General features: G+C 73.4%; 54 protein-coding genes and 5 tRNA genes (1 of these 59 running past the window's edge). 23 read left to right on the forward strand and 36 right to left on the reverse strand.

The genetic code is table 11. From position 1 onward, the window contains the following. Positions 1-379, forward strand: the final stretch of a protein-coding gene (locus ACFV4P_RS20375; RefSeq protein WP_380472997.1) for a trypsin-like peptidase domain-containing protein. Its footprint begins 1346 nt before the window's first position; 379 of the gene's 1725 nt are visible here — the last part of the coding sequence; its start codon lies off the left edge, out of view; its stop codon occupies positions 377-379. Positions 380-441: 62 nt separating this feature from the next. Then, a tRNA-Ser gene (locus ACFV4P_RS20380) sits at positions 442-530 on the forward strand. A gap of 149 nt (positions 531-679) precedes the next feature. Here ACFV4P_RS20380 and ACFV4P_RS20385 read toward each other — a convergent pair. The 14 genes from ACFV4P_RS20385 to ACFV4P_RS20450 form a co-directional block, all read right to left on the reverse strand. After that, entirely contained in the window at positions 680-2047 is a 1368-nt protein-coding gene (locus tag ACFV4P_RS20385) for a tyrosine-type recombinase/integrase (protein WP_380472999.1), read from the reverse strand. A gap of 62 nt (positions 2048-2109) precedes the next feature. Continuing rightward, a complete protein-coding gene (locus ACFV4P_RS20390) occupies positions 2110-2295 on the reverse strand; it encodes a helix-turn-helix transcriptional regulator (protein WP_380473001.1) in 186 nt (61 codons plus the stop codon). A gap of 257 nt (positions 2296-2552) precedes the next feature. Continuing rightward, positions 2553-4547 (reverse strand): DUF3987 domain-containing protein, encoded by a 1995-nt coding sequence (locus ACFV4P_RS20395; protein WP_380473003.1) that lies wholly within the window; start codon positions 4545-4547, stop codon positions 2553-2555. Between the two features lie 61 nt (positions 4548-4608). Then, positions 4609-5199, reverse strand: coding sequence for a hypothetical protein (locus tag ACFV4P_RS20400; RefSeq protein WP_380473005.1), 591 nt, complete (start codon positions 5197-5199; stop codon positions 4609-4611). A gap of 97 nt (positions 5200-5296) precedes the next feature. After that, positions 5297-5737, reverse strand: coding sequence for a hypothetical protein (locus ACFV4P_RS20405; protein WP_380473007.1), 441 nt, complete (start codon positions 5735-5737; stop codon positions 5297-5299). A gap of 166 nt (positions 5738-5903) precedes the next feature. Further along, entirely contained in the window at positions 5904-6089 is a 186-nt protein-coding gene (locus ACFV4P_RS20410) for a hypothetical protein (RefSeq protein ID WP_380473009.1), read from the reverse strand. 214 nt (positions 6090-6303) lie between these two features. Then, on the reverse strand, positions 6304-7329 hold the full coding sequence (locus ACFV4P_RS20415; RefSeq protein WP_380473011.1) for a hypothetical protein: 1026 nt from the start codon (positions 7327-7329) through the stop codon (positions 6304-6306). A gap of 14 nt (positions 7330-7343) precedes the next feature. After that, positions 7344-7748 carry a hypothetical protein gene (locus tag ACFV4P_RS20420; RefSeq protein ID WP_380473013.1) on the reverse strand — a complete coding sequence of 135 codons (405 nt, stop codon included), beginning with the start codon at positions 7746-7748 and terminating at the stop codon, positions 7344-7346. Positions 7749-7765: 17 nt separating this feature from the next. Continuing rightward, positions 7766-8881, reverse strand: a complete 1116-nt coding sequence (locus ACFV4P_RS20425; RefSeq protein ID WP_380473015.1) for a hypothetical protein — start codon at positions 8879-8881, stop codon at positions 7766-7768. Positions 8882-8975: 94 nt separating this feature from the next. Beyond that, a complete protein-coding gene (locus ACFV4P_RS20430; protein ID WP_380473017.1) occupies positions 8976-9098 on the reverse strand; it encodes a hypothetical protein in 123 nt (40 codons plus the stop codon). Between the two features lie 63 nt (positions 9099-9161). Continuing rightward, complete coding sequence (locus tag ACFV4P_RS20435; RefSeq protein ID WP_380473019.1) at positions 9162-9350, reverse strand: hypothetical protein; 189 nt, start codon at positions 9348-9350, stop codon at positions 9162-9164. Further along, complete coding sequence (locus ACFV4P_RS20440) at positions 9350-9592, reverse strand: hypothetical protein (protein WP_380473020.1); 243 nt, start codon at positions 9590-9592, stop codon at positions 9350-9352. The genes ACFV4P_RS20435 and ACFV4P_RS20440 overlap by 1 nt, the downstream gene beginning before the upstream one ends. Positions 9593-9759: 167 nt before the next feature. Further along, positions 9760-10731 carry a DUF2637 domain-containing protein gene (locus ACFV4P_RS20445; RefSeq protein ID WP_380473022.1) on the reverse strand — a complete coding sequence of 324 codons (972 nt, stop codon included), beginning with the start codon at positions 10729-10731 and terminating at the stop codon, positions 9760-9762. Positions 10732-10828: 97 nt separating this feature from the next. Next, positions 10829-11125 carry a hypothetical protein gene (locus ACFV4P_RS20450; RefSeq protein ID WP_380473024.1) on the reverse strand — a complete coding sequence of 99 codons (297 nt, stop codon included), beginning with the start codon at positions 11123-11125 and terminating at the stop codon, positions 10829-10831. 589 nt (positions 11126-11714) lie between these two features. Here ACFV4P_RS20450 and ACFV4P_RS20455 point away from each other — a divergent pair. Continuing rightward, positions 11715-12563, forward strand: coding sequence for a GntR family transcriptional regulator (locus ACFV4P_RS20455; protein ID WP_380473026.1), 849 nt, complete (start codon positions 11715-11717; stop codon positions 12561-12563). Further along, complete coding sequence (locus ACFV4P_RS20460; protein ID WP_380473028.1) at positions 12560-13249, forward strand: HAD family hydrolase; 690 nt, start codon at positions 12560-12562, stop codon at positions 13247-13249. The genes ACFV4P_RS20455 and ACFV4P_RS20460 overlap by 4 nt, the downstream gene beginning before the upstream one ends. 204 nt (positions 13250-13453) lie before the next feature. On the opposite strand, the gene ACFV4P_RS20465 is transcribed toward ACFV4P_RS20460, so the two are convergent. The 3 genes from ACFV4P_RS20465 to ACFV4P_RS20475 all read right to left on the reverse strand — a co-directional run bounded on the left by ACFV4P_RS20465 (position 13454) and on the right by ACFV4P_RS20475 (position 15827). After that, positions 13454-14014, reverse strand: coding sequence for an NUDIX hydrolase (locus ACFV4P_RS20465; protein WP_380473030.1), 561 nt, complete (start codon positions 14012-14014; stop codon positions 13454-13456). Positions 14015-14019: 5 nt separating this feature from the next. Continuing rightward, positions 14020-15525 carry a hypothetical protein gene (locus ACFV4P_RS20470; protein WP_380473032.1) on the reverse strand — a complete coding sequence of 502 codons (1506 nt, stop codon included), beginning with the start codon at positions 15523-15525 and terminating at the stop codon, positions 14020-14022. Between the two features lie 80 nt (positions 15526-15605). Next, positions 15606-15827: a hypothetical protein gene (locus tag ACFV4P_RS20475; protein WP_073807273.1), complete on the reverse strand. Its 222-nt coding sequence runs from the start codon at positions 15825-15827 to the stop codon at positions 15606-15608. Between the two features lie 108 nt (positions 15828-15935). On the opposite strand from ACFV4P_RS20475, the gene ACFV4P_RS20480 reads away from it, so the two are divergent. After that, positions 15936-17300 carry an FAD-binding oxidoreductase gene (locus ACFV4P_RS20480; RefSeq protein WP_380473034.1) on the forward strand — a complete coding sequence of 455 codons (1365 nt, stop codon included), beginning with the start codon at positions 15936-15938 and terminating at the stop codon, positions 17298-17300. A 588-nt stretch (positions 17301-17888) separates the two neighbouring features. On the opposite strand, the gene ACFV4P_RS20485 is transcribed toward ACFV4P_RS20480, so the two are convergent. Then, the gene (locus ACFV4P_RS20485; RefSeq protein ID WP_380473036.1) at positions 17889-18758 is read right to left on the reverse strand and encodes a DMT family transporter; all 870 of its coding nucleotides are present in this window, start codon (positions 18756-18758) and stop codon (positions 17889-17891) included. A gap of 381 nt (positions 18759-19139) precedes the next feature. On the opposite strand from ACFV4P_RS20485, the gene ACFV4P_RS20490 reads away from it, so the two are divergent. Beyond that, positions 19140-20801: a long-chain fatty acid--CoA ligase gene (locus tag ACFV4P_RS20490; protein WP_380473038.1), complete on the forward strand. Its 1662-nt coding sequence runs from the start codon at positions 19140-19142 to the stop codon at positions 20799-20801. A 106-nt stretch (positions 20802-20907) separates the two neighbouring features. Next, on the forward strand, positions 20908-21537 hold the full coding sequence (locus ACFV4P_RS20495) for a DUF4396 domain-containing protein (RefSeq protein WP_380473040.1): 630 nt from the start codon (positions 20908-20910) through the stop codon (positions 21535-21537). A 54-nt stretch (positions 21538-21591) separates the two neighbouring features. Here the strand turns inward: ACFV4P_RS20495 and ACFV4P_RS20500 are convergent, their stop codons facing one another. Beyond that, on the reverse strand, positions 21592-22179 hold the full coding sequence (locus ACFV4P_RS20500; protein ID WP_380473041.1) for a PepSY domain-containing protein: 588 nt from the start codon (positions 22177-22179) through the stop codon (positions 21592-21594). Between the two features lie 135 nt (positions 22180-22314). Here ACFV4P_RS20500 and ACFV4P_RS20505 point away from each other — a divergent pair, with 135 nt between their 5' ends. Both ACFV4P_RS20505 and ACFV4P_RS20510 read left to right on the forward strand, forming a co-directional pair. Then, positions 22315-22992, forward strand: coding sequence for a response regulator transcription factor (locus ACFV4P_RS20505; RefSeq protein WP_380473043.1), 678 nt, complete (start codon positions 22315-22317; stop codon positions 22990-22992). Further along, a complete protein-coding gene (locus ACFV4P_RS20510) occupies positions 22985-24670 on the forward strand; it encodes an ATP-binding protein (protein ID WP_380473045.1) in 1686 nt (561 codons plus the stop codon). Before ACFV4P_RS20505 ends, ACFV4P_RS20510 begins: the two co-directional genes overlap by 8 nt. 62 nt (positions 24671-24732) lie before the next feature. Here the strand turns inward: ACFV4P_RS20510 and ACFV4P_RS20515 are convergent, their stop codons facing one another. Next, complete coding sequence (locus ACFV4P_RS20515; RefSeq protein WP_380473047.1) at positions 24733-27930, reverse strand: PAS domain-containing protein; 3198 nt, start codon at positions 27928-27930, stop codon at positions 24733-24735. A gap of 201 nt (positions 27931-28131) precedes the next feature. Here ACFV4P_RS20515 and ACFV4P_RS20520 point away from each other — a divergent pair. The 8 genes from ACFV4P_RS20520 to ACFV4P_RS20555 all read left to right on the forward strand — a co-directional run bounded on the left by ACFV4P_RS20520 (position 28132) and on the right by ACFV4P_RS20555 (position 35927). Beyond that, positions 28132-28222: transfer RNA gene (locus ACFV4P_RS20520), tRNA-Ser, on the forward strand. A 177-nt stretch (positions 28223-28399) separates the two neighbouring features. Next, positions 28400-28475 (forward strand) — tRNA-Arg (locus ACFV4P_RS20525). A gap of 34 nt (positions 28476-28509) precedes the next feature. Beyond that, positions 28510-28585 (forward strand) — tRNA-Arg (locus ACFV4P_RS20530). Between the two features lie 517 nt (positions 28586-29102). Next, positions 29103-32141, forward strand: a complete 3039-nt coding sequence (locus ACFV4P_RS20535) for an Ig-like domain-containing protein (RefSeq protein ID WP_380473048.1) — start codon at positions 29103-29105, stop codon at positions 32139-32141. Between the two features lie 212 nt (positions 32142-32353). Further along, the gene (locus tag ACFV4P_RS20540; protein ID WP_380473050.1) at positions 32354-33598 is read left to right on the forward strand and encodes an SPFH domain-containing protein; all 1245 of its coding nucleotides are present in this window, start codon (positions 32354-32356) and stop codon (positions 33596-33598) included. Continuing rightward, positions 33595-34566 carry a C40 family peptidase gene (locus tag ACFV4P_RS20545; protein WP_380473052.1) on the forward strand — a complete coding sequence of 324 codons (972 nt, stop codon included), beginning with the start codon at positions 33595-33597 and terminating at the stop codon, positions 34564-34566. Before ACFV4P_RS20540 ends, ACFV4P_RS20545 begins: the two co-directional genes overlap by 4 nt. A 205-nt stretch (positions 34567-34771) precedes the next feature. Continuing rightward, positions 34772-34975, forward strand: a complete 204-nt coding sequence (locus tag ACFV4P_RS20550) for a hypothetical protein (RefSeq protein ID WP_380473054.1) — start codon at positions 34772-34774, stop codon at positions 34973-34975. 103 nt (positions 34976-35078) lie between these two features. Further along, positions 35079-35927, forward strand: coding sequence for a tyrosine-protein phosphatase (locus ACFV4P_RS20555; protein WP_380473056.1), 849 nt, complete (start codon positions 35079-35081; stop codon positions 35925-35927). A 10-nt stretch (positions 35928-35937) separates the two neighbouring features. Here the strand turns inward: ACFV4P_RS20555 and ACFV4P_RS20560 are convergent, their stop codons facing one another. The 6 genes from ACFV4P_RS20560 to ACFV4P_RS20585 all read right to left on the reverse strand — a co-directional run bounded on the left by ACFV4P_RS20560 (position 35938) and on the right by ACFV4P_RS20585 (position 43028). Continuing rightward, positions 35938-36759, reverse strand: a complete 822-nt coding sequence (locus ACFV4P_RS20560) for an RNA polymerase sigma factor SigF (RefSeq protein ID WP_241844225.1) — start codon at positions 36757-36759, stop codon at positions 35938-35940. Positions 36760-36902: 143 nt separating this feature from the next. Continuing rightward, positions 36903-37748, reverse strand: a complete 846-nt coding sequence (locus tag ACFV4P_RS20565) for an RNA polymerase sigma factor SigF (protein ID WP_380473183.1) — start codon at positions 37746-37748, stop codon at positions 36903-36905. A gap of 217 nt (positions 37749-37965) precedes the next feature. After that, entirely contained in the window at positions 37966-38259 is a 294-nt protein-coding gene (locus ACFV4P_RS20570; protein ID WP_380473058.1) for a Dabb family protein, read from the reverse strand. 96 nt (positions 38260-38355) lie between these two features. Then, entirely contained in the window at positions 38356-38496 is a 141-nt protein-coding gene (locus tag ACFV4P_RS20575) for a hypothetical protein (protein WP_198953198.1), read from the reverse strand. Between the two features lie 402 nt (positions 38497-38898). Beyond that, on the reverse strand, positions 38899-42609 hold the full coding sequence (locus ACFV4P_RS20580; RefSeq protein ID WP_380473060.1) for a HEAT repeat domain-containing protein: 3711 nt from the start codon (positions 42607-42609) through the stop codon (positions 38899-38901). Next, positions 42606-43028 (reverse strand): hypothetical protein, encoded by a 423-nt coding sequence (locus tag ACFV4P_RS20585; RefSeq protein ID WP_380473062.1) that lies wholly within the window; start codon positions 43026-43028, stop codon positions 42606-42608. The genes ACFV4P_RS20580 and ACFV4P_RS20585 overlap by 4 nt, the downstream gene beginning before the upstream one ends. Positions 43029-43290: 262 nt before the next feature. On the opposite strand from ACFV4P_RS20585, the gene ACFV4P_RS20590 reads away from it, so the two are divergent. Then, positions 43291-45285, forward strand: coding sequence for a hypothetical protein (locus tag ACFV4P_RS20590; protein WP_380473064.1), 1995 nt, complete (start codon positions 43291-43293; stop codon positions 45283-45285). A gap of 75 nt (positions 45286-45360) precedes the next feature. Here ACFV4P_RS20590 and ACFV4P_RS20595 read toward each other — a convergent pair. The 4 genes from ACFV4P_RS20595 to ACFV4P_RS20610 form a co-directional block, all read right to left on the reverse strand. Next, positions 45361-45447 (reverse strand) — tRNA-Ser (locus ACFV4P_RS20595). Between the two features lie 67 nt (positions 45448-45514). Then, positions 45515-46054 carry a tRNA adenosine(34) deaminase TadA gene (tadA, locus tag ACFV4P_RS20600; protein ID WP_073808281.1) on the reverse strand — a complete coding sequence of 180 codons (540 nt, stop codon included), beginning with the start codon at positions 46052-46054 and terminating at the stop codon, positions 45515-45517. Between the two features lie 29 nt (positions 46055-46083). After that, positions 46084-46647, reverse strand: coding sequence for a hypothetical protein (locus ACFV4P_RS20605; RefSeq protein ID WP_380473066.1), 564 nt, complete (start codon positions 46645-46647; stop codon positions 46084-46086). Positions 46648-46934: 287 nt separating this feature from the next. Then, a complete protein-coding gene (locus ACFV4P_RS20610; protein ID WP_380473068.1) occupies positions 46935-47195 on the reverse strand; it encodes a hypothetical protein in 261 nt (86 codons plus the stop codon). Between the two features lie 149 nt (positions 47196-47344). Here ACFV4P_RS20610 and upp point away from each other — a divergent pair, with 149 nt between their 5' ends. Further along, positions 47345-47980: a uracil phosphoribosyltransferase gene (gene upp, locus ACFV4P_RS20615; protein WP_380473070.1), complete on the forward strand. Its 636-nt coding sequence runs from the start codon at positions 47345-47347 to the stop codon at positions 47978-47980. An 84-nt stretch (positions 47981-48064) separates the two neighbouring features. Here upp and ACFV4P_RS20620 read toward each other — a convergent pair whose 3' ends face one another. The 3 genes from ACFV4P_RS20620 to ACFV4P_RS20630 all read right to left on the reverse strand — a co-directional run bounded on the left by ACFV4P_RS20620 (position 48065) and on the right by ACFV4P_RS20630 (position 50484). Further along, positions 48065-48739, reverse strand: coding sequence for a LytR C-terminal domain-containing protein (locus ACFV4P_RS20620; RefSeq protein WP_380473072.1), 675 nt, complete (start codon positions 48737-48739; stop codon positions 48065-48067). Between the two features lie 208 nt (positions 48740-48947). Continuing rightward, a complete protein-coding gene (locus tag ACFV4P_RS20625) occupies positions 48948-49244 on the reverse strand; it encodes a type II toxin-antitoxin system VapB family antitoxin (protein WP_014136828.1) in 297 nt (98 codons plus the stop codon). 76 nt (positions 49245-49320) lie between these two features. Continuing rightward, positions 49321-50484 (reverse strand): hypothetical protein, encoded by a 1164-nt coding sequence (locus ACFV4P_RS20630; RefSeq protein WP_380473074.1) that lies wholly within the window; start codon positions 50482-50484, stop codon positions 49321-49323. Between the two features lie 95 nt (positions 50485-50579). Between ACFV4P_RS20630 and ACFV4P_RS20635 the strand changes: the two genes are divergently transcribed. Both ACFV4P_RS20635 and ACFV4P_RS20640 read left to right on the forward strand, forming a co-directional pair. Continuing rightward, positions 50580-51416: an alpha/beta hydrolase gene (locus ACFV4P_RS20635; protein ID WP_380473076.1), complete on the forward strand. Its 837-nt coding sequence runs from the start codon at positions 50580-50582 to the stop codon at positions 51414-51416. A gap of 49 nt (positions 51417-51465) precedes the next feature. Next, positions 51466-51987 (forward strand): YbhB/YbcL family Raf kinase inhibitor-like protein, encoded by a 522-nt coding sequence (locus ACFV4P_RS20640; protein WP_380473078.1) that lies wholly within the window; start codon positions 51466-51468, stop codon positions 51985-51987. A gap of 7 nt (positions 51988-51994) precedes the next feature. Here ACFV4P_RS20640 and ACFV4P_RS20645 read toward each other — a convergent pair whose 3' ends face one another. Together ACFV4P_RS20645 and ACFV4P_RS20650 are read right to left on the reverse strand one after the other, a co-directional pair. Continuing rightward, entirely contained in the window at positions 51995-52489 is a 495-nt protein-coding gene (locus tag ACFV4P_RS20645; protein WP_380473080.1) for an FBP domain-containing protein, read from the reverse strand. 54 nt (positions 52490-52543) lie between these two features. Continuing rightward, entirely contained in the window at positions 52544-53128 is a 585-nt protein-coding gene (locus tag ACFV4P_RS20650; protein WP_380473082.1) for an HhH-GPD-type base excision DNA repair protein, read from the reverse strand. Between the two features lie 95 nt (positions 53129-53223). Here ACFV4P_RS20650 and ACFV4P_RS20655 point away from each other — a divergent pair, with 95 nt between their 5' ends. Both ACFV4P_RS20655 and ACFV4P_RS20660 read left to right on the forward strand, forming a co-directional pair. Beyond that, entirely contained in the window at positions 53224-53733 is a 510-nt protein-coding gene (locus tag ACFV4P_RS20655; protein ID WP_380473084.1) for a SixA phosphatase family protein, read from the forward strand. 26 nt (positions 53734-53759) lie between these two features. After that, complete coding sequence (locus ACFV4P_RS20660; protein WP_380473086.1) at positions 53760-54359, forward strand: hypothetical protein; 600 nt, start codon at positions 53760-53762, stop codon at positions 54357-54359. Here ACFV4P_RS20660 and ACFV4P_RS20665 read toward each other — a convergent pair. Then, on the reverse strand, positions 54347-55354 hold the full coding sequence (locus ACFV4P_RS20665) for a hypothetical protein (RefSeq protein ID WP_380473088.1): 1008 nt from the start codon (positions 55352-55354) through the stop codon (positions 54347-54349). The genes ACFV4P_RS20660 and ACFV4P_RS20665 overlap by 13 nt on opposite strands. Between the last annotated feature and the right edge of the window lie 39 nt (positions 55355-55393).

The following is a 55393-nucleotide window of genomic DNA, read 5'->3' on the forward strand; positions in this document are numbered from 1 at the left end:
CTCCATCGGCCTCGGCTTCGCCATCCCGATCAACCAGGCCAAGTGGGTCGCCCAGACCCTGATCAAGGACGGCACCCCGGTCTACGCGATCCTCGGCGTCCTCCGCAACGACGACTACCGCGGCGACGGCGCCCAGATCGCCACCGCCCCCGTCCGCGACACCCCCGCCGTCACCCCCGGCGGCCCCGCCGACCAGGCCGGCCTCAAGGCCGGCGACGTCATCACCAAGCTCGGCGGCATCTCCATCGACAGCGGCCCCACCCTCGTCAGCGAGATCTGGACCCACAAGCCCGGCGAAAAGGTCGAGGTCGAATACACCCGCGACGGCAAGGCCGCCAAGACCACCGTCACCCTCGGCGAACGCAAGGGCGACAACTGACCCACCCCACCAACACGGTGTGCACCGACCCCGCCCCGACCCGTTAGGCTGGCCTCCGCCAAGGAGGGTTGCCCGAGCGGCCTAAGGGACCAGTCTTGAAAACTGTCGTGGCCTCGCGCCACCGTGGGTTCAAATCCCACACCCTCCGCCATGGTGGATGAACCACCAGCTCAGAGCGGGTGCCGACTTCGGACGGCACCCGCTCTTTCGTCATCCTGTCTCATCCCGTGCACCCTGTGTCCCGGTCCGGTCCAGCGTGTGTGGAACATCGGTGGAACGTTTTCGGGCTCTGCGGAGGGGCTATTCGGCCAGGCCGTCGCCGTTCAGGAAGCGCTCGATCAGGGCGTTGGAGTGGTCCTCGCGATCGTTGATGACCTTCGCGTAGAACCGGAGCAGGACGGCGATGCTGTGCCCGGCTCGGCGGGCGACTTCGGCCTTGTCGACGCCGGCCGTCAGCCATCCTGAGACGGCGGTGTGCCTTGCCGAGTAGGGGACGTCCGCAAACGGGCTGGCGATCTGTTCGGGTGTCAGAGCGAGCTTGCGGCACGCCTTCCAGACCTCGGCGGTCTCCTTGGTGAGGACCACGCCACCCTCGGCCGCGCGAAACAGGCGGCCATCCGATGCCACCCCGAACTCTGCGATGTGCTCCCGCAACAGCCGGACGAGGACGGGCGGAATCGGCACCGGGCGGGTGGTGCTGCGGGCCCGCCGCTTCAGCCCCCGCTTCTCGTGTGACTGGCCGTCATCGGTCCACCGGGAGCCGACCCTCGGCGAGCTACCTGCCAGGAGCAGTTGACCCCATCCCGACTTCGGGAGAGTGCAGTCGGCCTCCCGCAGATGGTTGAGCTCGGCCGGCCGCGTGGCGGCGTAGAGCATGCATCCGTAGAAGGCTCGCAAGTGGCGGCCCCGCACCGAAACCTGTGCTGCGGCTTCGACCAGCGCGCGGCCGACCTGTGGGTTCGGCACCCATCGGAAGTCGATCTCGTCGTCCGTCTCCGGCGGCGTCCAGTCGATGAACTGGAGCGGGTTGGCTGGCAGCTTGCGCCGCTCAACGGCGTAGTTCAGCGCGTTGTTGAACACCATCCGCTTTCGGGTGGTCGTGTTGTCCGCCGCAGTTTTGCCGTTCAGGAGGCGCGAGAGGGCATCCAAGGCACGGCGGATGGTGTCGGAGTCTTCCAACTGGCCGATCTGGACGGACTTCCGGGCGAGCCAGGCCAGGGCTTCCGCAACTTCCCCGGGCTGTTCCGGAAGATGCTCCGAGAAGTTGAACGCCCAGCAGGACAGCGCGGTTCGAAGCAGCCGCTTGTCGGGAGCGCCTCGATGGTCTGTCACGAGCGCCGGCGTGATGGTGGCGAGCGCGTCTGCCCGAGCGGCCCGACTCTTCGCGGACGAGCCCTTCCACTTCACCTCCGCGAACTTCACAGCGTGCTCGAACCAGGTTCCCTCGGTGTGCTTCCGCAACTCGGAGGCGGGCAGACCCGAATCGGTGTCGAATTGCTCGCCCCGCTTGATCGCGGTCATCAATTCGGAGCGGCGCCCGTCCGCGAGCGTCTTCGTCGCGAAGGTCCGAGAGTGCGGCTTCTCGCCCACCCGCCACCTGAGCTGGTGCGGCTTTCGCCCGCGGCCGAGGTCGCGGAGCTTGTAGATCTGTACGTCAAACGTCAGCATGTGCGCTCCGGTACAAGAGAAAGGGCCCTGACGAAAGGTCAGGGCCCTGGGCGTTCGAGGTGCTACGCGGCGTCCTGCTGGTTGTCCCACCACGCGTCGAGTGCGGCTCGGCTGATGCGGAGCTGCCCGTTTGGGAGCTTCTTCATCGCGGGGGCCTGGCCGCGGGCACGCAGGCGGTAGAACGCGGCACGCGACATGCGGATCTCGACGAGCAGCTCGGGGAGCGTGAGCAGTTCCTGCTTGGCCATGGCGAAGTCTCCTGCTGCGGGTGCGGGTGGTGGTTGCTGTGCGTCACGGCCCCGGCGTGCGGACGGGGATTGGGGCCGGAAAGTGTCAGGGATGTCAGGGGAAATCGCTGACCTGCTGTTTTTGCTCCTGGCGGGGCGTCAGGGATTGTCAGGGATGTCAGGGGAATTCGGCTTTTCCCTGACATCCCTGACGTGCCCTGACGGTCGGTCAGGGGGTGTTTTGGCTGGTCAGGGGTTTTCCCTGACATCCCTGACGGTTACGGGGCTTCCGTCGTGTCTGCGGTGGTGGCGAGGCCGGGGTGGACACGGAACGTGACGGCGGGTTGGCGGCCTCGGCGGCCGTCGGCGGGGGGTTGATCGGTGCGGAGGTAGCCGTGCTGTTCGAGCAGGTGCAGGGCGGGTTCGACGTCGGCGACCTTCTTGAAGCGGCGGCTGCTGGCGACGGCATCGTGGGCCTTGATGTGGGTGCGGTGGGTGCCGTCCTGCTTCGGCCGCTGGAGCCACTGGAGGATCGCGTGGGCGTCCTCGGTGGCCGGGTCGGCGGCGATGAGGTCGAACACGGCGAGGGTGTGGGCGGTGTAGTAGTCGGCGATCTCGGCGGCGCGCTCGACGGTGGCGGCGTCGAGTTCGCCCCGCCACGAGCCCTGGTCCTGGTCGGAGGCGATGCGGTCGGCGAGGTGGAGCAGGACGGCGATGCGGGCGATGTGGCCGACCAGCTTGCCGGCCCAGTCCCGGATGTGGGCGAGCGGCTGGTCGGGGCGGAGCTGGACCTCGACCCGTTCCTGGAGCTTTTCGACGGCGAGGTCGGCGGCCTGGTCCATGACGACGGTGACCGGCTCGGCGAGGTTGGTCATGGCGCGGAGCAGGCGGGAGAGGTTGCGGTCGTAGGCGCCCGCGACGGCCTCGGGGATCGGGGTGGTCCGGATCTTGCGGTAGCCGAGGTTGGAGGGCGGCAGGGAGTAGAGGAAGCGGGCGAGCAGGCCGCGGTCGCGGGCGCCCGGGGCGGCGCCGAGTTCCTGGAGGACGGCGGGCTGCGGGGTGACGCCGATGGTGAGCGCCGGCCGGTCGGTCGTGGGCTGCTCGCGGGTGATGCGGTCGGTCTGGAGCCGCTCGCCCTTGTGGGCCTGGAGGAACACGCCGAGGTTCGGCTTGCTGCTGTAGCGGCCGGCGATGCTGTCGAACAGGTCGCCCTCGGGGGAGAGGGCGGCGAGGCAGCGGTGCACGCCGAGGTGGTGGGTGACGGTCTCCGGGGTGATGTCCCCGGACAGCGTCAGCCGCGGGTTCGGCGGGACGTCGATCTCCTCGGCGACCATCTTCGCGGCGGAGATCTCCGCGACGAGCTGGGCGCGGTCGGCGTCGGGGTTCTTGCGGGCCTTGGCCATCAGCGCCTCGACCTCGGCGAGCGCGGCGTCGCGGGTGGTCTCGGCCTCGATGATCCGGGAGCGGGCCTCGGCCTGGAGCTCGGCCTCGATCTTGTAGACGGGGCCGGTGGTCAGGCCGAACACGTCGCTCTTGCGGCTGGCCGGGGGCATCGCGCAGACCAGGTAGAGGTTGGACTGCTCGCACCAGCCGGGCCGGATCTGCACGCCGACCCGGTCGCCGGCGGCGGTGGACAGCGCGGCGAGGGTCATGGTGGCGGCCATGTCGGGCGGGGTCTGGGTGAACTCGGCGACCGCCTCGACGTAGGCGGCGACCCACTTGGGCAGGGCGTTGACGGGGAAGGTCGGCAGGCCGGTGTGGGAGCCGAGCGGGACGGGGTCGAGCCAGGTGTCGCCGGCGGCGAGGTCGGCGAGGACGGAGAGGGCGGCGGCGCGGACGGCGTCCAGGTCGGTCTCGCCGTCGCCGGCGAGGTGGGCGAGGCGGCTGGTGGTGGTGCCGATGCGGCGGCGCTCGGCGGCGATCCGCACGACCTCGGCGTAGTAGTCGCCGTTGGCGGCGGTGGGGGTCGCCTTGATGCAGGTGTGCAGGTAGCCGGGCCCGCCGACGCGTCCCAGGTCGCCCTGGGCGCGCAGAACGCCGGTCAGCAGCAGCGGGTCGACCGGCCGTTCGCCGCCGGCCATGCGGGTGATGGCGCGCCAGATCATCTCGTGCGCGGGGTGGTAGAAGACGCCGGGGTCGCCGAGCTGGGCGGCGAGGGCGGGGATCTGGGCGGGGTCGAGGAGGGCGGAGCCGATGACGGCCTGCTCGGCCGCCTTCACCTCGGCGGGCTCGGGCCGGAACGGGATCACGTTCGGGGCGAACTCGGTGGTCAACGGGAGCTCCTCTCGCGTGGAGCGGGGCGGCCCGCGCTGACGATCGGCGGGATCCGGGTGCTCATGACTTGGCTCCGATGAGGTTGTTGACGAGGTGGGCGTGCGTGTTCGCCCAGATCACCAGTGCTGCGATGGCGTTCTTGGCCTGGGCGGTCATGTCGTGGCCCGGCGTGGTGGCGGTCGGGGTGACGAGGACGTGGCTGGGGACGGGCAGCAGCACAGCGGCGGTGGCCAGCAGGGCGGGCCGGCCAGTGGAGTGCGGTTCGGTGAGGGCGGTGAAGCCGTCGGTGGTGGTCCACGTGTCGCGCTGCCAGTCGGCGAGGCGGTGGTCCGGTCGGGTGGCGAGGTGGTGGTGGCGCAGGGGGACGTCGATGCGGAGCGCGACCTGGTCCATGTCCTCGCCGTGGGTGACGAGCGTGAGGCCGTGCAGGTCGGGGCGGTGGCGGACGTAGCCGGGCGACATGACCGGGGCGGTGGCGACCTGCCAGACGGAGAACGCGAACTCGCGGGCGGACAGCGGGTCGCCGTCGTCGTGGAGCAGGCCGGCGTTGCGGGCGAGGTAGGCGCCGAAGCGGGAGCGGCCGTCGGAGGCGTCGCGGCGGTCGGCGACGTCGTCGACGATGGCGAGCGTGGAGCGGGTGAAGTCAGGCATGCTGTGTCCTGGTTCGTCTCGTACGGACTTGGGCCCCGCAGCAGCCGTCTCTCTGCCAAGATCTGGCGGCTGCTGCGGGGTTTTCGTGTGCCTGGGGTCAGGCGTAGAAGGCGAGTTGAGCGGCGGTTTCGGGGTCGAGGTCGCCCTGTTCGACGGCGTGGCTGAGCTCAGGGGTGAGCTTGTCGGCGGTGGGCTCCGGCGCCTTATCGGCGAGGGGAAGCAGGTGCCGGCTGCCGGCCAGCAGGGTGTTCACGGCGGTCGTGATCGTGGTCGGGGTGGCGATCAGGCCGTAGACCAGTTCGGCGGCGTGGTCGAGGAAGCCGCGGTCGTTCAGGCGGCCCCACCGCCAGCCGCTGACCTGCGTCCACACCAGCCCGAACGGGCCGTGCCGGTCGTTGCCGGGGATGCGGACGTAGATCTCGGTGAGCATGACCTCGCCGTCGCCGTTGGCGTACTGGCTGAACGAGTCGTCGGGGTCGGCGAGGTCGCCGAGGGCCGCGAGGACGGCCCGGAAGTACGGTTCGTGCGGGTTGCGCATGGACGCTGCCCCTTCGAGAGGAAGGGCCGGACTGTCCGGCCCCCGCACCGCCCAATAGCCGTCTCGCGGGCGGGTGTTGGGCGGCGCGGCGGGCGGCACAGGTCGGTCGGCAGTAGTGCAGGCCCCGCACACCTGCTGGCGTGCGGGGCCTGGTGCTGCGGGTCGGTCAGCGGGCGGTGGCGGCGGGGGTCTCGGTGATGGGGCCGGTCCAGACCTTCACGTCGGGGGTCCCGCCGTCGGCGCGGTAGTCGCGGGCGATCTCCTCGGCGAACTCGCGGGCGGTGCCGTCGAAGTAGGTGCCGTTGACTCGCTCGCCGGGGGCGGGCTGGTAGCTGTAGTGGGTGCGGGACATGGGGTTCCTCCGGGGTCTCGGGGCTCTGTAGTCGGGCGTGTAGTTGGGCTTGTAGTCGGGCTGTAGTCGGGGGTTGTAGTCGGTAGTTGTGCAGGTGGGAGGCGGTCTGTAGTCGGCCGGGGCGGGGCGGGGCCCGCTCTTGGGGGAGGGGCCCCGGAAGGGGCTTGGAGAGGGGCTCCGGAAGGGGCTTGGGGGGCCCCGAGCCGGACTCCACCTAGGCGGCCTGGGCGGGGGTGTGGTCGACGGCCGGGCGGGGCGGCAGGGAGGGGGTCCGGCCGAGGAGGTCGCGGAGGTAGGCCATGGACCACCCGGGGGAGGTCTTCCGTCGGTCCCCGATGACGACCCCGACCGACGGCTTCGGGGGGAGCCCGGCGGCCCTCACGGCGGCGCCGAATTCCCGGGTGTCGGCGCCCTGGTAGTGGCCGAAGTGCTGGAGGGTGGCGAGCGCCTCGGGGAGGATGACGTTGCCGGCCCCGCCGTCGGTGGTGGCGCGGATGGCGACCATGTGCTCGATGGTGGTTGCGAGTTCGGCGGGGGTGAGGGGCTGGGGTGCGGGGGCGGAGTCGTCCTCGTCGGCCTGGTCCTCGTCGTCCGCGGACTCCTGGTCGAGGTCGTCGTCGGCCTGGTCGTCGCCGTGCTCCTCCTCGTCGGCGTCGTCGGCCTGGTCGTCGCTGTCCTTCCGGTCGCGCTTGGCGGCTGCTGCCGCGGCGACGGCCATGGCGGTGGGGGTGGGGGCGTGCATGAGGGCGGCGAGCCACCAGGCGATGGCGAGGAGTTCCGCGCCGAGCGGGATCCAGGGGCGGGCGAGGGACCAAATCAGGGGGCCGCCGACGACGAGCAGCAGGGCGGCCGCGCCGGCCTGGTCGCCGAGCTTGCTGCGGAGGGCCTTGCTGGCGGCCTTCGCCTGCTCCTGCTGGACCTGGCGAACGGTCAGCCGGGCGGCTTCCCGGGCCTCGACCATCGCGGCGCGCTTGGCCGGGTCGGGCTCGCCCTCCAGCTTCTGCTGGAACGCGGCTTCGGCGTCGGCGGCGGCCTTGGCGGTGAGCGCCTCCTGCCGGGTACGGAGGTCGGCGGCGTCGGCGCGCTTCTTGCGCTGGGGCGCGGTGAGCTTGGCGACGAGGGGCGGGGTGCCGGCGATGGCTCCGGTGACGGGCCACAGGACGAGCGCGGGGAGCCAGTACTTCCGGTGGGGCTCGTCGGCGTCGGGCATGGTGGGGAGGAGGAGCGTCTTCATCGTCATGGTGTGGTGGCTCCTCAGCTCACGAAGGCGGTGACGACGCCGAACAGGGACTCGGGGAGGACCCAGATCCCCCCGGCGGCGGCGAACAGGCTGGGGGCGATCGCGCCGCAAACGGCGTCCTTCAAGGGCTTGGGCTTGAACCCGAAGACCAAGATCGTCAGGACGAGCGCGGTCGCGCCGACCTTCCACTCCCCGAGCGCGGAGTTGTTCTGGAACGCGTCGCTGAGCTGGGTGCCGATCCCGGAGATCTGCTGGAACGCGGTGCCCGCGTTGGCGCTCAGCATGCCGATGGTGAAGGCCCAGTAGGGGACGTGGTCCGGGTCTACGTGGATCTTGTTCTTCCCGCGGATGCCGGCGTACAGGTAGAGCGTGGTGGCGGTCGCGGCGCCGCCGGTGCCGAGGGCGATGAGGCTGCTCATGGTGTGTCTCCTGACGGTCAGTGGTGGAAGAGCGGGACGGCGGCGAAGAGGGGGCCGAGGCCGGCGACGACGACCAGGCCGGAGGCGACCGGGATGCGCGCGAGGACGAGGAGGGTGAGGGGCCAGCCGCGGGTGACCTCGGAGACCCGCTGGCGTCCGTGGTCGCGCACCCACAGGTCGAAGGCGAGCCCTCCGCCGGCGGCGGCCCATCCGGCGACCGGCCCGGCGACCGAGAGCAGGCCGATCAGGCCGGTGACGTAGCCGCCGGTGGCGGAGACCGCGGTGAGGATGCACCAGCGCCAGAAGCGCTTGGTGCGGTCGGACGGGCCCGCGATCCGGGCGGCCTGGCGGCGGGCGCGCCGGGCCTTCGCGGCGGCTTCGCGCTTGTCGGCGAGCTTGTGCAGGCGGTGTCGCTTGGTGCGCTGCTCGTCGGTCTCCCCGGCGGCGGCCAGCTCGGCGTCCTCGCGGGCGCGGCGACGGCGCTTGTCGAGCTCCCGCTCGGCCTCCAGGCGGGCGGCGCGCTCCTCGGGGGTCTCCCCGATTCGGGAGGCGAGCAGGTCGGCCATTCCCACCAGGTCGGTCCGCTGGAGCGGGCCCGGGTCGAGGATTTGCTCGACGCGGTGGCGTTCGACGCGCTGCTGGGCGTTCTCGCCGGCGGCGGCGTAGGCGGCGTCGCGTTTGGCGCGCTGCCGGGTGATCAGGTCCTCGTACTCGACCTGCTGGCGGGCGGCGCGCTGGGCCTCGGTCTCGGTGAGGAGCTGGTGGACCTGTTCGCCGAGCTGGCCGATCTGCTCGCCCATCCGATCGGCCATCCGGTCGGCGGCCTGCTCGAACTGGGCGCCCAGGGGTGCCCAGAATGCGGCAGCGGCGGCGTGCATCGCGGCGGCGTCGGCCTGCGCCGAGGCGGCGCTGGCGAATCCGGCCGCGGCGAACGCGGAGGGGATGTGAGCGGTGGCCCCGCCGAGCCCGCCCGCGGTCGGGGGCTCGGTGGGCGGCGGGGGAACGTCGTCCGGGACGCTGTCGTCGCGCCACCAGCTGGAGCACGTGGACCGGGTCGCGCCGGCGGTGGGCGGCTCGGTGGGGTACGGGGGGATGGTCGACGGCTGGGAGGGGAGCTGGGGGGTGGTGGTCATCGGGTCCACCCCTGACGGCGGGCCAGCTCGCGAGCGCCGAGCCAGATCAGCACCGCATTGGCGGGGATCAGGAGGATCAGCAGCAGCGTGGTGATCATCGCGAGTTCTCCCGGTCCCGATAGGCGCCGACGGCGAACGCGATGACGATCAGGGCGCCCGCGAGCGGGGCCAGCAGGAGCAGAAAGACGACCACGTCCACGAGGTCCGCCAAGTTCATGTGTGTTTCTCCAGGTCAGAGGCGGCGCGCACCCCGTGGTCGGCAGGGGTGCGCGCCGGGGATTCAGGAGGAGGTGCGGCCGAGCTGGTTGGTGCTGTGGCCGGTGCGCGGAGCGAGCAGCGGGCGGCCGTTGGCGCGGGCCTCGTCGTAGTCGGCGCCGGTCCAGGTGCGGCCGGCCTCGTCGACGTGGGTCGGGGTGTCCGTGCGGGTGCTCGGCCTCGACTCGGCGGCGGGGCGGGAGAAGAGACTCATCACCGCACCCCCACGAACTCGCCGCGCACGACCAGGACGTCGCCGTCGATCTCGGCGAGCAGGTAGTACGTGCCGCAGCCGGTACTGGTGGACGAGCCGTCGCTGGTGCGGCAGCTCAGGCACCACTTCGACTTGATCACCTCGCGCAGCTCGGCGACGCCGATCGGCTCGGTGGCGGTGTAGGAGTCCGGCTGGCCGGCCGGAAGCAGGTTGCCGATGATCGGCAGACAGCTGATGGTCACTTCGAGCCACCTCCCAGCAGGCCGCGCAGCAGGCGGGCGGCGGCGGACCCGGCGCGGGCCAGGTCGGCAGGGGTGACCGGGGGGGACAGGGGGCGGAGTGGAGTCGGGCATGGCGGAACTCCAAAAGTGGTGGGGGGAGGGAGAGTTGATGGAGCTCATGGCCGCTCTCAGGCGGCGAGAAGGGCCCGGGTGCCTTCCAGTTCCTGGAAGCGGGCGGCGACCCAGCCGGTGGACCAGCCGGTCAGCTCGACCACGCGCCGCTGCGTCGTGCCCGGCGCGCCGAGCGCGGCCCTGACGATCTCCCGCGCCACATCCTCGGGGACCTTCTCGGTGACGGCGGGGCCGGACAGCAGTTCGTCCCGCCGAGCCTGAAGGCCGGCGAGCCGCTGTTGCTCACGCTGGCGCTCGGCGCGCTCACGCTCGCTCGCGAGGCGCTCACGGGCCGCCCGGGCGGCCTGCTCGTCGGCTTCCTTCCGGGTCCGCTCGGCACGTTCGGCGGCCTCCCGGCGCTCCTGCGCTTCGTGGTTCTCGCGCAGCACCTTCAGGTCGTGCTCACGCTGCTCGCGTTCGCGCTCACGTCGGCGTTCGTCGGCTTCACGGGCGAGGCGGGCGGCGGTTTCGGCGGCTTCCTTCTGGTCGGCCCGGGCCCGTTCCTGCGCCTGCTCGGCGAGCCGCCGGCGCTCGTCCCGCTCGGCCCGCTCATGGGCCTCGCGGGCGGCCACGGCGCGGGCGATCGACCGCCGGTAGGCGAGCGAGGTCTCCGCCGTGACGATCAGCAGCAGCGGCGCAACGGAGTGGACCGCGACACCGACCGCATCCCGCTTCAGGGCGGATTCGCCCACGTTGAGCAGCACCGTCGCCACACCGGTCATCCAGCGCAGCACCACCGGCCACCGGCCGCCGTCACCGCCGAGACGGGCCAGGAGGCCGTCCATCCGCACCACGATCACCACCGCCGCGTCCACGACCAACGGCAAGATCGGAGCCGTCCAACCCCAGCCCTCCGGCGAGTGCGCGGACATCAGCGGCGTCACCGTGAGCATGCTGTACAGCACCGCACCGAACGTGATCGTCCACGTCCCGAAGCTCAAGATCCGCTCGGCCGACCGGACCTGCTGCGGCGTCACCAACCCGGTCATCGAACGCCCCGCTTCCCGCCCGACGAACGGGTGATGAGCACGAACACGCGCCCCGTGAGCACGACCCAACGGCGGTGAACGCGATGCATCAGCCCGTTCACGCCGCCACCCGCCCGACACCGGCGATGCGCCGGATGACCGCCGGGCGCCGCAGCGGCACCGGCGCGATGCTCAGCAGCCGCTCGGCGTAGGCGGCCAGCTCCGGGTCCTCCCGGCGCAGGTCCGCCACGATGGCGCTCGCGGCGTCCATCCGGGCCTCGCGCTCGATCTCGTTCTCACCCGGCACCCCGGTGAACAGCCGGGCGAACTCCGAGTCCACGACGACGACGCCGAGCGCCAGCTCGGCGAACTCGTCCTCGTCCAAGGCCGTCTGGCCTGCGACCATGTTCTTCACGGGTCTACCTCGTCTCTCGTGTGGAGGTGGCCCGGGGCCGCCGCGCGTTCCTTGGCCGGAGCGCGGCGGCCCGCTTCATGCGGGCCCTGGCTGTTCGTCACGTCCACGAGCAGCCACGACCCCCGGCACCTGCCCCGCAGTCATGGATGCGGGAGGTGTCGAGGGCTGTGGTCACTGGTGAAGCAAGGGGTTCGGTCTCAGCTGGGCGCGGTGCCGCTCGCTCCGGGGAGATCCCTCCCGGAGGTCGTCGCCGGCGAAAATGTCGGCCGCGTCGGTCTTTTGAGTCGGCTGCGTGTCCCATGTACGGCCGCCGTCTTAAGGGCGACCGAGGTGTCAGGGCGTGTGCCCCTTCTCTGCCGACTGGTCTCCACTCACCCCGACCGGCGTGGTCACGGAAGGACTTCGGTGGTGGATCACGCTCTTGAGTTGTCGGTGTTGGGTTTGTGCAGGTGAGAGCAGCCCAAAGAGGGCCACTCTGTGTCGCACCTGTCTCACTTGGTGCGGCACTCACAACATAGACAACCTGCTTAGGCAGGTCAAGAGAGTTGGGTTTCTCGCGTCTGTTGGGCACCTGGCCTAGCATGGGTCCATGGCCCTAGACCCAGATGACTCGCGCCCCCCGTATCAGCAGGTCAGCAGCTCTCTGCGGGCCTCGATCCTCACCAAGAAGCCGGGCTTCGAGACCGGCGACAAACTCCCCTCAGGACCCGAGCTGGCGAAGCACTTCGGCGTGGCGCGGGGCACGGTCGACAAGGCGCTCGACCTGCTCCGCACTGAGGGACTGATCGTGACCCGGCAGGGGAGCGGCTCCTTCGTCCGCGAGCGGACCTCTCGGCCGGTCGGGCTCCGGCCGCACCTGGAGGCGGCGTTCGAGCAGCAGCAGGTGACGCTCGACTTCGCCGGCTTCTCCAGCGAGACACTGCACAGCGCGTTGCAGGAGCCGCTCGACAAGGTCCGCTCCGGTCGGTTGGCACCAGAGTCCATCACCGTCCGCCTGCTGCTGCCTGACACGACCGAGCCGATGGCAGTGCCGGTGCTGGTCGACGGGCTCCAGGACGAAGCTGCCCTCCGGCAGCGCGCCCGCAACATCGCCTTGACGAACGCCGGCGGGATCGCGCACTCGGTGGAGATGCTGGCCGAGCTGGGCCTGGTCCAGAAGGCGAGTGTCCAGATCAAGGTCCACCGGGCGTCCAGCCTGTTCAAGCTGTACATCCTGAACCGGACCGAGGCGTTCTTCGGCTTCTACCCGCTCCGTGAGCGGACGGTTGCGATCAACGGCGACTCGCACACGTTCTTCGACGTCACAGGGAAGGACACCACCCTCTTTCACCACACCATGGGCCCTGACGACTCGTCACTCGGATCCCAGTACGTCCAGCAGGCCCAGACCTGGTTCGACAGCGTGTGGTCCACGATCGCGTACGAGCGTCAGGTATGACGGAGGCGAGCGCATCCCTCACGGGCCTGCTTCGCCCGGTCAAGCACGTGCTGCTCGACTTCGACGGCCCGGTCTGCTCTGTGTTCTCGGGCGTTCTCGCGCCCGACGTGTCGAAGAGCCTCCAGGAGGGGCTGGAGGCTCTCGGCTGGAAGATGCTGGCGGAAGGCCAGATCGAGACCGACCCGCTAGCCCTACTCCGCCTGGTCGCGGAGCACCGGCCGGACCTCGTTTCACCTGCCGACCGACGGCTCGCACTGCTTGAAACCGGGGCTGTTCAGTCTGGGCGCCCGAACCTCGGAGGCGAGGCAGTCTTGCGGGCCTGCGTCGAATCCGGGCGGGCGGTGTCGATCGTCAGCAACAACGCCACTGTGGCGATTGAGTCCTACCTTGCCGCTCATGACCTCGGTCGATATGTCACGCGGACGGTTGGCCGTACGCCGGGCGACCCGGCGTCGATGAAGCCGAGCCCGCGGCTCCTCCTCGAAGCCATGAGTGGCGGCGAGGCCCAGGACTTCATCTTCGTGGGCGATGCGGCGCGCGACGTTGAAGCCGGACTCGCGGCAGGGGTCGGCACCATCGGCTACGCGAATAAGCCCGGCAAGCGCGAGCGACTCGAAGCGGCCGGCGCGCTCGTGGTGGTTGACTCTATGCACTCCATCGCGGCAGCACTGGGCGGTGGAGCATAGGCGGAACGCGTACCCGGCAAGACGGGCTGTCCGGTGGAAAGTTGCCTGGTCAGAAGTCAAAACGGGACTGGATGTGCGGACGTTCTTGAAAACTGTCGTGGCCTCGCGCCACCGTGGGTTCAAATCCCACACCCTCCGCACCTGAGAACGGCCCCCGACCCACACCCGGCCGGGGGCCGTTCGGCGTTTCCGGGTGACGGGCCGTCAGGGGAGGCGGCCGTGGGTGTGGGCGAGGGTGAGGGCGGAGAGGGTCATGCCGTCGTCGAGGTGGCCGGTGGTGATCCAGTGGCGGAGGGTGGGGAGGGGGAGCCAGCGGGTTTCGGCGACTTCGGTGGTGTCGAGGGGCGCGGCGGTGGGGGTGGTGGGGACGGTGGCGTGGACGACGGCGACGGTGGTGGCGAGGAGGCCGGAGTCGGGGGTCATGGTGCCGAGGAGGTGGAACTCGGCTTCGGTGACGCCGAGTTCTTCGTGCAGTTCGGCCCGGGCGGTGACCAGCGGGTCGGCGTGCTGGGAGAAGCCGCGGGGCAGGCCCCACTGGGGGCGGCCGAGGGGGTAGCGGTAGGTGCGGACGAGTCCGATGAGGTCGTCGTGGACGGGGAGGATCACCACACCGAGGCCTTCCTCGCGGTGGCGGATCCGCAGGTAGTGTCCGGCGGCCCCGCCGGGGAAGGCGACTTCGTCGTCGTAGACGTCGACGAAGCGGTTGCGGTACGCGAGGACTTCGCGGGTGCGGCGGATGGCGTCCGGGTGTTCGGGGTCCGTCATGGGTGTCAGTTCCTCACGTCGACGACTCGTCCGAGTGCGCAGGCCAGCCGCCGGTTGGAGAGCCGGCGGACCATGCTGTCCTTGCCCTTGCGGTAGAGGACGTTGCCGACCGCGCCGGCCGCCATCGCGGGGTAGCCGACCAGTCCGGGCAGCTTCCACACTTCGGTGGCCATGGCGGGGCCGACCGCGCCTGCCGCGGTGAGCACCAGTTCGACGGCCATCCCGCCGATTGGGGCCAGGCCGACCCGGTCGCCGAGGACGGCGGCGACCCGGGCCAGGTGGGCGTCGAGTGCCTTGCGCGCGGTGAGCGGGTCCTCGGCCGCACGCAGCCGCGTCACGCCTTGCCAGAACGGGGACTTGGCGGTGCGCCCGCGTTCGGCGCGGGCCTGCAGCAGGGTGCCGATCGCGTCGCCGGCGTCGGCGCGAAGTGCCGCCATCCGGGTGCGTACCCGTGCGTCGGCGAGGCCGTCGGTCGCGCCGATCTTCAGCTCGAACAGCGGTCCGGCGGTATCGGCGTCGTTCCCGGCCGGGACGGCCCGCGCGGAGGGGTGGGCACGGGCGCGGTACTGGGCGAGGGCGAGTTCCTGGGCGGTGGCGCGGGCGGCGAGTCGGCGGTCGTCGAGGCCGAGGCCGGTGCTGAGGGTGGTGTCGGCGATGCCGATGGAGTCGACCACGATCAGGTTGTAGAGGGTGTCGACGTATTCGATCAGCAGACCGAGGGTCTCCGGCCCGCCGACGATCTCCTCGGGGGTCCGCCCGGCGGGGTCGCCGGGCCACGGCCATGGCAGCCGGAGTCGGCTGCGGTGGTGGAAGGCGTGCGGCCGGTCGGCACCGAGGCGGCGGATCGCGGTGGCCAGGGTGGCGTGCACCTCCCGTTGGAGCTCGGGCAGGTCGGCGGCCGCCCGTCCCATCGGGGAGGTCTCGTCGGCGGTGGCGACGACCAGCTCTTCGAGGGTCTGCGGCCGGGCCGGCGGGCGGGCCGCCACCCGGGGGAGGTGCCGGAACTCGTCGAGCACGAGGGCGAGTCCGCCGGCGCGTTCCGGGTCGAGCCATTCGGCGTTCAGCAGCCGGTCGAGGGAGGCGGCCTGTTCCCGGACGTCGCCGGGGTCGAGGCCGTGGGCGGCGGGGTCGTTGAGTTCGGGCAGCAGGACGCTCCGGAACGGGTCGGCCGGATCGGCCGTCCTGGTGAGGATGCCGGTCACCGCCTCCTCGTACGAGCGTGCCCCGAACAGGTGGACCCGGAAGGGACGTTCGCCCGGTGCACGGGTGTCCCGGGCGCGCAGCACCGTGGCCGCGACCTGCTGGAACCCGAACGAGTCGAAGGCGTACGACTGCGGGACGACCACCTCGCGGCCGAGCGCCAGCGTCATCAGCACCTCGGTGAAGATCTGCAGCTGCAGTTCCTCGCCCGCCCGCTCATCCGGACCTCCGCCGGTCCGGACCGGCCGGACCGCCCGGGCCGAGTCGAGCGATTCCAGGTACTGGTACCGCGTGCCGTCGTCGTACGCCATGTCGTGCCCCCCAGAACGAACCGTCGCTCCGGGACGCTACCCGTGGCGTCCGGCGCTGACCAGCCCCGGTCGGCGGGGTGTCAGAACAGCGTCGGCGGCCCGTCCTGGGCCGGTAGGCCGGGGAGGGTGTCCTGCCACAGGGTGGCGTCGGTGAGGGGGAGTTGACGCATGCTGCCGTCGCAGAGGACGAGCGAGCGGCGGTCGCGTTTGTGGTCGTGGATGACGCCGTAGCCGGTGCGGCGGGTGGGCATCAGGGCGACCGGGCGGCCGCAGGCGGGGCACTGGACACGGGGTGCGCGCATGCGCACCAGAGTGCCCGAGCGGACCGACAACGCGACAGTGGGGGCGGAGGCCGCTTGCCCGGGCATGGGTGGGGGAGGAGAGTGCGGGCGGGACGAGTGGAGGTTGTCGTGGGTGAGTTGGTCGAGCGGTTGCGGGCGGGCCTGCCGGACGGCGCCGTCGCGGTGGATCCGGACGTCACGGGCTCGTACGCGCGGGACATGGCGGGGTTCTGCGAGGCGGGGGCGCCGGCGGTGCTGGTGTTCCCGGAGACGGTCGAGCAGGTGCAGTTCGTGATGCGGACGGCGACGGAGCTGCGGGTGCCGGTGGTGCCGCAGGGCGCGCGGACGGGGTTGTCCGGCGGTGCGAACGCCGTCGACGGCTGCATCCTGCTCTCGCTGACCCGGATGAACCGGATCCTGCTGCTGGACCCGGTCGACCGGATCGCGATCGTGCAGCCGGGCGTGGTGAACGCCGAGCTGTCCCGGGCGGCCGAGGCCCGGCAGCTGGCGTACCCGCCGGACCCGTCGAGCTGGGAGTCCTGCACGATCGGCGGCAACATCGGCACCGGCGCGGGCGGCCTGTGCTGCGTGAAGTACGGCGTGACCAGCGAGTACGTGCTCGGCCTGGACGTGGTGCTGGCCGACGGCCGGCTGCTGCGGACGGGCCGGCGCACCGCCAAGGGCGTCGCGGGCTACGACCTGACGCGGCTGCTGGTCGGCTCCGAGGGCACCCTCGGCGTGGTGGTCGAGGCGGTGCTGGCGCTGCGGCCCGCGCCGGGCCCGCAGTTGGTGCTGGCGGCCGAGTTCGACTCGGTGGACGCCGCGGGGCGGGCGGTGTGCGACGTGATGGCCGCCGGGTTCACGCCCTCGTTGATGGAGCTGATGGACGCCACCACCGTCCGCGCGGTCAACGAGATGACGCAGATGGGGCTGCCGGAGTCGACCCGGGCGCTGTTGCTGGTGGCCTTCGACGGGCCGGACCAGCAGGAGCGGCTGGCCGCGGTCGGCGAGCTGTGCACGGCCGCCGGGGCCACCGGCGTGGTGCCGGCCGAGGACCGGGCGGAGTCCGAACTGCTGCTCCAGGCACGGCGGTCGGCGCTGCCCGCGCTGGAGCGGATGGGCACCACGATGATCGACGACGTGGCGGTGCCGCGCAGTGCGCTGGCCGCGATGCTGAACGGTGTCGCCGAGATCGCCGAGCGGCACCGGCTGACCATCGGCGTGGTCGCGCACGCCGGTGACGGCAACACCCACCCGGTGGTGATCTTCGACGCCCGGGACCCGGAGCAGGCGGAGCGGGCCCGGGCCTCCTTCGACGAGATCATGGCGCTCGGCCTGGAGCTGGGCGGCACCGTGACGGGCGAGCACGGCATCGGTCTGCTGAAGCGCGAGTGGCTGGCCCGGGAGCTCGGCCCGGTCGGGTTGGAGCTGCAGCGGCAGATCAAGGCGGTCTTCGATCCGCTGGGCCTGCTCAACCCGGGAAAGATGATCTGAGGATCATTCCGAATGGGGGTCGGATTTCCACCCCATAAGCCACCGCTGAGCTTCCACCCGAAAATCGACATTCGACGGTCACCGCACCACGGCGGGGCGCGGACGCCTCGTTCACGCGCCCGAAGGGTGGTGCGACGCGCCGGAAATCACGTGTCCGGAGGCCCGCCCGGACGGGGCTCGCGGCTGCCCGCAGCAACAGAAAAGGCCAGCTCAGTGCCGCTCCGAGGGTCCGGCTCAGGCCCCACTCCGGTTGCCGCCCAGGGCCTTTTGCTCACGCGAACGGGGGAAAAGGTTCGGCGGTGCTGGTGTTTTGTCGATTTGTTGCGGAAATCTATTCCTCGGCGGCCACCAGCAGCACGCCAGCAGCACGTCAGCAGCACGGAGGAATCTATGACGCACTACTGACCTTCCGGCGGAACGTGCGGCCGGACCGGCGGGGGCGCCGGACCGGCCGGAGCACGGACCGCCGGAGCACCCGGGAGTGGAAAGGGTCACCCGCCTCGGGGCGCACGGTCGAGCAGAAAACCCCTCGGGGGCGCGGCAGCCGCACAGCGGCACCGCGCCCCCGAGGGGTGTCGGACGGCGGGTCTACCTCCGGGCGGTGAGCGTGGCCCCGACACTGGCGGCGACCACGCAGAAGATGCCGAACAGCTGCGGCAGCCCCAGCACCTGGCCGAGCACCAGCAGGCCGACCAGCGCGCTGACCGCCGGGTCCAGGCTGACGATCACGCTGAACACCCGCTGGGACATCCGGCGCAGCGCGACCATCTCCAGCGCGTACGGCAGCACCGGGAAGAGCAGTGCGACACCCGCGATCGCGAGCAGCAGCAGGGCGGGGGAGGAGGAGCCGGCCAGGCCGTGCACCGCCTCGGCGGCGCCGAACGGGGCGAGCACCACCATGCCGACGGTGAACGAGACCGCCAGGCCCTCGAAGCCGCGGAAGGCGGCGCCGACCTTGTCGGTGAACAGGATGTAGCCGGCGTAGCAGGCGGCCGCCCCGAAGGCGCAGGCCAGGCCGACCGGGTCCAGGTGGGCGCCGGACTCGCCGTGGCCGAACAGGGTGAGCAGCACCACGCCGGCGGCGGCGAGCATCGCCCACAGCACGTGTCCGGCGCGCCGGGCGAAGACCAGGGCGACGGCGAGCGGGCCGAGGAACTCGATGGTGGCGGCGGTGCCCATCGGCAACCGGTCGACGGCCGCGGCGAACAGCAGGGTCATGCCGGCGGACGCGACGCCGAGCAGCCCGGCCATCGCCAGGTCGCGCGGGCTGCGGCCGCGCAGCCGGGGGCGGGTGAAGGCGAGCAGCACGACGGCGGCGAAGGAGATCCGCAGGAAGGTGGCGCCGGCCACTCCGAGCACCCCGAACAGTGGCTTGGACGCGGCCACGCCGAGCTGCACCGCCACCATCGAGACCACGCACAGCACCGGTGCCGGGATGCCGCCCAGCCGTCGTCGCATGCCACTTGCCCGGGCCTGACCGGAACCAGCCGTGACCTTGGAAACAGAGGCAATGGCCGGGAGCTCGGTGGTGCTTTCGACGGTGAGGGAGGTGCCTGACATGGGATCGAGTTTGACGTAAGGAGTGCTATTGGTCAAAGACGGTTACCGTCGGATGGCGAGCGGATGGCCGCGGGGCCACTGCGGGGGCCGGGCGGGCGGTCCGGCGGCCCGGCCGGCGGGTAGGGGATCAGGTGAAATCCGGCGCGGAGATCGGCGGCCGACGGCTCGGTCTCATCTCGGTTGCGGCTACTGACAGCGCGGGTGTGCCGAGTAAACAATCGAGGACATCGCCTACTACCTGCGGGTAATAAATCCGCCGGCCGGTCAAGGAGGACCCTGGTGTACAGCACGATGCAGGACGTTCCACTCACCGTCGCCCGGATCCTGCAGCACGGGTCCACCATCCACGGCCGTTCGACGGTCACCACCTGGACCGAGAACGGCCCGGTCGTGCGCACCTTCGCCGAGATCGGCGCCCGCGCCGCGCAGCTCGCGCACGCACTCCGCGAGGAGTTCCGGGTCGCCGACGGCGAGGCCGTCGGGACGCTGATGTGGAACAACACGGAGCACCAGGAGGCGTACCTGGCGATACCGTCCATGGGTGCGGTGCTGCACACCCTGAACCTGCGGCTGCCCGCCCAGCAGCTGGCGTACATCGTCCGGCACGCCGCGGACCGGGTGGTGATCGTCAACGGCTCGGTGCTGCCGCTGCTCGCCGCCGTCCTTCCGCAGCTCGGCGACGTGGTCCGGCACGTGGTGGTGGCCGGCCCGTACGACCCGGCGCTGCTGGCGGGCTTCGAGGGGACGGTGCACGACTACGAGGCGCTGATCGCCGGCCGCCCGACCGACTACCCGTGGCAGACCGACATCGACGAGAAGCAGGCCGCCGCGCTCTGCTACACCTCGGGCACCACCGGCGACCCCAAGGGCGTGGTGTACAGCCACCGGTCGATCTACCTGCACTCGATGCAGATCATCGCCGCCGACAGCTTCGGCCTGACCGCCCGCGACACCGTGCTGCCGGTGGTGCCGATGTTCCACGTCAATGCCTGGGGCATGCCGCACGCGGCGTTCATGACCGGTTCGAGCATGCTGATGCCGGACCGCTTCCTGCAGCCCAAGCCGCTGGCCGAGATGATCGACCAGGTGAAGCCGACCTTCGGCGCCGCCGTCCCGACCATCTGGACCGGCCTGCTGGACGAGCTGGACGCCGGCGACTACGACACCTCCACCCTGAAGACCGTGGTGATCGGCGGTTCGGCCTGTCCGCCCGTGCTGATGAAGGCCTTCGAGGAGCGGCACGGGATCCGGGTCATCCACGCCTGGGGCATGACCGAGACCTCCCCGCTGGGCACCGTCGCCCACCCGCCGGCCGGCGTCACCGGCGAGGACGAGTGGGCCTACCGGGTCACCCAGGGCGTCTTCCCCGCCTCCGTGGAGGCCCGGCTGATCGGCCCCGGCGGCGAGCCGATGCCGCACGACGGCGTCGCCGAGGGCGAGCTGGAGGTGCGCGGCCCGTGGATCGCCGGGGCGTACTTCGGCGGCGCGGACGGCGAGGCGGTCCGGCCCGAGGACAAGTTCAGCCCGGACGGCTGGCTGCGCACCGGCGACGTCGGCACCATCACCGCCAACGGCTACCTGACCCTCACCGACCGGGCCAAGGACGTGATCAAGTCCGGTGGGGAGTGGATCAGTTCGCAGGCCCTGGAGAACCACCTGATGGCCCACCCCGAGGTGGCCGAGGCCGCCGTGGTGGCCGTCCCGGACGAGAAGTGGGGCGAGCGCCCGCTGGCCACCGTGGTGCTGCGGCCCGGTGCCACCGTCGGCCTGCCCGAGCTGCGGGCCTTCCTGGCCGAGCGGGTCGCCTCCTGGCAGCTGCCGGAGCGCTGGTCGCTGATCGAGGCGGTGCCGAAGACCTCGGTGGGCAAGTTCGACAAGAAGGTGATCCGCGCCGACTACGCCGCCGACCGGCTGGACGTGAAGGTGATCGGCAAGGGATGACCCCGGACGGCCCCTCCCCGGGGCGCTCCGAGAAGCCTGGTGGAATACCCCTGGGGGGTATATCGTTCGGGCTGACCGGAACGCACCGGACCAGGAGGGGCCGACCATGGAGCACACCGAGCATCCGGGCCACGAGGGGCACCAGGGCCACCAGCACCACGGGAACCACGGGCACCACTCCGGGCACGAGCACCATGTCGGACACCGGGACCGGCACGCGCAGCACAGCGAGCACGGTGACCACAGCGGCCACCGCGAGCACGCGCACGCCGGCCAGCACGGACACCACGCCCACGGCGGCGGCAGCAGCTGGCGCACCGCCGCGCAGGCGACGCTGCACTGCCTCACCGGCTGCGCCATCGGCGAGATCCTCGGCCAGGTGATCGGCGTCGGCTTCGGCCTGCACAACGGCGCGACCGTGGCGCTGTCGATCGCCCTGGCGTTCGTCTTCGGCTACGCGCTGACCGCCCGCGGCGTGCTGAAGGCCGGCCTGAGCGTCCGTGCGGCGGCGAAGGTCGCGCTGGCCGCCGACACCGTGTCGATCCTCGTCATGGAGCTGATCGACAACGGCGTGATGGTCGCCGTCCCGGGCGCGATGAACGTCGGACTGGGGCAGCTGCTGTTCTGGGTGTCGCTGGCCGCCTCGCTGGTGCTGGCGTTCGTCGTCACCGTGCCGGTCAACCGCTGGCTGATCGGCCGCGGACTCGGCCACGCCGTCGTGCACGCCTATCACTGACCGCACGGAAAGGGGCCCGCCGCGACCACTCGCGGCGGGCCCCTTTCCGTGCGGTCAGCGGCCGTTCACGGTGGTGTTGCCGGTGATCGACCCGTCGGCGCCGTCCACCGTCACCAGGTGGCGGACCCCGTCGGTGCCGAGCACCTCGACCGCCCACGAGCTGCCGCCGCCCTCCCGGCCGACCACCGACAGGGCGTCCGCCTTGCCGCCGGGCACCGCGCCGACCGCCTTGGTCAGCGCCTGGTCGGCGGGCACGGTCGGCAGCGCGGCCGGCGCGAGCTGCGCCGCCCGACCGCCCGGCTGGACGGCCCCGTCGCGGCGCGTCGCCTTCCCGCCGCCCTTCCGCTCGTCGTTCCGGCCGTCGTTCCGGCCGTCCTTGTGCGCCCCCGGAGCCCAGGGCGCCTCGGGCGCACCCGGCATCGGCTGGGCGAGCGTCCGGTCCCACATCGGCCGCGAGTGCTCCGGGTGGTGCAGAGCCGCCCCGACGGTGACCGCGCCGACCCCGAGCACCACCGCGACCGCCGCGCCCAGCGCCCACCGGCCACCCCGCCGCTTCGGCAGCCGGAACCGGCGCCGACGGGCCGCCTTCTCCCTCTCGACCTCGGCCTCGGACTCGAACGGCTCCGACTGCGGCTCGGACATCTGCCCACCACTTCCCCTCGACGACCCCGGCCGGGACCAGTCCGCCGGCCGGGGCGCCCAGCATGCCGCCACCCGCCTGAAGCCAAGCTGAAGCCGCCCCCGCCACCCGCCCGGACGCCTGCCACGCTGGTCCCCATGCGCGTACTGGTGGTCGAGGACGAACGGCGGCTCGCCGCCGCACTGCAACGCGGCCTGCGGGCCGAGGGGTTCGCCGTCGACATCGCCCACGACGGCGAGGACGGCCTCTGGCTGGCCACCGAGCACGACTACGACGTGATCGTGCTCGACATCATGCTGCCCCGCCTGAACGGCTACCGGATCTGCGCCCGGCTGCGCGCGGCCGGCGACGACACCCCGATCCTGATGCTCACCGCCAAGGACGGCGAACTCGACGAGGCCGAGGCGCTGGACACCGGCGCCGACGACTTCCTCTCCAAGCCGTTCTCCTACGTGGTGCTGGTGGCCCGGCTGCGCGCCCTGGTCCGGCGGACCGGCCGACGCCTGCCGCAGACCCTGGAGTTCGGCGATCTGGCGATCGACCCGGCCCGCCGCATCTGCACCCGCGAGGGCGGCGAAGTGCGGCTCACCACCCGGGAGTTCGCGGTCCTGGAGTGCCTGGCCCGGGCGGCCGGCGGGGTGGTCTCCAAGCGGGAGATCCTGGAGAACGTCTGGGACTCGGCCTACGACGGCGACCCGAACATCGTCGAGGTCCACATCAGCGCCCTGCGCCGCAAGATCGACGCCCCGTTCGGCCGCAGCGCCGTCGGCACCGTCCGCGGCGCGGGCTACCGGCTGGCGGTGGACGGTGGTTGACCGCCCCCGCAGCCCACGATGCCCCCACCGCCTCCGGCTGCACAGCCTGCGCCGCCTGCGCCGCCTGCGCCGGTTCCTGCCGCGCTCGGTCCGCGCCCGGGCCACCTTCGCCGCCACCGCCGTGGTGACGCTCGCGTTGGGCGCCAGCTCGTTCGCGCTGCTCGCCGTGCTGCACACCAACCTGGTCCGCGCCGCCCGGAACGCCGCGATCGAACAGGCCGGCAAGGTGGTCGAGTCGGCGTCCCGCGAACACCTGCCGTCGGTCCTCGCCCCGCGCGGCGGCGTCTCCGTCTGGGTGCTCGGCTCCGACGGGACCCCGGTCGCCGCCACCCCGGACCTGCTGGCCCGCCCGTACGCACCGCCGCCCGTCCCGAGCGTCCCGACCCCGAACGTCCCGACCCCGAGCGTCCCCGCCCCGAGCGTCCCCGCCCCGAGCGTCCCCGCCCCGAGCGTCCCCGCCCCGAGCGTCCCCGCCCCGAGCGTCCCCGCCCCGAACGTCCCCGCCCCGAACGTCCCCGCCCCGAGCGTCCCCGCCCCGAGCGTCCCCGCCCCGAGCGTCCCCGCCCCGAACGTCCCCGCCCCGAACGTCCCCGCCCCGAACGTCCCGTTCAAGGCCGTCCCCGGTCCGGACGGCGACCGGCACCCGCCCGGCGACCAGCTGCTGGTGGGCGCGCGGATCTCGGACCGCCGCCTCCCGGTGATCTCGCTGTCCGTCACCGGCCCGGACGGGCCGCTCACCGTGCACGCGGCCGTCTCGCTGCGCGACCTGGACGCCGCCCAGGACACCACGAGCACCGCGCTGGCCGTCGGCGTCCCGGCGCTGGTGCTGCTGGTCGCGGCCGTCACCTGGGGCGTCACCGGCCGGGCGCTGCGCCCGGTGGAGGCGATCCGGGCCGAGGTCGCCGAGATCACCGACCGCGACCTGCACCGCCGGGTGCCGGTCCCGCCGACCGGCGACGAGGTGGCCCGGCTGGCCGTCACCGTCAACGCCACGCTGGACCGGCTGGAGGACGCCGGCCTGCGCCAGCGCCGCTTCATCGCCGACGCCTCGCACGAACTGCGCAGTCCCATCGCGGTGCTGCGCACCCAGCTGGAGGTGGCGCTGGCCCACCCGGACCCGGAGCTGTGGCCCGAACTGCTCGCCGACGCCGTCGAGGACACCGTCCGGCTGCAGGACCTGGCCGCTGACCTGCTGCTGCTCGCCCGGCTGGACGCCGCCGACCCGGTCGCCGTCGAACTCCTCGACCTGGCCGACGTGTTCACCGCCGCCCTGGCCGCCCGCACCGCCGACCGGATCCCGGTCGCCGCCCGACTCGCCGACGACGCCTGGGTGCTGGGCAACCGCACCTGGCTGACCAGGCTGCTCACCAACCTGGTCGACAACGCGCAGCGCTACGCCGCGAGCCGGGTGGAGATCCGACTCGCCGTGCAGCAGGGCCTGGTGGTGCTGGAGGTGGGCGACGACGGGCCGGGCATCCCGGCGGCCGACCGGGAGCGGGTGTTCGAGCGCTTCACCCGGCTCGACGACGCCCGCAGCCGCGAACTCGGCGGCGCCGGACTGGGGCTGGCCATCGCCCGGGACCTCGCCGGGCACCACGGCGGCACCCTGGCCGCCGAGCCCGCCCGCACCGGCGCCCGCCTGGTGGCCCGCCTGCCGCAGGCCGATCCGCCGGGGTGAGCGGGCGGGGCCGAGCGGGCGGGGCCGAGTGCGCGGGGCCGAGTGCGCGGGGTGAGCGGGCCTCAGAACGAGGCGGCCGTCGCCACCTGTCCCAACGCGCCGACCCGGGCGAGCAGTTCGACGATCCGGCGCTGCACCTCGTCGGTGGTGGAGCGCTCGGCGAGGAACAGCACGTTCGCGCCGGTGCGGAGCCCGGCGCGGGCCTGCGGGTCGAGGTCGGCCGAGGTGTACACCACCAGCGGGGTGCGGTGCAGGCGGTCGTTGGCGCGCAGCCAGTCCAGCAGGCCGCGGTTGCGCTGTTCGATGCGGGCGAGGTCGAGCACCACCAGGTTGGGCTGGATGCTGCTGGCCCGGGCCACCGCCTCGTTCTCGTCGGTGGCGTGTTCGACCTGCATGCCGCGCCGTTCCAGGCTGGCGACGAGGGCGGCGGCGACCTCCGGGTCGGACTCGACCAGCAGGACCCGGGCGGCGTGGTTCTCGCTGTCGCGGGGGGCGAGGGCCCGCAGCAGCACGGCGGGGTCGGCCCCGTAGGCGGCGTCCCGGGTGGCCTGGCCGAGCCCGGCGGCCAGCAGCACGGGGATCCGTCCGGCCAGTGCGGCGGTGCGCAGCGCCTGCAGGGCGGTGCGGGTGATCGGTCCGGTCAGCGGGTCGACGAAGAGCGCGGCGGGGGTCTGCGGGACCTGCGCGTCGACCTCTTCGCGGGAGGCGACGACGACCGGCCGGAAGCCGCGGTTCTGGAGCGCGCTGTGGGTGGACGGGTCGGGTTCGGGCCACACCAGCAGCGGGCGCGGGCCGTCGAACGCGGGCTCCTTGGCGGGGGCCAGTTCGGCGATCGGCCGGGGCGGCGTGCGCCCCTCGACGGCGCCGGGCCCGGCGGGCAGCGCCAGCGCGCCGCCGCCGTCGCCCGAACCGGCGGGCAGCGCCTGCCCGTTGACGGCTGCCGGGGCCGGGCCGGCCGGTTCGGCCTGCTGGGGCGTTCCGGGGGCCGGGAGCTGGCCGGGGAAGCCGCCCAGCGGCCGCGGCGGGACGAGTTCGCCCAGTCCGCTGCCGACGGGCTGCGGCTGCCCGCCCTCGGCCGGGGCCGGCGGCGTGGGCGGCATCGGGGGAACGGCCGGCGCGGCGGGCCGGGCGACCTCCAGCGCGGTGGACGGCTCGGGATCGGCGGCGGGGACGGGCGGCAGGACCGTCGTCACCTCTTCCGCGCTCTCCGCGGTGTCGGCGGGCAGGGCCAGTCGGCGTCGCCGCCCGGTGGGCCGGGTCGGCGGGGCGACGGGTTCCGGGGGGCCGGCGGGCAGCGCGTTCTCCAGGCCGGGGTAGACGGCCGCGCCGGCGTCCGGGATGCCGGGCAGGTGGAGGGCCGGCGAGCTGTCGCCGGAGTCGATCGGCGTGGCCCGGCGGGCCCGCCGCCCGGTGGGGGCGGGCGGTTCGGCGGTGACGGGCTGCTCGGCGGGCTCGTCGGCGGACGGGCCGGGCCCGAGCGCGATCGGCGCGCCGGGGGCGGCCTGTTCGGGCCGTGCGCCCCCCTCGCGGGCCGGGCGGGCCCGGCGTCGGCCGGAGCCCTGGGTGTCGTCGGCCCGGGCGGCCGGGGCGTCCTCCTCGGCCGGTTCGGGCTCTGACGGCCCGTCGTCGTCCGCGGGGGCCGCCTCGGGCGAGGCGGGCTGCCCGGGGAGGTCGGGCAGCATCGCGGTGTCGGAGTCCTTGGGGACGTGCTGCTGCTTGTCGGGCGTGCCGCCGTCGCCGCCGTCGGGGTCGAGCGGCAGTTCGACCACGTAGGTGGCTCCGGCGCCGCCGGGCAGGTCGTGCCGCTGCAGGACGCCGCCGTGCCGCTGGACGGCGGCGCGGGCGATCGGCAGGTGGACGGCGCTGGCGGTCTGCGCGGGGCCGCGCACCTCGATCCGGGCGACCTGTCCGCGCTGGGCGGCGGCCAGCACCACCATCGGCGGCTGCCCGGGGTCGGGCGCGGGGCCGGCGAAGGCGCCGCCGGTGGTGGCGGATTCGTCCTCCGCGCGGGTGGGTTCGGGCACGGGGGTGACGCCGCTGACGTCGGCGACCAGGTGGGCGAGCGCCTGGGCGAGGCGTTCGCGGTCGGCGAGCACCTTCACGGCGGCGGCGTGCACCGAGTAGCGGACCCGGCCGGGGCCGACCAGTTCGCCGGCCCGGTCGACGGCGAGCTGCACGACCTCGTCCAGGCCGACGCGTTCGCGGTCCAGCGCGGCCTTGCCGCGGTCGGCGGCGGCCTCGAAGCGCTGGTGCTCCAGCACGCCCTCGATCAGCCGGCCGAACCGGCGGCACTCGTCGGCGAGTCGGCGCAGCGTCCAGTTGGCCTCCGGCCAGAGCTGTCCCGCGGGGTCGGCGGCGAGCGAGTCGATCCGCCGGTGCAGGGCGCCGAGCGCGCCGCCGAGTTCGGACTCCAGCACGGCGGTGAGGTGCTCGTTGCGTGCGGTGAGGGCGAGTTCGTGGGTGCGGTCGGTGAACGTCATGACGGCGCCGACGAGTTGTTCGCCGTCCCGGACCGGTGCGGTGGTCAGGTCGACGGTGACGGGGCTGCCGTCCTTGCGCCACAGCACGGTGTTGCGGATCCGGTGCTTGCGGCCGGAGTGCAGGGTGTCGTTCAGCGCCGAGCTCTCGGCGGCCAGCGGGCTGCCGTCGGGCTGCGAGTGCTGGATCAGCGGGTGCAGTTCGCGCCCGCCGAGCTCGCTGGCCCGGAAGTCGAGGATGTGCGCGGCGGCCGGGTTGACCAGCACCACGCGGCCCTCCAGGTCGACGCCGAGGACGCCCTCGGCGGCGGCGCGCAGGATCATCTCGGTCTGTTTGTGCTGGCGCCGGAGTTCCGACTCCACGCCGAGGCGGGTCGACAGGTCGCGGACCAGGAGCAGCAGCAGGTCCTGGTCGGTCGTGGTGAAGGACAGGAACCCGTGCGCCTCCCCGCCGCCCTCGTCGGTGAAGTCGTTGCCGGACACCTCGACGGCGAAGGTGGTGCCGTCGGTGCGTCGGGCGGTCATCCGGACCGGTAGTTCCAGGCTCTGGGTCTCGCTCGCCGGGGGCCGCATCGAACCGGGGATTCGGCTGGGGTCGAACTCCGGCAGCAGGTCCAGCACTCCCCGTCCGACCAACGAGGTGCCGGGGGCCTGCAGGCTCTCCACGGCGGCCTTGTTGACGTCGACCACCGTGCCGTTGGAGTTCACCAGCAGCAACGGATCGGGCAGTGCGTCGAGTATCGCGGCGAGGCGAGCAGCGCCTCGGGTCGGCCTGCTGCTCACGTCGACAGGTCTCCTCACGCCTTCAGGCCGCCGCTTCGACGGGCGGCTCTGGCTCTCCTCGGAGACTGGAGTATCTCATTCTTCTTTGCGCCGTGGACGACCCGGCCAGTATCGTTGTGGTGGTTGGTGCCGGAGCCTTCGGCTGTGGCATCATCGCAGTCGCACGGAGTGCGCCGGAGTCCCGGTCGCAGTCCGGGTGTTGGAGGCGTCGCCTAGTCCGGTCTATGGCGCCGCACTGCTAATGCGGTTTGGGCTTTACCGTCCATCGAGGGTTCAAATCCCTCCGCCTCCGCCTCACCGGGAGCCCCGTCGGTCACAGACCGACGGGGCTCCTTCGTTGTCGGCGACTGTTCGTCCGGCGGCCCCCGTGGCGGCCTTGACGGGGCCGACGGCAATCGATTTCGCCCCAGGTCGCCGGTCATGTAATGTTGTCCCCGCACCGCCCAAGAGGCCAAGGCCGACGGGGCGAGCGCTCATAGCTCAACGGATAGAGCACTTGACTACGGATCAAGAGGTTGCAGGTTCGAATCCTGCTGAGCGCACCAATCTCCGCTCGCGGCTCCGCAAGGGGCCGTCCGAGCGCTCATAGCTCAACGGATAGAGCACTTGACTACGGATCAAGAGGTTGCAGGTTCGAATCCTGCTGAGCGCACCAGCCGAAGGCCCCGGGTTTCCACCCGGGGCCTTCGTCGTTCTGCCGGCGGCCCGAGCCCGGTCCGGTCGGTCCGGTCGGTCCGGGGCGCGTCGCGGGCGGCGAGCTTGCGGAGATCCGGATCGTGCTCGAACAAATGGGCGGAGAACTGCGCGGTGGCATCGCTGCCGCAGGGCCGGACCGCGGCGGAGCCGCTATTGGTGCGCGTGGAATCAATGAACGCACCTGTCGAATCTACTGATAAACACATCAATTCCGGCCGGTAGGCCTGACGGACCGTCAAGTGCTCGACGCCGACGTCCGATTGATGCCTGCTCGGGCGAGTTGACGCCCTGCTCAGCGGGTATCCCCATGCTGCCGAACGAGTGGCCGCCGATCGGGTGGTGTCGAGCGAATTGACCCGGTGTCGCGGTATGACCGAAACCAGATCGTGATTCCCTTTTGTCCGATCGTCATGACCATTCGGGGCATGGCATCGGACCGCGAATTCGGCGGACGAAGATACCGAGAGGAGAGCCGGATGTGCCGACAGTTCCTCCACCGGGCCCCGGCCCCCGACGCCCGCCCGGCCGACCGTGACCGGCCCGGACCCCGGATCGGCCGGACCACCACCGCCCTGATCGCCACCGGGCTGCTCACCGGCCTCGGCACCCCGCCGGCGGTCGCCCAGCAGTCTCCCGACAGCTGGTCCGCCGAGCGGCGCGCCCAGCTGCCGTCCGGGCTGGCCGTCCAGTTCGACTGGGAGGCCGCCCCCGGGGTGGGCGTCGAGGCCGCGCCCGGCAAGCTCGCCGACCGGGCGGCCGGTGCCGCCTACAGCGACGGCATCCGCCCCGGCGACCCGGCCGAGACCTTCCGCGCCACGGAGGAACATCCGCACGCGGACGGCTCCTGGCACCCGCTCGGCACTCTGCGGCTCTCCTTCTCCCACCCGGTGCGCAACCCCCGCCTGCACGTCAGCGGCCTGACGGGGCTGGCCACCGGCAAGGCCGGCACCACCGGCACCAGCACCCGGCTGACGGTCGCCGGCGGCAGCCCGGCCGCGCCCGCCCTGGCCGGCCGCACTGCCTGGGCCGGCTGGACGGTCGGCCCCGCCGAACTCGCCCCCGCCGAGGGCGGCGCCCGCGACGGCGACGCCGACGGCACCGGCACCCTCGAACTGACCGGCACCGTCAGCACCGTCGATCTGCGCGTCGACCGCCGCTCCACCGCGCGGGACGGCTCCACCACCCCGCCCGAGGCCCTCCGCCCGGCCTGGACGGTCACCCTGGACGAGGGCCTGGGCAGCGCCCCGCAGGACTACGGCAACGCCTCCCACCTGGTCTCCGACCTGTTCCTCGGTCAGGACGCCGCCCCGTCCGCCACCCGCACCCGGCCCGACCTGGCCCAGTCCGTCGAGCAGCCGCTGCTGCCCGGCCCGGCCGGGTCCGGGCCGCCCGCCGCCGAGGCCGGCCCGCTCGCGCCGAGCGTGGAGACCGACGGTGGGGCGAGCCGCCGCAGCCCCTGGGCCAACCCGGCGCAGCCCCGGCCCCGGCCCGGCCGGGCGGACTACCGGGGGGCCGACCCGAGCCTCACGTTCCCGGCCGAGACCACCGCCGGGAACACCTACCGGGCGGAGGTGCCGGTCAGCGCGGGCGGCGGCCCCGCGGTCCTGGCCGGCTGGATCGACTTCGACCACAACGGGCGGTTCGACCCCGAGGAGCGGGTGCAGGCCGAGGTCCCGGCGGGGGCGCGCAGCGCCGCGCTGGAGTGGCAGGTCCCGTCCGACGCGGCGAGCGGCGACACCTGGGTCCGGCTGCGGCTGGCCCGCAGCGGCTCCCAACTCGCCACCGCCGACGGCTTCGCCGACTCCGGGCAGGTCGTCGACCAGCGCGTCGCGGTGACGGTCGTCCCCGCCGCCCCCGGGCCGGAGATCGCGCTGCCCATCCCGGGCACCGTCACGGGCGAGGTGCGCCCGGAGTTCCGCGGCGACGGCGCACTCGCCGGGGCGGGCATCGCCGTCCAGGAGAACGGCTCCGCGCTGTGCACCGCGCAGGTCGGCAACGACGGCGGCTGGAACTGCCGCCCCGAGGGCGCGCTCGGCGAGGGCGCCCACACCCTGGTGCTGGCGGAGACCGGCCGCGGCGGCGTGCTGCACGGCGATCCGTTCCGGCTGACCGTCAAGACCGCCGCCCCGACCGCTCCGGTCCTCACCCTGCCCGCCTACAGCAACGACCCGGGGCTGCTGGTCACCGGCCTCGGCGAGCCGGGCTCCACCGTCACGGTCTCCACGGACGGCGGGGCGGAGGACATCGACCTGTGCTCCACCGGCGTCGCCGCCGACGGCAGTTGGTCCTGCCTGCCGGTGGAGAACCTGCCCGACGGCGACCACCGGCTCACCCCGCACGCCCGCGACGCGGCCGGCAACCGCTCCGACGGCAAGACCGTCGGGCTGACGGTGGACACCGCCGCGCCCGACAAGCCGCAGCTCGTCGCGCCGGTCGCGGGTGAACTCCTGCACACCGCCCGGCCGGTGATCAGCGGCCGCGCCGAGCCCGGCACCACCGTCACCGTCACCGCCGGGCAGAGCCGCGGCGAACGCGCCACCGTGTGCAGCGCCGTCACGGCGGCCGACGGGAGCTGGTCCTGCACCGCCACCCACGACCTGACGGGCGGTGACGTCACGCTGATCGCCACCGCCACCGACCCGGCGGGCAACGGCACGGCGGGCGACCCGGTCGCGGTCCGGGTGCCCGGCGCACCGGCCGGCAGCGGCAGCACCGCCCCGACGACGCCCGCCCCGACGGCGTCGCCGAGCGCACCGGTCCCGTCCGCCACCTCCTCACCGACCTCCGCGGCCACCACGGTCCGGCCGAGCGCACCGGCCCCGACGGGCACACCGTCCGTGCCGTCCGCGCCGTCGGCCCAGAGCCCGGCCGCGACCGGCCCGTCCGCCTCCGCCGCCGCCTCCGTCTCGGCCGCAGCCTCCGCCCCGGTGTCGGCCCCGGCGAGTGCGGTGCCCTCGGTGCTGCCGGTCGTGGTGCCGACCGAGAGCCGGAGGCCGTCCGCCCCGACCGCCCCCGCGGTGCAGGAGCCGGACGAGCTGGAGGTGCCGTTGCCGCCCTTCCTGGAAGAGGTGGTGACGACCGATCAGTCCGTCTTCGCGGCCCGCCCCGCGACGTCGGAGGGCGCGCCGGAGCGCCAGGTGCCCGCGGCGACGGGCACGCCGTCGGCGAGCCCCACGCCGGCCGAGGCGGCGCCGCCGGCCGAGGTGTCGAGCCCGACCCCGGAGCCGGCCGCGGCCGATGCGACGGTCCTGCTCACGCCGTCGGACACCACGGCCACCACGGACACCACAGCAGCCTCGGCCGCGTCGTCCGGTGCGGCGGCGGCGGACGAGGCCGTCCGGGAGCGGACGTTGGCCGCGCCGCCGCCGCCGGGCGGGGTGGCGGCGGTCGAGCGTCGGGCGGCGGCGACCGGGTGGCGCGGTCTGGCCTGTGGGGCGCTGCTGATCGCGGCGGGCTTCGGGCTGTTGGCGCGCCGGGTGCTCGGCGGTCGGAGGCGGCGCACCCGCCGTCACTGACGGCCGGCCCGACGGAGGTTCGACGGCTGCCCGGTCCGCCTTTTCCGCCGTGTGCGGGAGGGCGGGCCGGGTGTCGCCGGATTTTCCGACATAGCGACACACCGCAAGGCATTCATCGCATTTGATGATCAATCGGCCTAGCCTGTGGTCCGGCACTGCCCGTCAGCTCCGGGCCGCCCGTTGCGCGACACTCTGACCCTTAGGACACGTGCATGGACGTCACCCGCGACTCGTCGCCGCGATCCCGTTCCTGGCCCACCCCCACCGAGCCTCCCGCCGACCCCGTCGGCGCGACCCAACTGGTCAAGGCGGTGACCGACCCGCTGATCAAGGCACCCGCACCCGCACCCGCACCCGCACCCGCACCGGCTCCGGAGCAGTCCGACCGGAACGAGCCGACCCAGCAGCTCCCGGCCGTCGATCCGGCCGCCCCGGCCGGGGGCGGCGCGGCCCACCCGACGGTCTCGGACGCCACCACCCACCGGCGGCCGCCGCGCGCCGACCAGTCGCTGCGCGAGCGTCCGGCGTTCGCGCTGCCGGGCTGGCTGCCGCTGCTGGCGCTGCTGCTCGGCACCGCCGGCGTGCTGCTGGTGCTGGCCAGGGCGGGGGCGATCCCGCACCTGGCCGGCCTGCCGGACGTCCGCAACGCGGCCGCGAAGGCCGACGGCGGCCGGATGGACGACCGGACGATCGCCGCGGTCAGCGCGATCGGCCTGGCGATGCTGGTGTCGCTGGCCGGGCTGCTCTCCAATCCGGGCGGCGAGACCCGGGTGCTGACCCGCTGGGGCCGCTACCGGGGCACGGTGCGCCGCACCGGCCTGCTGTGGGTGAACCCGATGGTGCGCCGCCGCCGGGTGGACGTCCGGCTGCGGCACTGGCGCAGCGAGCCGGTGCACGTCACCGACCGGACGGGCACGCCGCTGCTGGTGCGGGTGTTGATCGTGTGGCGGGTCAAGGACACCGCGCGGGTCACCCTGGGCATCGCCGAACATGAAACGTATCTGCGCGAGCAGGTGCAGGCCGTTCTCACCCGAACTGCCTCCGCTCTGCCGTGCGACTCCAACTCCGCCCCGGGGCCCGCGCTGCGCGACGGCCAGTGGTTCGCCGACGAGCTGACCAGGGCGCTGGCGGCGGAGACCGCCCCGGCGGGCATCGAGGTGTACTCGGTGCAGCCGCTGGCCCTGGACTACGCGCCGGAGGTCGCCGAGTCGATGCGCCGCCGCCGACTGGCCGACCTGGACGCCGGGCTGCGGACCGTCCTGGTGGACGACGCGGTGGAGGCCGCGGCGCTCGCGGTGCGCCGCCTGGAGCGCGCCACCGCCCACGAGTTGGACGACAGCGCGCGCAGCGCCCTGATGGAGCAGCTGCTGGTCGCGTTCGTCGCCCCGGCCGGGGTGACCGCCTCGGTGCCCGCTCCGGCCGTCCGGCCGAGCCGCAAGGAAGGGAAGCCCGCGTGAAGCCGACGCTCGCCTCGATATCCACCGATCCCGCTGATCTCCCCGACTGGTCGGAGGGCCCGCTGCTGGGCTTCGCCGAATCCGACGGTGCGGCGCTCTGCCGCTGCCCGCAGTGCGCCCGGTCCGCCGCCGACTCGAAGGCCGCCGACTCGAAGGCCACCGGGTCGAGGGCCGCCGAGCGGGCGGGCCGAATACACCGCGCCGTGCGCTCGACCTGTCTGGCCACCACCGTGCTGGCCGGCGCGGGAGCCGTCGGCCTGGGCCTGGGCGCGAGCACCGCGCACGCCATGCCCGCACCGTCCGGCCCCGGCTGGGACGGTCACGTCTACTGGTTCAAGAACGCGGCCGGCGAGTGGCGCTACACCAAGTGGCAGAGCGTCTACCAGGAGCGCACCGGCGGCTCCAAGGGGCAGTCGCAGTCGCAGGGTTCCGGCTCCTCGGGGGGCATCCGGCAGGGCTGGGACGGCAAGGTCTACTGGTTCAAGAACGCGGCCGGCGAGTGGCGTTACACCAGCCACTACGACGTGTACGTCTCCCGCACCGGCGGGGGCGGCTCGTCCTCGTCCTCTTCCTCGTCGTCTTCCTCGTCGTCGAAGCCCGCGTCGAGCGGCACCGAGGCGGCGGTGGCGTACGCGCTGGCGCAGGTCGGCAAGCCCTATGTGTGGGGCGGCAACGGGCCGAACGGCTTCGACTGTTCGGGCCTGGTCCAGCAGGCGTTCCGCCGGGCCGGGGTGTCGACCCCGCGGGTGGCCGACGACCAGTACCGGGCCAGCACCCCGATCACCGCGAAGCAGCTGAAGCGCGGCGACCTGATCTTCTGGTCCAGCAACGGCCGGGTCTCCGGCATCCACCACGTGGCGATCTACCTCGGCGACGGGACGTACGTGGAGGCTCCCCGGCCCGGCAAGGACGTGCGGGTCTCCCATCTGAACAGCGGCTACTACCCGGACTTCTTCGGCCGTCCCTGACGGGCCGGCCGGCCGGGGCGCGGGATGTCACCCGGGGGCGTCAGTCGACGTCATGTTCGGGGGCAACCCGTTCGGGTCCTGCTCGGTTCCGCTGCGACCGGTTGTTCATGCGGGCGTCGTCCGAGGTGAGGGCTCCGTGCAGAGTGGGCGCGCAGTGGGGTCCGGGGTGTCGGCGGGGTGTCGGCGTTGGCTAGAGTCCCGTTCCATGGCTGACAACGACTACGACCCCGCCGGCTCCACCCAGATGTTCCGGGCGTTCGTCGACGAGGCCCCGGCCGCACAGGCCCCGGGCACCGTCACCACCTACGGCAGCAGCAGCTCCTCGTCGAGCCGCACCCCGATGATCGTCGTCGGGGCCATCGTGGCCCTGGCGGTCGTGGTCGGTGTGATCTGGCTGGCCGTCAAGTAACGCACGGCATCCGCCCTGTCGGGGCCGGCCGGACACTCCGGGCGGTCCCGCGGGTCGGCGCGCCTACACTGGCGGCAACCGTCGCAGTCCGCCAGGAGGCCCCGTGTCCGCGCCGTCCGTCGAGACCGCCCGCAGCCTCGGCCTGGCGGCCGCCGTCAACGCCCGCGACCTGGGCGGCTACCGCACTGCGGACGGCCGTACCGTCCGTCCGGGCCTGATGCTGCGCACCGAGGCGCTGAGCCGCCTCGGCGAGCGCGACCGCGAACTGCTCGGCGCGCTCGGCCTTCGGCACGTCGTCGACCTGCGCAGCCTGGACGAGGTGCGCCACCTGGGCGCCGACCTGGTCCCGGGCCTGCCGACGGCGGTGCTCCCGGTGGACGCCGCCGCGGCCCTCAGCGTGCCCTCGCCGGACGGGTTCGGCCCGGCCCTGCACCACCTGCCGGTCTTCTCCGCCGACTTCGACCTGTACGTCGACCTGCGGCGGGCGCTCGGGAGCGGCGAGCCGGACGCGATGCACGCCGTGCTCGGCGACGGCCGGGGCGCCGCGATGATGACGTCGATGTACCGCTGGTTCGTCACCGACGCCCTGGCACGTTCCCGCTTCGCCACCGTGCTGCGCCTGATCGCCGAGGCCGACGGCGCGCCGGTCCTCTTCCACTGCACCGCCGGCAAGGACCGCACCGGCTGGACGGCCGCCCTGCTGCTCACCGCCCTGGGCGTGGACCGGGAAGCCGTCCTCGCCGACTACCTGCTCACCAACGAGCGCGCCGCGACGCGGATTTCCCGGGTCGACCCGTTGGTGCGGCCCCTGGCCCGCGCCGAGACGATGTATCTGGACGCGGCCTTCGAGGAACTCGCCCGCGGCTGGCCCACCTTCGAGGATTTCTGGCAGGACGGCCTGGGCCTGACGGGCGAACACCTCTCGAATCTCCGGGCCGTGTGCACTCTTTAGGGAGCCCGGACTACTCGGCCGTCAGGCCTGCGCGGAGGTGGGCGAGGGTCTTGGTGAGCAGGCGGGAGACGTGCATCTGGGAGATGCCGATCTCCTCGCCGATCTGGGACTGCGTCAGGTTGCCGAAGAAGCGCAGCATGATGATGCGGCGTTCGCGGGGCGGGAGTTTGGCCAGCAGGGGCTTCAGCGACTCGCGGTACTCGACGCCTTCGAGGGCGAGGTCCTCGTAGCCGAGGCGGTCGGCGAGCGGGCCGTCGCCGCCGTCGTCCTCGCTGGGGCTGGAGTCGAGGGAGCTGGCGGTGTAGGCGTTGCCGACGGCGAGGCCCTCGACCACGTCGTCCTCGGAGACGCCGAGGTAGACGGCGAGTTCGGGGACGGTGGGGGAGCGGTCGAGCCGCTGGGAGAGTTCGTCGCCGGCCTTGGTGAGGGCGAGCCGGAGCTCCTGGAGGCGGCGGGGGACGCGCACCGACCAGCTGGTGTCGCGGAAGAAGCGCTTGATCTCGCCGACCACGGTGGGCATGGCGAAGGTGGGGAACTCGACGCCGCGGTCCGGGTCGAAGCGGTCGATGGCTTTGATCAGGCCGATGGTGCCGACCTGGACGATGTCCTCCATCGGCTCGTTGCGGCTGCGGAAACGCGCGGACGCGTACCGGACCAGCGGCAGGTTGAGCTCGATCAGGGTGTCGCGCACGTAGCCGTGCTCGGCGCTGCCGGGCTCCACCGCGGCCAGTCTGCGGAACAGCGATCGGGACAGCGTACGGGTGTCGAGGGCCCGGTCGGGGGCCTCGGCGGGTCCGGCCTGGGCCGGGATCGGTACGACGACGGACTCGATGACCGCACTGCCCTGTTCTGTCAACACGCGCCCACCCCCTAGTGACTGCCTGTCGAACGGGTGCCGCGGTACGGCGGTTCCCGACTGACGTGTCCTCCTGCTCAATACCGGATCACCGGGCCCGGCAAACCCGAACAGGCGGCTCACTCCTCCCAGGAGTTTCCGGTGCGCAGCCGGGTGAGGATCCGGGACAGCAGTCGGGAGACGTGCATCTGGGACATGCCGAGTTCGGTGGAGATCTGCGACTGGGTGAGGTTGGCGAAGAACCGCAGCATGATGATCCGCCGTTCCCGTTCGGGGAGTTGGACCAGCAGGTGGCGGACCATGTCGCGGTGTTCGACGTCGGTGAGGGCGGAGTCCTCGTAGCCGAGCCGGTCGAGCAGGGCGAGTCCGCCCTCGTGTTCCTGGGCGGCTTCGAGCGAGGCGGCGTTGTAGGCGCGGCCGGCGTCCAGGCAGGCCCGGACGTCCTCCTCGGGGATGCGCAGGTTGGCGGCGATCTCGGGGACTTTCGGGACCCGGCCGTGGGTGACCGTCAGTTCTTCCATGGCGCCGCTGACCTGGACCCACAGCTCCTGGAGCCGGCGCGGGACGTGCATGGTGCGGACGTTGTCGCGGAAGTAGCGCTTGATCTCGCCGAGGATGGTGGGCAGGGCGTAGGTGGGGAACTGGACGCCGCGGGTGGGGTCGAAGCGGTCGATGGCGTTGATCAGGCCGATGGTGCCGACCTGGACGATGTCCTCCATGGGTTCGCTGCGGCTGCGGAAGCGGGTGGCGGCGTAGCGGACCAGCGGGATGTTGATCTCGATCAGGGCGGCCCGGACCCGGGCGCGTTCGGGGGTGTCGGCCGGCAGTTCGGTGAGCCGTTCGAACAGCACCCGGGTGAGGGTTCGGACGTCGATCGTGCCGCGCGCGCCGGGGCGGCGGGCGGCCAGTTCGACCGGGTCCGTCAGCTCCTCGGCCCGGTCCTCCGGCGCACTGCTGCCCTGCATCCGCACGGACACGTCACCCCTCCCTCGTGAATCACCTCGCCAAAATTTCCGGCAAAACCGGTCATAGCATCACAAGTCGCTCTGTGGCCGGGCAAGCACCCGACGGAGGCGTGTTGACGGCCTGTCCAGCATTCGGCGGAGCGCGCCGCGACCCCCGGCCTGCTGGGCAGGCCGGGGGTCGCGGTGGTCGTGCGTGTACGGCGGGGGTGTCGGGTGCTCAGACCTCGATGTCGGCGATCACCCAGGTGGCGAAGGCGCGCCACTGGCCGGCGGCGGCCTGGTGGGCCGGGTGGCCGAGGTAGGCGGCCAGCGCGTCGCGGTCCTCGACCAGGCTGTTGATCGCATAGTCGTACGCGATGTCCCGCTCGGTGGTGTTCCAGCCGCACTCCCACGCGCGCAGCTCGGGGACGATCGCGCCCAGCTCGGCGAACGCCTTCGCACCCGCCAGGGCCCTCGGGTCGTCCTTGGCGATGCCGTCGTTGAGCTTGAACAGGACCAGGTGCCGGATCACGATGCCGCTCCTCGCGGATCAGGAGGGCACGCCCCCGCGGGGGAGCGCCCCCGAAGGACGAACCCCGCAAACGCTACAGGGCAGGTCGGCCCGGCCTCAGCGCACCAGTCCGGTCATGAAGGAGCCGACCGCCTTGGCCGCGTCCGAGATCCCGACGAAGCCGGACTGCACCAGCTCGGCGGCGCGCACCGGCGAGGTGATGATCGTGTAGATGACGAAGATGACCAGAATCCACATGGCCACCTTCTTCGCCTGAGCCATCGAACGGGCCTGCCTCCCTGAGTCGGGCCGCCGTCCTCTCCCCGCACGGCCCTGCCACCCGCAGCTTATCCACCGGACGGCGCAACGGGTGAGGGCCTTGTTCACCTGCCAGGACGAAGGTCCTGCGCGGACAGGGCTTTCTCCGGGTGTGCCCCTCGCGGCGGCACGGCAGGATGGTTCATGTACCGAGGATCTGGCAGGAATCCCCGGTACGGCGATCCGGAGGTCCCCGCTGTGGGACCGGGCACCGCGGCTTCCCCCCGACGCGGACCCGGTTGTGGGACCTCCGCCCGGGGCGGCAGCTCGTCCCCCCGGAGCTGCCGCCCCCACCGCGGACCGAGAGGTTCGTTCCGGCTCCGCACTCCCGAGGCACGGTGGTCAACCGCCTGGGAGTGCGGAGCCGTCCGCCGTCCACGGCGTGACCGTGGAGCGCAGCGCCTCGCCGAGCCGGGCGGCCTCGACCGCCACCGACGGCAGCCGTTCGGCGCGCGCCCGGGCGGCCAGCAACTCCAGCGTCTCCGGGCCGGGGAAGGCGAACGCCAGGGCCCGCAGCGCCGCGATCCGGGTCTCCTCGTCGCCGTCCGCGACCGCCCGCAGGCGCAGGAACTCCGTCACGTCCGGTTCGGCCGCCAGGGCCCGCAGCGCCACCCGGCGCGGCAGCGGGTCGGCGTCCGCGACGGCGCGTTCGCGCAGCAGCCCGGCCGGGCGGGCCGTGCGGTGGCGGGCCAGGGCGTGCAGGGCGATCGCCCGGATCGGCGCCGACGTGTCGGCGACCGCCCGTTCGCGCAGCAGCGCCCGTACCGCCGGGTCGTCCGGCCGGTGCGCCAGCAGCGCCCGCAGCACGGACAGCCGGACGGCCGCGTCCCGCAGGTGTGCGGCGCGGGCGAGCAGCAGCAGGCCGGCGCGGTCCTCGCCGTCGTAGCAGCGGACCACGGCGGCCAGCGCCAGGTCCCGGGTGCGCGGGTCGGGGTCGGACACCGCGCGTTCCAGGAACAGGGCGCGGGCCTGCGCGCTCGGCGCGCGGCGGTCCGCCAGGGCGGTCAGCACCGCGCCGCGCACCAGCGGGTCGGGGGAGTGCACGGCCTCGTGGCGGACGAAGGCGTCGAGTTCCGGGTCGTCGGCGAAGTGCGCGGCGAGTTCGCCGGTGGCCTGGGCGCGGCCGTGCCCGTCGGCGGCCCGGGCGCGTTCGAACAGGAACTCCGCGACCTCCCGGTCGCCCGCCCAGCCCTGGCCGAGCAGGGTCAGCGCGAAGGCCCGCACCTCGGGCAGTCCGTCGCCGGCGACGAAGCCGCGCAGCTGGTCGGCGACCTGCCGGTCGCCCGCCCAGCGGTGGGCCAGTACGGCGAGCGTGCGGCGGCGCACGATCGGGTCCGGGTCCTCGGCGACGCGCTGGCGCAGGAACTCGGCGACCTCCGGGTCGCCCGCCCAGCCGCGGGCCAGCCCGGCCAGCGCCGCCATCCGCACCCGCGGGTCCTTGTCGGCCCCGGCGAGCAGCCGCAGGAACGAGGCGTTGCGCGGGTCCTCGGCCGGTTGCAGACAGATCGCCTGCAGGGCCAGGCCGCGCACGCCCGGGTCCCGGTCGGTGCGGACCCGGTCGCGCAGGAACTCCGCGAGCGGGCCGCCGACCCGCTCGTTCACGGTCAGCGCGAACACCGCGAGGCCGCGCAGCTCCGGGTGCACGTCGGCCGCCGCGATCTCCCGCAGCAGCTGCTGCGCGGGGCCGTCGTTCGCCCAGCCCTTGCCGAGCGCCAGCATCTCGTTCAGCCGGTTCTCGCCCCGCGCGCCCGCCACCCGGGCGCGCAGGAACGCCCCGCCGGCGGCCTCGCCCGCCCAGCCGTCGGCGAGCGCCGCCACCGCCGCCTCCTGGGTGAGCGGGTCGGGGTCCTCCTCGATGCGGCGGCGCACGAACGCCCCCACCTGCCGGTCGCCCGCCCAGCCGTCGGCGAGCGCCGCGAACGCCGCCGCCCGCTGCGCCGGCGACCAGCCGTGCTCGGCCCAGGCCCGCAGCACCGCCGGGCCGCGCGGGTCGTTCAGCAGCAGCGCGCAGGCCAGCCGGGCCGTCACCGCGCCCACCGCCAGCAGCGGGGACTCGCGCTGCGCGTGGTGCCCGTACACCAGGTACCAGCGCAGGAACCGCTCCCGGCCGACCCAGTGCGGGCCGAGCCCGGTCAGCACCGGTCGCAGCCCGTCCAGCGCCTCGACGGTGTCGCCGGACAGCACCGTCGAGCCCTCCGCGGCGTACGCCTCGAACAGCGCCACCAAGGCGTCCACCACCGCCTCGCTCTGCGCCGTCACCAGGCCGAGCTTGCGGACCTCGCCCAGGCAGCGCACCGCCAGCACCAGCCACTCCGGTGCCGGGTCGCCCGCCGCGGGCAGGGCGGGCGCGGCCGCGAGGAGGCGGGTGACGGCCTCGCCGACGAAGCGTTCGTCGAGTTCGCCCGCGAGCAGGAGCAGCACTTCGCGCCAGGCCGGGTCCCGCCAGCGGGCCGCGAAGACGCCCTCCAGCAGCTGTTCCTCGGTCAGCGACCGTTCCCGGTTGAAGCGGTAGGCGATGTCGGACGCCGCCAGGTACTCCAGGAACGCGCGGTGGACGAAGCCGTACACCTCGCCGCCGAAGCGGCTCAGGATGAAGTTCCGCTCCCGGAACTGCTGGAGCATCGCCCGCGCGACCGGCGCCGCCCGGTCGGCGGGCAGTTCGTAGCGCTCCCGCAGGTAGCCCTCGAAGGACGCCAGCAGCACCCGCCCGGGGATGTGGTTGCCGGCGATGCCGTCGCCGCCCTCCTGCATGCGCCGGGCGACCAGTCGCAGCAGCTCCAGGCGGTCCTCGGACGCCAGGTACGGCATGCCGCCGTCCACCCGCCGGTCCTGCAGGTACTTGCTCGGGTCCCAGTGCTCGACCAGCACGGCCACCGCGTGCTCGTACACGGTGCGGCGGTCCCGGGGCAGTTCCCGGCGACGGCCGATGATCGCCAGGATGGTCAGGATCAGCGGGTTTCCGGCCAGCTCCCGCACGGGCGCGGAGGACGCCACCGCGGCCGTCACCCGGCGGCGCAGCCGTTGCGCCTCCACGGGGTCGTTGGGGCAGGCGGTGGCGTACCAGAGGGTGGCGAAGGTGTCGATCTGCCGGTCGTCGAGGTCCTGCAGCATGTAGTGGCCGAACCCGGCGGCGTCCAGCGGTTCGCGCCGGTAGCCGATGACGCGGGACGTCACCAGCACCCGCACCTGCGGGTAGCGGGCGGCGAACGCGGCGATCCGTCGGCTCGCGGTCTCCCGGACCTGCGGGTCGAACAGTTCGTCGAGGCCGTCGAAGACCACCAGGGTGGCTGCGGGGTGCTCGGTCAGCTGGCGGTCGAGCAGGTCGGCGGGCAGGCCGAGGCCCTCGGTGCCGTGCAGGTGGGCGAGGAAGTCCTCGAAGGTCCGCTCCCGCCACTCCGGGTCGGCGTAGCGGCGCAGTTCGACGATCAGCGGCAGCCGGCCGGCGAGCGCGGCGACCTCCTCGGGGACGGCCGCGCCGGGGTGGACCAGCGGTTCGGTCAGCGTCAGGCCGAGGAACCGGGCCAGGGTGGACTTCCCGGAGCCGGGGTCGCCGAGCAGCACGGCGCGGTGGCCGTCCGGGCCGGCCAGCATCGGCAGCACCGGCACCGCCGGGCGGCGGCGGTAGGCCTCCCGCACCCGGCGGACGGTCTCGCGCTCCACGCCGGGCGGCAGCCGGCCCGGGTCGAGTTCGCCGGTCTCGGTCAGCCGTTTCAGCAGCTCGCGGGGGAGTTCCACCGGCGGCGGGTCGGCCCGGACCAGCTGCGGGACGAAGACCTCGCGCAGGTGCACCGCCGGGTGCTCGTCCTGCTCGGACAGCGGGGTCAGCACCTCCAGGTCGAGTCGGTGGTAGCGCTCGCGCAGCCGCACCGCGTGGCGGCGGCGGGCCGCGTCCAGGTCGCCCGGGGGCGGGGGTGGGGTGCCCACGGTGATCTGCACGCTCCGGGCGTGCTGGATCATGGTCAGGTCACGACCGGCGGTGGCGTGTTCGGCGGACTGGCCGCCGCCGCTCGCGGCGCCCTCGGCGCCGAACAGCCGGCGCCAGAAGCCGCTCACGGCTGCTGCTCGCCGAACCGGACCGACCCCTCCACCCCGTCCACCAGGTTCACGTCGCCGCCCGCGCGGACGCCGCGCGCCGACTGACCGTCATCCGCCGTGTCGGTGACGGGAGTTGTGGCGGCGTCGGGAACGGCCCCGGGGGTGGGGGAGCCGCCGATGACCACGTCGCCCTTCACGTTGCGCACCATCCGCACCGAGCCGCCGGCGGCCGCGCCGTCCGCGGACTGGCCGCCGCCGCGGCCGCGGATGCCACCCGTCACCGACAGCACCAGGCCCGCCAGCCCGACGAACAGGCCCAGCACGCCCGCCCATTGATTCGCCCGGTCCAGGCCCTCTCCCCACAGGAAGAACGCCAGTCCCACCACGGAGATCCCGGCCCCGACCCACACCAACCAGCGCCACCTCGTACTCCCCATGCGGGCATCATCCCCTCAACTGCGCCCCGGGCAACCGGAAATGGGCGCCCAGTGCGGTGCCCGGGGGAAACCGGGCAGCCCGGGTTTCCACTCCGAAGGCCCCCGGCGGCTGGACCGGGCGGGTACTTACCGGTGGTCGCTCGCGTGTCCGAGCATCGATGCCGCGTTCGGACGGGTCGACTGCGAGGCGTCGACAGCAGACCGCGCGCGTCCGCGGCGGGGCAGTGGCCCGGCGGAGCGCCGCAGGAAGGCGGAACGAGAAGTGCTGACCACCCATCGGCCGGTCGGGGCCGGCCGCAGACTCCTGGCGGGGGCGGTCTGCGCCCTGGCCGTCCTCGCTCCGGCCGCGCTGCCGCCGGCCGCCGCCACGCCGACCGTGCCCCGGGCCGGCTCCGGCACCCTGCTGGTGTCCGAAACGTTCACCGGCGCGACCGCCGACCCGGCGTTCGTCGCCACCCAGGGCGCCTGCCTGACCGGCGCCCCGACCGCCCCGCCCCCGGTCGGAAACCCGCACCCGCTGCCCGGCTGCCCCGACGCCGGGACCGGCCCCGTGCCGCCGAACAACGCCGCCCCGCACGGGTACCTGCGGATGACCGACGCCGGCCACGACCGCACCGCCGCCGTGCTGTACGAGCGGCCGCTGCCCGCCCACGAGGGCATGCAGGTCTCGTTCGAGCAGTGGCAGTACGGCGGCGACCCCGCCGAGCCGCGCCCCGCCGACGGCATCTCGTTCTTCCTGGTCGACGGCGCCGCCCCGCTGAGCCGGCCCGGCGCGTACGGCGGCAGCCTGGGGTACGCCCAGAAGCTGCCCGACGACAACCCCGCCAACCCGTTCCTGCCGGGCGTCGAGGGCGGCTACCTCGGCGTCGGGCTCGACGTGCTCGGCAACTACTTCGGCGACTGGGAGCGCCGCGGCAACGGCTGCCCGCCCGGCGAGCGCTCCCCGGCCGGCACCGGCTTCCACGTGCCCGCGCCCGGGCCCAACATGATCACCCTGCGTGGGCCCGGCGAGGACACCACCGGGTACTGCTACCTCGCCGCGACCACCAGCAACACCACCACCACCGGCCCGTGGCCCTCCACCCTGCCCGGCGAGCTGCAGGGCCCCACCACCGCCGCCGACCTGCCGCCCGGCATCACCCCGGCGCAGGCCGAGCTCGCGCTGGTGCCCAGCCGGCGCACCGTCACCGTCACCGTCACGCCCACCCCCGACCCGCAGGTCGAGGTGGACGTCGACTTCGGTTCCGGCCCGGTCCGGGTGCTCAGCACTCCCGCGCCCCAACCGGTGCCCGCCACCTACAAGTTCGGCTTCGCCTCGTCCACCGGCGACTTCACCGACGTGCACCTGTTGCGCAACGTCGTCGCCCGCAGCGTGAACCCGCTGCCCCGGCTGGACCTGGTCAAGCAGATCGACCGGACGACGCCGCTGCCCGACCCGGTCACCGCCGGCACCGTGCTGCCCTACCAGTTCGTGGTCACCAACGCGGGCGACATCGAGATCCGCGACCTGGTGGTCAGCGACCCGGTGGTCGGCGCCGTCAGCTGCCCGACCGGCACGCTGGCCGTGGGCGAGACGGTCACCTGCACCGGCTCGTACACCGTCACCGCCGAGGACGTGCGGCGCGGCTACCTCACCAACGTCGCGGTCGCCGACGGCGACTCGGACAGCGGGCCGGTCGCCTCGCCGGAGGCCGAGCACACGCTGCCGCTGAACGACACCTACGGCCTGCTGCTGGAGAAGCGCGTCGACGACGACCGGGTCTACCGGGTCGGCGAGACCGCGACCTACACCTACACCGTCACCAACACCACCGACCAGGAGGTCTCCGACCTCGCCGTGCGCGACGACCGGCTGACCGGGGTGCAGTGCGAGTCCACCACGCTGGCCCCGTTCGACACGCCCGGCGCGGCCACCACCTGCACCGGGTCGTACACCGTCACCGAGGCCGACGCCGACGCCGGAACGGTCCACAACACCGCGCATGCCACCGGCACCGCGCCGGAACGGACCGTCACCTCGCCGCCGGCCGAGGAGGAGATCGTCGTCCGGGGCGAGGGGCCGACCCCCAGCCCGTCGCCGTCGCACTCCAAGCACCCCTCGGAGCCGCCGTCCGAGCACCCGTCCGAGCACCCGGGCCGGCCGGGCGAGCTGCCCAAGACCGGTGGTGACGGATCCCCGGTGCTGCCGCTGCTGCTCTCCGCCGGACTGGGCGTGGTCGGCCTGCTCACCCTCCGCTGGGCCCGCCGCCGCGGCTGACCCGCGCCGCACCCGGAAACGCCGCACCCGGAAACGGAGAAGGGCCCCGACCTGAGGTCGGGGCCCTTCAACAAGCGGTAGCGGTGGGATTCGAACCCACGGTGGAGTTGCCCCCACACACGCTTTCGAGGCGTGCTCCTTTGGCCGCTCGGACACGCTACCGAGGGGAACTCTACCGGATCGGCGGGGACGGACGAAATCCGTTTCGGGCGGGAGATCGGCGCGGTGGTCAGCGCTGGGTGTCGAAGAATGCTCGCAGTTGGGCGGTGCACTCCTCGGCGAGCACGCCCGGGATCACCTCGGGGCGGTGGTTGAGCCGGTTGTCGCGCAGGACGTCGAAGAGCGAGCCGGCCGCGCCGGCCTTCGGGTCGAGGGCGCCGTAGACCACCCGGTCCAGCCGGGACAGCACGATCGCGCCCGCGCACATGGTGCACGGCTCCAGCGTCACCACCAGGGTGCAGCCGCTCAGCCGCCACTCGCCGACGGCGTTCGCCGCCTGACGGATCGCCACCACCTCGGCGTGCCCGGTGGGGTCTCCGACGGCCTCGCGGACGTTGTGGCCGCGGCCCAGCACCGACCCGTCCGGCCCGAGGACGAACGCCCCGACCGGGACGTCGTCGGTGGCGGTGGCCAGTGCCGCCTCGTCGATGGCGAGGCGCATCAGGTCGCGCCACCGGTCGCGGACCGGATCGGGGCGTTCGGGGGCGGGCAGCGGGGCGATCCGCGGCCGGTCGCCCAGGGTGCCGGCGGGGAGGGGAACGGACTGCATGGACCCAGTGTCGGACACCGGGACCACCGCTACCGAACGGCCTCCAGGATCTCGCCGCAGCCGAGGGCCTCGGCGATCTCGCCGAGCGCGTCGCCCGGCGCCGCGCCCTCGCCCGCGAGCTCCAGCAGCGCGGCCTGGCCGAGGCCGAACTCGCTCAGCAGTTCGGAGTCGCCGATCGGCCCGACCGGCGTCGCGCCCGGTCCGCCGGCCGGCTCGTCGTCCTCGTCCGCGTCGTCGGCCTCGTCGCTCGCGTCGGCGTCCTCGTCGAGTTCGGCCACCAGGCCGTCCAGGTCGTCGAAGTCGGCCTCCCCGTCCTGTTCGATCAGCTCGTCGGTGAGCACCGAGCCGTACGAACTGCGCGCCGCGGCGGCCGCGTCGGAGACGAAGATCCGCGGGTCGTCCTCACCGTCGATCCGCAGGACGGCGAACCAGGCGTCCTCCTGCTCGATGAAGACCAGCACCGTGTCGTCGTCCTCGGCCGTCGCGCGGGCCAGGTCGGTCAGGTCGGCCAGGGTCTCTACGTCGTCGAGTTCGGTCTCGCTCACATCCCACCCGGCACCGGTGCGAGCAAGCACTGCAGCGAAGTACGCCACCAGGGACACTCCCAAGATTGGTCTCGGCTGTCGGCGATCTCGGGCGGGTGCGGTCCGGCCGCCCCCGCGCCAGAGGGGCGGTCCGCTGTTCGGACCGTCCCACCGCATCGTGACAGAAAGCCCGCCGCTGCGGGGGGTGTTCGGCAGCGCGTCTTCGCAGGTCGTGTCGGAATGGCCGGTCTCCGGCCGCTCCAGGCGTGGATCATGCCCCTCGAACGCCCCCGGGCGGGGGGCGGACGGGGGCGCGTGGGGCGCGACCGCGGTGCGGGGCGCGGCCCTCGGACGGCTCAGGTCCGGAAGGTTCTCATCCGCAGGGCCTCGCGCATCCGGCGTTCCTTGGTGCGTCTGGGCTGCACCCGGGCGCGCAGTTCGCGGGCCTCGGCCAGTTCGCGGAGGAACACGGCCCGGCGCCTGCGCCGTTCCGCGGCGGTTTCTTCCTCGGTCTCCGCGTCGGTCTTTTCGACGTTCTCTGACTCCGGACGGGACTCGTCTGTCGAGCCGGACCCGCCCGCGCCGGCGGTCGATGCCCGCGTCGGGTTGCTCTTCATAGGTTCCGACTTTCCCAGATGTCACCCGCCGATACCACAGCGGTGCCCGGGAATCGGCGATTTCCACAGGTCTCCGGGCTGGTCACGGCGGGTCGTCACGGAACGGGCGAAGTCGTACAGATGTGCCGACGGCCGTTATCGTCGTTGTCATGCGTCTCCACGTCGTCGACCACCCGCTGGTCGCCCACAAGCTGTCCACCCTGCGCGACGAGCGCACGGACTCGCCGACCTTCCGGCGGCTCACCGACGAGCTGGTGACCCTGCTCGCGTACGAGGCGACCAGGGACGTCCGGACCGAAACGGTCGAGATCACCACCCCGGTCGCCGTCACCCAGGGCACCCGGCTGTCCTACCCGCGCCCGCTGGTGGTGCCGATCCTGCGGGCCGGCCTCGGCATGCTCGACGGCATGACCCGGCTGCTGCCCACCGCCGAGGTCGGCTTCCTCGGCATGGTCCGCAACGAGGAGACCCTGGAGGCCTCCACGTACGCGACCCGGATGCCGGACGACCTCTCGGGCCGGCAGGTCTACGTCCTCGACCCGATGCTCGCCACCGGCGGCACGCTGGTCGCGGCGATCCGGATGCTGCTCGACCGCGGGGCGACCGACGTCACCGCCGTGGTGCTGCTCGTCTCGCCCGAGGGCGTCGCCGTGATGGAGCGCGAGCTGGCCGGCCAGCCCGTCACCGTGGTGACCGCCGCCGTGGACGAGCGCCTCAACGAGAACGGCTACATCGTCCCGGGCCTGGGCGACGCGGGCGACCGCCTGTACGGCACCGCCGGCTGATTCCGCCCGCTCGACGGACGGCGATCCGGCCGGAGACGGGCTTCCGTCTCCGGCCGGATCGCTGTGTTCTGCGTCGGACAGGCCCTAGCAGTGGCCGGACTCGGGGCTCGGCGAGGGCTTGGTGAGTTCGGCCAGGGTGGCCGAGGCCTGGTTCGGGTCGGCGAGGGCGGTGAAGGCGTCGCCGATGACGAAGTCGACGGTGGCGTCGGCGCGGTCGTCCTGGGTGCTGGTGCCGGAGGCGACCTGGGAGACCAGCAGGGTGGCCGCGCCCAGTCCGCCGGGGCCGCTCAGCACCTGGGCGGTGCCGGTGACCTTCTTGTCCAGCGCGGACGGCGCGTTGCCGACCTTGCCGACCTGGAAGCCGCGCTTCTTCAGTTCGTCGGCGGTCCGGGCCGCGAGGCCGGACTTGTCGGTGGCGTTGTAGACGTTGACCGTGACGTTCCCGGGCTGCGGGACGGCGGTGTTGCTCGGGGCGGCCCCGGGGGAGGCCGGTTCCGCGGCGGACGGGGAGCCCTCCGGGGCGGCCAGCGGCTTGCCGGACGGCGAGGCGCAGGCCTGCGCGGCGGCGTTCTTGTTCTTGCCGGTGAAGACGTCGTAGAGCTGGACGCCGCCGACCGAGACCAGGCCGAGGGCGAGGACGCCGCCGACGGCGATGACGACCTTGCGGCCGCGACGCGGGGGACGCCCGAGACGGGGGTAACTGTTGCCGGTGACCCGGTACTGCTTCCCCTTCAACCCCCGGGGAGTCAACATGCTCATGGTCTGTCTCCCCATAGGTGCCAGGGTGGGGTGCCGGTGACCGCGGTGCGGCCGTGGAAAAAGGCCGCGTGAACCGCGGTCGTCAGCAGCAGATTAATCCGACAACAGCGGCACAGGTACTGGATGATCATCATCCGGGGGGCGACGGCACTCGAAAGGACGTACCGACACCGACCATCGGTTGCAGCCGACGGCGGGTGGCGGTGCGTCAGTCCATTTCGAGGACCCGGGCGTGCAGAACCTGCCGCTGCTGGAGCGCGGCCCGCACAGCACGGTGCAGCCCGTCCTCCAGGTAGAGGTCACCGCGCCACTTCACCACGTGGGCGAAGAGGTCCCCGTAGAAGGTGGAGTCCTCCGCGAGGAGGGTTTCCAGGTCCAACTGGCCCTTGGTGGTCACCAACTGGTCGAGCCGCACCGGACGCGGCGCGACGTCCGCCCACTGGCGGGTGCTGGTCCGGCCGTGATCCGGGTACGGCCGCCCGTTACCGATGCGCTTGAAGATCACACGGAAAGCCTACCGTTTGGGGCATGGCGGGCGCAGCAAGCGGGACCAACGCTGCGTGACTTTCCCCTTCGGGCGCTCAGCGCAGTGCGGCTCCGATCCGGTCGAGCGAGCCGAGCCGCATCAGGCCGTAGTTGTAGAACTCGACCTCGGGGACGCCGAGTTCGCGCAGGGTGGTGATCTTGGCGGCGAGGTTGGCGGGGCTGTCGCAGTCGGAGGACATCGGGCGGAGGATGACGGCCATGTCCTGGGGGCGGACGCCGTGCAGGGCGAAGGCGGCGACCTTCTCGCGGACGGCCTCGGGGGTTTTGGCGTAGCCGAGGGTCTCGATCTGGTGGGCGGCGCCGGCCAGGGCGGGGAGGTCGATGCCGGAGAGCCAGCCGGTGCCGGGGCCGCCGCCGTCCATGAAGGTGAGGCGCATGCCGTGGGCGGCGGCGGTGGCGGCGAGTTCGGCGGCGAGCGTGGTGACGGTGCGGGCGCTCGCGTCGACGTAGGCGGCGAGGGCGCCGTCGGCGAGTTCGTCGAGCGGAACGGGCGTGAGGGCGCGGGTCTCGTCGGCGAGGCGGGCGCGCAGTTCGGTGCGGACGGTGTCGCGGACGTGCTCGGCGGGGATGCCCGCGGCGGTGGCGGCGGCCAGGCAGTGCGGGCAGAAGCAGATCGACAGCAGGGCTTCGGTGACGGGGCCGAGCTGCTCGAAGTAGCGCTCGTGGTGGTAGCCGTGGGCCAGGCCGTGGAAGTGCAGCGACTCGGCGCGGATCGCGTCCACGCCGTAGCGGGCGAGTTCCTCCACCAGGGTGTGGCAGTACGCGCGGACCTCGGGGTTGGCGGGGCAGAGCTCGGTGAGGTGGCGGTCGCCGAAGGCGTTGGCGGGGGCGCAGTCGGGGTGGGTGAAGCCGAGCCGGTCGTTGTGGCAGAAGACCGTCCAGGCGTGCAGCTTGAGGCCGCGGCGGCGGGTCTCCTCGGCGGCCTCGGCGAACGGGTCGCGGTCGCCGATCGCGGTGGAGGGCAGCGGGGCGAGGCGGCGGCCGGCCCAGCGGGCGGGGTCGGGGCGGAAGTAGGCGGCGCCGGGTTCGAGGTAGCGGACCACGCGGTGCGGGTTGTGCGGGAAGACGTCGCGGGCGGCGTGGTAGACGGAGGCCAGCGTGACTCCTCCGACGCCGGCCCGGTCGGTAAGGTTGCCGAAGAAGGTGTCGGCCCCTTCGTCGAGCAGGTCGGTGGCGAAGGCGAGGACGGACGTCTCCACGGGGCAACTCCGGAGAAGGAAGTACGGGGAGTGACCACGCTAACCGGGGCCTCCCGTATTGGTCTATACCTGGTTGGGTGAGGGGAGTGGCAGGGGTGGCGGTCTACCGGGGCTTCGACCAGCAGGAACTCGATCGGGAGTACTCGCCGAGCAGCCGGGTGGCGGACTTCGACGCGGAACTCGCCGCGTACGCCCGGGAGAGCGGGCGGGCCCTGCGGGAGGTGCCCGGGCACCGGGAGCTGCGGTACGGGGCGGACGGGCCGGAGCTGATCGACTTCTTCCCCGCGCTGCCGGGCGCGCCGCTGCACGTCTTCGTGCACGGCGGCTACTGGCAGGAGCTCGGCAAGGAGGACTCGCTCTTCCCCGCGCTGGACTTCGTCGCCCGGGGCACCGCGTACGCCGCCGTCGGCTACGGGCTGGCGCCGGCCTGGACGGTGGAGCAGATCGCCGGGCAGGTCACCGAGGCGGTGGTGTGGCTGGTCGAGCACGCCGCCGAGCTGGGCGTGGACCCGGAGCGGATCGTGCTCAGCGGCAGTTCGGCCGGCGCGCACCTGGCGGCCACCGCGCTGCTGGACGGGCGGTTGCGCGGGCGGATCGCCGGGGCGGCGCTGCTCAGCGGGGTGTACGACCTGGAGCCGGTGGCGCTCAGCTACATCAACGAGCCGCTCGGCCTGGACGCCGAGCGGGCCCGCCGGCTCAGCCCGCTGTTCGCGGACCTGTCGGCGCTGCCGCCGCTGGTGGTGGCGCTCGGCGAGTACGAGACCGGCGAGTTCGCCCGCCAGCAGGCCGAGTTCGCGCACGCCGCCCGGGACGCCGGGGTGCCGGTGCGCGAGCTGCTGATCGGCGGCCGCAACCACTTCGACCTGGTCTTCGACCTCGGCCGGACCGACACGGTGCTCGGCGCGGCCGTCGAGTCGCGGGGTCGCGGCTGACGCTCCGTAGACTGCCCGCCGTACCCCGCACAGCTGAGAGAGGACGCCGATGACCGGCCGCATCCCGCTTCCGTACGACTTCCTGCCGCCGGTGCCGAGGTTCGAGCTGCACAGCGCGGACCTGGTGAACGGGGCGACCATGCCGGACGCGCACGTGTACGCGGCGGGGAACCTCTCGCCGCAGCTGTCCTGGCAGGGCTTCCCGGCGGGCACCCGGTCGTTCGCGGTGACCTGCTACGACCCGGACGCGCCGACCGGGGCCGGCTGGTGGCACTGGCTGGCCGTCGACCTGCCGGTCGACACCACCGAACTGCCGCGCGGGGCGGGCGCGGAGGACGGCACGCTGCCCGGCGGGGCGTTCCACGTCCGCACCGACTTCCCCGGCCACCGGTACGACGGCGCGGCGCCGCCGCCCGGGCCGGCGCACCGCTACGTGTTCGTGGTGCACGCCCTGGACGTGGAGCGCCTCGGCGTGGACCGCGACACCCCCGCGGCGCAGGTCGGCTTCGCGCTGACCGCGCACGCGCTGGGCCGGGCGCTGCTCACCGTGGAGTACAAGTCCGGGTCGTGACGGGCCGTCAGGCCAGGATCTGGCGGAGGAAGGCCTCCAGGTTGGTGACCGTCCGGGCGATCTGGTCCTCCAGTGGGAGGGATTCGTCCGGGCGGCTGACCGTCGCCGGGCGGCGGATGCCGCGGACGTACAGCGAGCAGGCCAGGTCGGCGCAGATGTAGGTGCCGACCGAGTTGCCCTCGCGGCCGCGGACGCCGGCCCGGGGCGCCGTCAGCAGCGAGACCCCGCTGCCCTGGTGGGCGGTGATGCAGAGCGAGCAGACGTTGGTGCGGGTGAGGCTGCGCCGGACGTTCGGGGAGCGGAGCGTGACACCGACCAGGTCTCCGTCGAGTTCGGAGACCAGGTACGCCCGGTCGGGCGCGCCGAGGTCGCGCCAGCCGAGGAAGTCCAGGTCGTCCCAGCGCTGTTCGGCCAGTTCGCGCGGGACGGGCAGGCGCTTGGCCTCGCCCTTCGAGCAGTTGACGAAGGACGCACGGATCTCGGGCTCGCTCAGGGCACGCATGGGCCAGACGCTAGCCGACGCCGCCCGGGCGTGTCGTCCGGTTTTTGGCCGGTATCAGCTCTTGGCGGCCTTCGCTGCGCGCTTGGCCTCCTGCTTGGTGGCGCGGACCTTCAGCAGCGACTCGGGGCCGGTGATGTCGGCGACCGAGCGGTGGCTGCCCTCCTCGCCGTACGCGCCGGCCGCCTCGCGCCAGCCGGGCGGGCGGACGCCGTACTGCTTGCCGAGCAGGGCGAGGAAGATCTGCGCCTTCTGGGCGCCGAAGCCGGGCAGGTCCTTCAGGCGGGCCAGCAGGTCCTTGCCGGTGGGGGCGTCGCGCCAGACCGCCTCGGCGTCGCCGTCGTAGTGCTCGACCAGGTGGGCGCAGAGCTGCTGGACGCGCTTGGCCATCGAGCCGGGGTAGCGGTGCACGGCAGGCTTCTCGGCGAACAGCGCGGCGAACGCCTCCGGGTCGGCGGCGGCGATGGCGTGCGCGTCCAGGTCGTCCGCGCCCATCCGCCGGGCGATCACCCAGGGGCCGCTGAACGCCTTCTCCATGGGGACCTGCTGGTCCAGCAGCATGCCCGTGAGCGCGGCGAGCGGGCTGCGGCCGAGCAGGGCGTCGGCGTCGTCCTGCTGGGCGAGGTGCACGGTGACGGCCATGGCGGGCTCCAGGTGGTCGGGGCTCCCATCCTGGCAGCCGCGGTTCGGCGGCGCGTCCCGCAACACACCGCCGGTGGGCGGGCCACACTGGGGGGATGACCCAACAGCGGCGGTTGATCGTGCTACGGCACGCCAAGGCGGACTGGCCGGACGTCCCGGACGAGTTGCGTCCGCTGGCCGAGCGCGGCCGGGCCGACGCGGCGGCGGCCGGGCGCTGGCTGGCCGCGCACGCGCCGGTGCCGGACCGGGTGCTGTGCTCGACGGCGGTGCGGACGCGGCAGACCTGGGAGTTGGCGGAGCCGGCCCTCGGCGGTACGCCCGAACTCGTCCTGGAGCCGCGGGCGTACCGGGCGGGTGCGGACGAACTGCTCGGGCTGGTGCGGGAGTTGCCGCCGATGGTGCGGACGGTGCTGCTGGTCGGGCACCGGCCGGAGGTGCAGGAGCTGGTGCTGGAGCTGGCCGGGGAACGGGAGAGCGAGCCGTTGCGGCGGGTGCGGGAGAAGTTCTCCACGGCCGGCATCGCGGTTCTGGAGGTGCCCGGGGAGTGGAGTCAACTCGTTCCGGGAAGTGCCGAGTTGACCGAGTTTGCGGTGCCGCGCGGCTGACTTGTCGGGCGTGATAGGGATGGGGCATGCGCTTCGACTCCGTGCCCAAGCCGCCCGCCGTGGCCGTCCGTCCGCAGGACGGGCGCGGCTATCCGGTGCCCGCGATCACCCCGTGGGAGGGCGACGCCCCGCAGTTCGGGCTGACCGACCACGAGCGGTCCGCGGCCTGTGCGCGGGAGCGGCTGTGCTCGGTGTGCAACACGCTGATGCCGCAGGGGCCGGTGTGGCGGGTGGTCGGCGGGGAGGAGGCGGCCGCGATCGGCGAGGCGCTGGCGGCCGGGCTCCCGTACCGGAACATGGCGCCGACCATGGAGGCTCCCGGGCACCGGGCGTGCATGCTGTACGCCACGATGGTCTGTCCGTACCTGGGGCGGCCGAACGCCCGCCGCCACGTGACGGCGGACCGGGCGGAGGCCCCGGACGACCTGACCGCGCACGTGGTGCGCGGGGCCGCCCGGGGCGAGCTGGGCGCCGTGGTGGGCTTCGCGGACTACGAGTTCGCGATCACCCCGAGCCGGGTGCTGTTCCGCTTCATCGACCCGGTGGAGTGGCTCCCGTACGACGTCGCCGACGAGCAACTCCCGCATCTGCAGGAGGAGTTGAAGTGGGAAGGTCAGCCGCGGTAGGCGGGCAGGCCGACCGTGTCGGTGACCTTCTCGGCCTTTCCGCCCTTGACGGACACGGTGTAGATGCCGTCCGGGCCGCGGAACGCCACGTTCTTGCCGTCGTGCGAGATCACCGGCTGGGTGTAGTCGGCGGTGGCGTCCGGGGTCAGGTCGACCTCCTTGGAGCCCTGCTCCTTCGCCACGGCGAAGATGTGGCTGTGGCCGTTCGACGAGCGGACGAACACCAGCTCGCCGTCGTCGGCGATCGCGGGCTGCGAACCCTTGGTGAGCACGCCGCCATTGGTGCGGCTCAGCACGTCGTGGTAGTACACCTGGTTGTCGTTCTTGTTGGCGTACACCGTCATGCCCGCCTGGCCGGCCGAGTTCGGCCACAGGTTCCCGGTGTCGGGGAGGGGCTTCTGGTCCTCGCTGTCGCCGACGCGCAGCGGCTCCGGCTTGGCGTTGGCCTTGGCCTCGACGGACAGCAGCCGCAGTGCCTTCTTGTCGTCGGCGGTGAACAGCAGGAAGGTGCCGGCGCCGTGCGGCTCGTCCGGGCCGTAGACCTGCCAGGTCGGGTGGGACCAGGTGGTGCCCGACGGGGCCTTGGCGACCACGGTCTTGTGGCCGCCGTCCGGGTCGGAGATCTCCAGGTTGCCGCTGCCGTCGACGAACGCGGCGTGCTTGCCGTCGGGGGACCAGGCCAGGTCGCGGACGACGGTGCCGAAGTCGACGGCCTTGCCGTCCATCAGCACGGTGTTGGTGCCGGTGCTGACGGTCAGCTTGGTGCCGGCGGTCTTGTTCAGCTTGCCCCCCGCGGCGGGCGCGGACGAACCCTCGGCGCCGGCGCTCGGGGCGTCCGCGGCCGGGCTGTCGGCGGCCTTGCTGGGCGCGGCGGTGGTCGCCGGGCTGTCGCCGCCCTCCGGGTCGCAGGCGGTCAGCAGCAGCGCCGACCCGGTGGTGACGGCGGCCACCAGCAGGGCGGCCGCGGACCGGCGCAGACGGATGCGTTCGCTCATCGAAGATTCCCCCATGGAACTGATCTGCGTGTGGCGGGG

The organism is Kitasatospora sp. NPDC059795 (genome assembly GCF_042732175.1).
Lineage (GTDB): Bacteria > Actinomycetota > Actinomycetes > Streptomycetales > Streptomycetaceae > Kitasatospora.

Coding starts and splice junctions, on each gene's coding strand:
- ACFV4P_RS20485 (WP_380473036.1), bottom strand. CDS start 18,758: ATGCGACGACGGCTGGGCGGCATCCCGGCACCGGTGCTGTGCGTGGTC.
- ACFV4P_RS20410 (WP_380473009.1), bottom strand. CDS start 6,089: ATGTCCCGCACCCACTACAGCTACCAGCCCGCCCCCGGCGAGCGAGTC.
- ACFV4P_RS20535 (WP_380473048.1), top strand. CDS start 29,103: ATGTGCCGACAGTTCCTCCACCGGGCCCCGGCCCCCGACGCCCGCCCG.
- ACFV4P_RS20500 (WP_380473041.1), bottom strand. CDS start 22,179: ATGTCCGAGCCGCAGTCGGAGCCGTTCGAGTCCGAGGCCGAGGTCGAG.
- ACFV4P_RS20505 (WP_380473043.1), top strand. CDS start 22,315: ATGCGCGTACTGGTGGTCGAGGACGAACGGCGGCTCGCCGCCGCACTG.
- ACFV4P_RS20425 (WP_380473015.1), bottom strand. CDS start 8,881: ATGACCACCACCCCCCAGCTCCCCTCCCAGCCGTCGACCATCCCCCCG.
- ACFV4P_RS20400 (WP_380473005.1), bottom strand. CDS start 5,199: ATGCCTGACTTCACCCGCTCCACGCTCGCCATCGTCGACGACGTCGCC.
- ACFV4P_RS20655 (WP_380473084.1), top strand. CDS start 53,224: ATGACCCAACAGCGGCGGTTGATCGTGCTACGGCACGCCAAGGCGGAC.
- ACFV4P_RS20540 (WP_380473050.1), top strand. CDS start 32,354: ATGGACGTCACCCGCGACTCGTCGCCGCGATCCCGTTCCTGGCCCACC.
- ACFV4P_RS20495 (WP_380473040.1), top strand. CDS start 20,908: ATGGAGCACACCGAGCATCCGGGCCACGAGGGGCACCAGGGCCACCAG.
- ACFV4P_RS20385 (WP_380472999.1), bottom strand. CDS start 2,047: ATGCTGACGTTTGACGTACAGATCTACAAGCTCCGCGACCTCGGCCGC.
- ACFV4P_RS20460 (WP_380473028.1), top strand. CDS start 12,560: ATGACGGAGGCGAGCGCATCCCTCACGGGCCTGCTTCGCCCGGTCAAG.
- ACFV4P_RS20575 (WP_198953198.1), bottom strand. CDS start 38,496: ATGTGGATTCTGGTCATCTTCGTCATCTACACGATCATCACCTCGCCG.
- ACFV4P_RS20415 (WP_380473011.1), bottom strand. CDS start 7,329: ATGACGATGAAGACGCTCCTCCTCCCCACCATGCCCGACGCCGACGAG.
- ACFV4P_RS20455 (WP_380473026.1), top strand. CDS start 11,715: ATGGCCCTAGACCCAGATGACTCGCGCCCCCCGTATCAGCAGGTCAGC.
- ACFV4P_RS20665 (WP_380473088.1), bottom strand. CDS start 55,354: ATGAGCGAACGCATCCGTCTGCGCCGGTCCGCGGCCGCCCTGCTGGTG.
- ACFV4P_RS20550 (WP_380473054.1), top strand. CDS start 34,772: ATGGCTGACAACGACTACGACCCCGCCGGCTCCACCCAGATGTTCCGG.
- ACFV4P_RS20620 (WP_380473072.1), bottom strand. CDS start 48,739: ATGAGCATGTTGACTCCCCGGGGGTTGAAGGGGAAGCAGTACCGGGTC.
- ACFV4P_RS20405 (WP_380473007.1), bottom strand. CDS start 5,737: ATGCGCAACCCGCACGAACCGTACTTCCGGGCCGTCCTCGCGGCCCTC.
- ACFV4P_RS20650 (WP_380473082.1), bottom strand. CDS start 53,128: ATGGCCGTCACCGTGCACCTCGCCCAGCAGGACGACGCCGACGCCCTG.
- ACFV4P_RS20585 (WP_380473062.1), bottom strand. CDS start 43,028: ATGGGGAGTACGAGGTGGCGCTGGTTGGTGTGGGTCGGGGCCGGGATC.
- ACFV4P_RS20435 (WP_380473019.1), bottom strand. CDS start 9,350: ATGAGTCTCTTCTCCCGCCCCGCCGCCGAGTCGAGGCCGAGCACCCGC.
- ACFV4P_RS20420 (WP_380473013.1), bottom strand. CDS start 7,748: ATGAGCAGCCTCATCGCCCTCGGCACCGGCGGCGCCGCGACCGCCACC.
- ACFV4P_RS20465 (WP_380473030.1), bottom strand. CDS start 14,014: ATGACGGACCCCGAACACCCGGACGCCATCCGCCGCACCCGCGAAGTC.
- ACFV4P_RS20430 (WP_380473017.1), bottom strand. CDS start 9,098: ATGAACTTGGCGGACCTCGTGGACGTGGTCGTCTTTCTGCTCCTGCTG.
- ACFV4P_RS20475 (WP_073807273.1), bottom strand. CDS start 15,827: ATGCGCGCACCCCGTGTCCAGTGCCCCGCCTGCGGCCGCCCGGTCGCC.
- ACFV4P_RS20645 (WP_380473080.1), bottom strand. CDS start 52,489: ATGCGTGCCCTGAGCGAGCCCGAGATCCGTGCGTCCTTCGTCAACTGC.
- ACFV4P_RS20565 (WP_380473183.1), bottom strand. CDS start 37,748: ATGCAGGGCAGCAGTGCGCCGGAGGACCGGGCCGAGGAGCTGACGGAC.
- upp (WP_380473070.1), top strand. CDS start 47,345: ATGCGTCTCCACGTCGTCGACCACCCGCTGGTCGCCCACAAGCTGTCC.
- ACFV4P_RS20390 (WP_380473001.1), bottom strand. CDS start 2,295: ATGGCCAAGCAGGAACTGCTCACGCTCCCCGAGCTGCTCGTCGAGATC.
- ACFV4P_RS20445 (WP_380473022.1), bottom strand. CDS start 10,731: ATGACCGGGTTGGTGACGCCGCAGCAGGTCCGGTCGGCCGAGCGGATC.
- ACFV4P_RS20660 (WP_380473086.1), top strand. CDS start 53,760: ATGCGCTTCGACTCCGTGCCCAAGCCGCCCGCCGTGGCCGTCCGTCCG.
- ACFV4P_RS20610 (WP_380473068.1), bottom strand. CDS start 47,195: ATGAAGAGCAACCCGACGCGGGCATCGACCGCCGGCGCGGGCGGGTCC.
- ACFV4P_RS20470 (WP_380473032.1), bottom strand. CDS start 15,525: ATGGCGTACGACGACGGCACGCGGTACCAGTACCTGGAATCGCTCGAC.
- ACFV4P_RS20640 (WP_380473078.1), top strand. CDS start 51,466: ATGACCGGCCGCATCCCGCTTCCGTACGACTTCCTGCCGCCGGTGCCG.
- tadA (WP_073808281.1), bottom strand. CDS start 46,054: ATGCAGTCCGTTCCCCTCCCCGCCGGCACCCTGGGCGACCGGCCGCGG.